At 59.5% G+C, this 57,353-nt stretch carries 51 protein-coding genes (2 of these 51 cut by a window edge); 29 read left to right on the forward strand and 22 right to left on the reverse strand.

Going from position 1 to position 57,353, the window contains the following annotated elements; genetic code table 11:
• Positions 1-704, forward strand: partial view of an alanine racemase gene (gene alr, locus ACFWHB_RS13535; RefSeq protein WP_395948647.1) — the 3' portion only. Its footprint begins 523 nt before the window's first position; 704 of the gene's 1,227 nt are visible here — the last part of the coding sequence; its start codon lies off the left edge, out of view; it ends in the stop codon at positions 702-704.
• A 52-nt stretch (positions 705-756) separates the two neighbouring features.
• Here the strand turns inward: alr and ACFWHB_RS13540 are convergent, their stop codons facing one another.
• The 7 genes from ACFWHB_RS13540 to ACFWHB_RS13570 form a co-directional block, all read right to left on the reverse strand.
• Entirely contained in the window at positions 757-1,716 is a 960-nt protein-coding gene (locus ACFWHB_RS13540; RefSeq protein ID WP_106887185.1) for a TerC family protein, read from the reverse strand.
• 302 nt (positions 1,717-2,018) lie between these two features.
• The gene (gene oppF, locus ACFWHB_RS13545) at positions 2,019-3,014 is read right to left on the reverse strand and encodes a murein tripeptide/oligopeptide ABC transporter ATP binding protein OppF (protein WP_106887186.1); all 996 of its coding nucleotides are present in this window, start codon (positions 3,012-3,014) and stop codon (positions 2,019-2,021) included.
• Positions 3,014-3,994: an ABC transporter ATP-binding protein gene (locus ACFWHB_RS13550; protein WP_043129280.1), complete on the reverse strand. Its 981-nt coding sequence runs from the start codon at positions 3,992-3,994 to the stop codon at positions 3,014-3,016. The genes oppF and ACFWHB_RS13550 overlap by 1 nt, the downstream gene beginning before the upstream one ends.
• Before the next feature lie 113 nt (positions 3,995-4,107).
• Positions 4,108-5,019, reverse strand: coding sequence for an oligopeptide ABC transporter permease OppC (gene oppC / locus ACFWHB_RS13555; RefSeq protein ID WP_111912458.1), 912 nt, complete (start codon positions 5,017-5,019; stop codon positions 4,108-4,110).
• A 14-nt stretch (positions 5,020-5,033) separates the two neighbouring features.
• Positions 5,034-5,954 carry an oligopeptide ABC transporter permease OppB gene (oppB, locus tag ACFWHB_RS13560; RefSeq protein ID WP_111912456.1) on the reverse strand — a complete coding sequence of 307 codons (921 nt, stop codon included), beginning with the start codon at positions 5,952-5,954 and terminating at the stop codon, positions 5,034-5,036.
• Positions 5,955-6,052: 98 nt separating this feature from the next.
• Positions 6,053-7,672: an ABC transporter substrate-binding protein gene (locus tag ACFWHB_RS13565; protein ID WP_395948648.1), complete on the reverse strand. Its 1,620-nt coding sequence runs from the start codon at positions 7,670-7,672 to the stop codon at positions 6,053-6,055.
• A 280-nt stretch (positions 7,673-7,952) separates the two neighbouring features.
• Positions 7,953-8,588, reverse strand: coding sequence for a YchE family NAAT transporter (locus ACFWHB_RS13570; protein WP_162520114.1), 636 nt, complete (start codon positions 8,586-8,588; stop codon positions 7,953-7,955).
• A gap of 896 nt (positions 8,589-9,484) precedes the next feature.
• On the opposite strand from ACFWHB_RS13570, the gene adhE reads away from it, so the two are divergent.
• The 5 genes from adhE to ACFWHB_RS13595 all read left to right on the forward strand — a co-directional run bounded on the left by adhE (position 9,485) and on the right by ACFWHB_RS13595 (position 17,815).
• Positions 9,485-12,160, forward strand: a complete 2,676-nt coding sequence (gene adhE / locus ACFWHB_RS13575) for a bifunctional acetaldehyde-CoA/alcohol dehydrogenase (RefSeq protein ID WP_163153832.1) — start codon at positions 9,485-9,487, stop codon at positions 12,158-12,160.
• A 110-nt stretch (positions 12,161-12,270) separates the two neighbouring features.
• Positions 12,271-13,506: an HD-GYP domain-containing protein gene (locus ACFWHB_RS13580; RefSeq protein ID WP_395948649.1), complete on the forward strand. Its 1,236-nt coding sequence runs from the start codon at positions 12,271-12,273 to the stop codon at positions 13,504-13,506.
• Positions 13,507-13,858: 352 nt separating this feature from the next.
• Positions 13,859-15,550, forward strand: a complete 1,692-nt coding sequence (locus tag ACFWHB_RS13585) for a sensor histidine kinase (protein ID WP_395948650.1) — start codon at positions 13,859-13,861, stop codon at positions 15,548-15,550.
• The gene (gene btsR, locus ACFWHB_RS13590; RefSeq protein ID WP_234568638.1) at positions 15,547-16,251 is read left to right on the forward strand and encodes a two-component system response regulator BtsR; all 705 of its coding nucleotides are present in this window, start codon (positions 15,547-15,549) and stop codon (positions 16,249-16,251) included. The genes ACFWHB_RS13585 and btsR overlap by 4 nt, the downstream gene beginning before the upstream one ends.
• A gap of 142 nt (positions 16,252-16,393) precedes the next feature.
• Positions 16,394-17,815, forward strand: a complete 1,422-nt coding sequence (locus ACFWHB_RS13595; protein WP_395948651.1) for a carbon starvation CstA family protein — start codon at positions 16,394-16,396, stop codon at positions 17,813-17,815.
• A 71-nt stretch (positions 17,816-17,886) separates the two neighbouring features.
• On the opposite strand, the gene ACFWHB_RS13600 is transcribed toward ACFWHB_RS13595, so the two are convergent.
• On the reverse strand, positions 17,887-19,497 hold the full coding sequence (locus tag ACFWHB_RS13600) for a mechanosensitive ion channel family protein (RefSeq protein ID WP_395948652.1): 1,611 nt from the start codon (positions 19,495-19,497) through the stop codon (positions 17,887-17,889).
• Positions 19,498-19,740: 243 nt separating this feature from the next.
• Here ACFWHB_RS13600 and ACFWHB_RS13605 point away from each other — a divergent pair, with 243 nt between their 5' ends.
• The 5 genes from ACFWHB_RS13605 (at position 19,741) to ACFWHB_RS13625 (ending at position 25,118) form a co-directional block, all read left to right on the forward strand.
• Positions 19,741-20,073: a DUF3302 domain-containing protein gene (locus tag ACFWHB_RS13605; protein WP_106887198.1), complete on the forward strand. Its 333-nt coding sequence runs from the start codon at positions 19,741-19,743 to the stop codon at positions 20,071-20,073.
• Between the two features lie 10 nt (positions 20,074-20,083).
• Positions 20,084-21,121 carry an HlyD family secretion protein gene (locus tag ACFWHB_RS13610; protein WP_289987324.1) on the forward strand — a complete coding sequence of 346 codons (1,038 nt, stop codon included), beginning with the start codon at positions 20,084-20,086 and terminating at the stop codon, positions 21,119-21,121.
• Positions 21,122-21,234: 113 nt separating this feature from the next.
• A complete protein-coding gene (locus tag ACFWHB_RS13615) occupies positions 21,235-22,995 on the forward strand; it encodes a DEAD/DEAH box helicase (protein ID WP_395948653.1) in 1,761 nt (586 codons plus the stop codon).
• 92 nt (positions 22,996-23,087) lie between these two features.
• Positions 23,088-24,521, forward strand: a complete 1,434-nt coding sequence (gene dacB, locus ACFWHB_RS13620) for a D-alanyl-D-alanine carboxypeptidase/D-alanyl-D-alanine endopeptidase (protein ID WP_106887200.1) — start codon at positions 23,088-23,090, stop codon at positions 24,519-24,521.
• A 339-nt stretch (positions 24,522-24,860) separates the two neighbouring features.
• Positions 24,861-25,118, forward strand: coding sequence for a GrxA family glutaredoxin (locus ACFWHB_RS13625; RefSeq protein ID WP_010674029.1), 258 nt, complete (start codon positions 24,861-24,863; stop codon positions 25,116-25,118).
• Between the two features lie 60 nt (positions 25,119-25,178).
• Here ACFWHB_RS13625 and ACFWHB_RS13630 read toward each other — a convergent pair whose 3' ends face one another.
• Entirely contained in the window at positions 25,179-25,388 is a 210-nt protein-coding gene (locus ACFWHB_RS13630; protein ID WP_395948654.1) for a DUF1653 domain-containing protein, read from the reverse strand.
• A gap of 359 nt (positions 25,389-25,747) precedes the next feature.
• On the opposite strand from ACFWHB_RS13630, the gene ACFWHB_RS13635 reads away from it, so the two are divergent.
• Positions 25,748-26,962: a pyridoxal phosphate-dependent aminotransferase gene (locus ACFWHB_RS13635; RefSeq protein ID WP_106887201.1), complete on the forward strand. Its 1,215-nt coding sequence runs from the start codon at positions 25,748-25,750 to the stop codon at positions 26,960-26,962.
• A 53-nt stretch (positions 26,963-27,015) separates the two neighbouring features.
• Here the strand turns inward: ACFWHB_RS13635 and ACFWHB_RS13640 are convergent, their stop codons facing one another.
• Both ACFWHB_RS13640 and fabV read right to left on the reverse strand, forming a co-directional pair.
• Positions 27,016-28,491, reverse strand: a complete 1,476-nt coding sequence (locus ACFWHB_RS13640) for a YfcC family protein (protein WP_395948655.1) — start codon at positions 28,489-28,491, stop codon at positions 27,016-27,018.
• 162 nt (positions 28,492-28,653) lie between these two features.
• On the reverse strand, positions 28,654-29,847 hold the full coding sequence (fabV, locus tag ACFWHB_RS13645) for an enoyl-ACP reductase FabV (protein WP_106887202.1): 1,194 nt from the start codon (positions 29,845-29,847) through the stop codon (positions 28,654-28,656).
• Positions 29,848-30,146: 299 nt separating this feature from the next.
• On the opposite strand from fabV, the gene ACFWHB_RS13650 reads away from it, so the two are divergent.
• On the forward strand, positions 30,147-30,602 hold the full coding sequence (locus ACFWHB_RS13650; RefSeq protein WP_395948656.1) for a DUF4124 domain-containing protein: 456 nt from the start codon (positions 30,147-30,149) through the stop codon (positions 30,600-30,602).
• 321 nt (positions 30,603-30,923) lie between these two features.
• Positions 30,924-32,222 (forward strand): methyl-accepting chemotaxis protein, encoded by a 1,299-nt coding sequence (locus ACFWHB_RS13655; RefSeq protein WP_394293348.1) that lies wholly within the window; start codon positions 30,924-30,926, stop codon positions 32,220-32,222.
• 79 nt (positions 32,223-32,301) lie between these two features.
• Here ACFWHB_RS13655 and ACFWHB_RS13660 read toward each other — a convergent pair whose 3' ends face one another.
• Together ACFWHB_RS13660 and ACFWHB_RS13665 are read right to left on the reverse strand one after the other, a co-directional pair.
• Positions 32,302-32,499 carry a hypothetical protein gene (locus ACFWHB_RS13660; RefSeq protein ID WP_395948657.1) on the reverse strand — a complete coding sequence of 66 codons (198 nt, stop codon included), beginning with the start codon at positions 32,497-32,499 and terminating at the stop codon, positions 32,302-32,304.
• 61 nt (positions 32,500-32,560) lie between these two features.
• Positions 32,561-33,457, reverse strand: coding sequence for a DMT family transporter (locus tag ACFWHB_RS13665; RefSeq protein ID WP_395948658.1), 897 nt, complete (start codon positions 33,455-33,457; stop codon positions 32,561-32,563).
• Positions 33,458-33,568: 111 nt separating this feature from the next.
• On the opposite strand from ACFWHB_RS13665, the gene rsxA reads away from it, so the two are divergent.
• The 8 genes from rsxA (at position 33,569) to gloA (ending at position 40,785) form a co-directional block, all read left to right on the forward strand.
• Positions 33,569-34,150, forward strand: a complete 582-nt coding sequence (gene rsxA / locus ACFWHB_RS13670; RefSeq protein WP_106887207.1) for an electron transport complex subunit RsxA — start codon at positions 33,569-33,571, stop codon at positions 34,148-34,150.
• A gap of 4 nt (positions 34,151-34,154) precedes the next feature.
• Positions 34,155-34,721: an electron transport complex subunit RsxB gene (rsxB, locus tag ACFWHB_RS13675; RefSeq protein WP_139744889.1), complete on the forward strand. Its 567-nt coding sequence runs from the start codon at positions 34,155-34,157 to the stop codon at positions 34,719-34,721.
• Between the two features lie 14 nt (positions 34,722-34,735).
• Complete coding sequence (gene rsxC, locus ACFWHB_RS13680) at positions 34,736-37,096, forward strand: electron transport complex subunit RsxC (protein ID WP_395948659.1); 2,361 nt, start codon at positions 34,736-34,738, stop codon at positions 37,094-37,096.
• Between the two features lie 3 nt (positions 37,097-37,099).
• Positions 37,100-38,152, forward strand: coding sequence for an electron transport complex subunit RsxD (rsxD, locus tag ACFWHB_RS13685; RefSeq protein ID WP_139744532.1), 1,053 nt, complete (start codon positions 37,100-37,102; stop codon positions 38,150-38,152).
• Between the two features lie 43 nt (positions 38,153-38,195).
• Positions 38,196-38,828: an electron transport complex subunit RsxG gene (gene rsxG / locus ACFWHB_RS13690; protein WP_168234758.1), complete on the forward strand. Its 633-nt coding sequence runs from the start codon at positions 38,196-38,198 to the stop codon at positions 38,826-38,828.
• A gap of 38 nt (positions 38,829-38,866) precedes the next feature.
• Positions 38,867-39,625, forward strand: coding sequence for an electron transport complex subunit E (locus tag ACFWHB_RS13695; RefSeq protein WP_025326537.1), 759 nt, complete (start codon positions 38,867-38,869; stop codon positions 39,623-39,625).
• Between the two features lie 30 nt (positions 39,626-39,655).
• Positions 39,656-40,297, forward strand: a complete 642-nt coding sequence (gene nth / locus ACFWHB_RS13700; protein WP_043129311.1) for an endonuclease III — start codon at positions 39,656-39,658, stop codon at positions 40,295-40,297.
• A gap of 80 nt (positions 40,298-40,377) precedes the next feature.
• Entirely contained in the window at positions 40,378-40,785 is a 408-nt protein-coding gene (gloA, locus tag ACFWHB_RS13705) for a lactoylglutathione lyase (RefSeq protein ID WP_025326535.1), read from the forward strand.
• An 82-nt stretch (positions 40,786-40,867) separates the two neighbouring features.
• On the opposite strand, the gene ACFWHB_RS13710 is transcribed toward gloA, so the two are convergent.
• The gene (locus ACFWHB_RS13710) at positions 40,868-42,499 is read right to left on the reverse strand and encodes a methyl-accepting chemotaxis protein (RefSeq protein WP_395948660.1); all 1,632 of its coding nucleotides are present in this window, start codon (positions 42,497-42,499) and stop codon (positions 40,868-40,870) included.
• 336 nt (positions 42,500-42,835) lie between these two features.
• Between ACFWHB_RS13710 and ACFWHB_RS13715 the strand changes: the two genes are divergently transcribed.
• The 5 genes from ACFWHB_RS13715 to ACFWHB_RS13735 all read left to right on the forward strand — a co-directional run bounded on the left by ACFWHB_RS13715 (position 42,836) and on the right by ACFWHB_RS13735 (position 47,555).
• Entirely contained in the window at positions 42,836-43,765 is a 930-nt protein-coding gene (locus ACFWHB_RS13715) for a ZIP family metal transporter (RefSeq protein ID WP_106887213.1), read from the forward strand.
• A gap of 432 nt (positions 43,766-44,197) precedes the next feature.
• Positions 44,198-44,956 carry a substrate-binding periplasmic protein gene (locus ACFWHB_RS13720; protein WP_395950206.1) on the forward strand — a complete coding sequence of 253 codons (759 nt, stop codon included), beginning with the start codon at positions 44,198-44,200 and terminating at the stop codon, positions 44,954-44,956.
• Between the two features lie 109 nt (positions 44,957-45,065).
• On the forward strand, positions 45,066-45,758 hold the full coding sequence (gene mtnN, locus ACFWHB_RS13725; protein ID WP_395948661.1) for a 5'-methylthioadenosine/S-adenosylhomocysteine nucleosidase: 693 nt from the start codon (positions 45,066-45,068) through the stop codon (positions 45,756-45,758).
• 26 nt (positions 45,759-45,784) lie between these two features.
• Entirely contained in the window at positions 45,785-46,717 is a 933-nt protein-coding gene (locus ACFWHB_RS13730) for a cobalamin biosynthesis protein CobD/CbiB (RefSeq protein WP_395950207.1), read from the forward strand.
• Entirely contained in the window at positions 46,710-47,555 is an 846-nt protein-coding gene (locus ACFWHB_RS13735) for a cobalamin-binding protein (RefSeq protein WP_395948662.1), read from the forward strand. The genes ACFWHB_RS13730 and ACFWHB_RS13735 overlap by 8 nt, the downstream gene beginning before the upstream one ends.
• A gap of 277 nt (positions 47,556-47,832) precedes the next feature.
• On the opposite strand, the gene ACFWHB_RS13740 is transcribed toward ACFWHB_RS13735, so the two are convergent.
• The 7 genes from ACFWHB_RS13740 to flaB (ACFWHB_RS13770) all read right to left on the reverse strand — a co-directional run bounded on the left by ACFWHB_RS13740 (position 47,833) and on the right by flaB (ACFWHB_RS13770) (position 55,087).
• The gene (locus tag ACFWHB_RS13740; protein WP_395948663.1) at positions 47,833-49,953 is read right to left on the reverse strand and encodes a motility associated factor glycosyltransferase family protein; all 2,121 of its coding nucleotides are present in this window, start codon (positions 49,951-49,953) and stop codon (positions 47,833-47,835) included.
• Positions 49,954-49,966: 13 nt separating this feature from the next.
• Entirely contained in the window at positions 49,967-50,260 is a 294-nt protein-coding gene (locus ACFWHB_RS13745) for a hypothetical protein (protein WP_317841089.1), read from the reverse strand.
• The gene (fliS, locus tag ACFWHB_RS13750; protein ID WP_395948664.1) at positions 50,257-50,670 is read right to left on the reverse strand and encodes a flagellar export chaperone FliS; all 414 of its coding nucleotides are present in this window, start codon (positions 50,668-50,670) and stop codon (positions 50,257-50,259) included. Before fliS ends, ACFWHB_RS13745 begins: the two co-directional genes overlap by 4 nt.
• A gap of 37 nt (positions 50,671-50,707) precedes the next feature.
• Positions 50,708-52,096 carry a flagellar filament capping protein FliD gene (gene fliD / locus ACFWHB_RS13755; protein ID WP_395948665.1) on the reverse strand — a complete coding sequence of 463 codons (1,389 nt, stop codon included), beginning with the start codon at positions 52,094-52,096 and terminating at the stop codon, positions 50,708-50,710.
• 28 nt (positions 52,097-52,124) lie between these two features.
• Positions 52,125-52,547: a flagellar protein FlaG gene (locus ACFWHB_RS13760; RefSeq protein WP_395948666.1), complete on the reverse strand. Its 423-nt coding sequence runs from the start codon at positions 52,545-52,547 to the stop codon at positions 52,125-52,127.
• A 39-nt stretch (positions 52,548-52,586) separates the two neighbouring features.
• On the reverse strand, positions 52,587-53,522 hold the full coding sequence (gene flaB, locus ACFWHB_RS13765) for a flagellin B (protein ID WP_395948667.1): 936 nt from the start codon (positions 53,520-53,522) through the stop codon (positions 52,587-52,589).
• A 626-nt stretch (positions 53,523-54,148) separates the two neighbouring features.
• A complete protein-coding gene (flaB, locus tag ACFWHB_RS13770; RefSeq protein WP_395948668.1) occupies positions 54,149-55,087 on the reverse strand; it encodes a flagellin B in 939 nt (312 codons plus the stop codon).
• 388 nt (positions 55,088-55,475) lie between these two features.
• Here flaB (ACFWHB_RS13770) and ACFWHB_RS13775 point away from each other — a divergent pair, with 388 nt between their 5' ends.
• Complete coding sequence (locus ACFWHB_RS13775; RefSeq protein ID WP_025326511.1) at positions 55,476-56,108, forward strand: trimeric intracellular cation channel family protein; 633 nt, start codon at positions 55,476-55,478, stop codon at positions 56,106-56,108.
• A 101-nt stretch (positions 56,109-56,209) separates the two neighbouring features.
• A complete protein-coding gene (locus ACFWHB_RS13780) occupies positions 56,210-56,602 on the forward strand; it encodes a hypothetical protein (protein WP_005326432.1) in 393 nt (130 codons plus the stop codon).
• Between the two features lie 74 nt (positions 56,603-56,676).
• Here ACFWHB_RS13780 and thiI read toward each other — a convergent pair whose 3' ends face one another.
• Positions 56,677-57,353 carry the 3' portion of a tRNA uracil 4-sulfurtransferase ThiI gene (thiI, locus tag ACFWHB_RS13785; protein ID WP_395948669.1) on the reverse strand. It continues 772 nt past the right edge of the window, so only the last 677 of its 1,449 coding nucleotides appear in the window; the start codon falls outside the window, past its right edge; its stop codon occupies positions 56,677-56,679.

The raw sequence follows: 57,353 nt of genomic DNA on the forward strand, positions 1-57,353 counted from the left end.
GCATCGATCTTCGCCAGGCAAACGCCAAGGAAGATGCCCTGGCCATGGTCAAGCTCAAGGGGATCACCCCGGTCGGCATCATGACCCACTTCCCGGTGGAGGAGAAAGAGGACGTCAAGCTGGGGCTGGCCCAGTTCAAGCTGGACTACCAGTGGCTGATCGATGCGGGCAAGCTGGATCGCAGCAAGCTCACCATACACGCCGCCAACTCCTTCGCCACCCTGGAAGTGCCGGAAGCCTACTTTGACATGGTGCGCCCGGGCGGCATCATCTACGGTGACACCATCCCCTCCTACACCGAATACAAGAAGGTGATGGCGTTCAAGACCCAGGTCGCCTCGGTGAACCACTACCCGGCGGGCAATACCGTCGGCTATGACCGCACCTTCACCCTCAAGCGCGACTCCCTGCTCGCCAACCTGCCGCTCGGCTACTCCGACGGCTACCGCCGTGCGCTGAGCAACAAGGCCTATGTGCTGATCCAGGGCCAGAAGGCGCCCGTGGTGGGCAAGACCTCCATGAACACCATCATGGTGGACGTGACCGATCTCAAAGGGGTGAAACCCGGTGATGAAGTGGTGCTGTTCGGCCGTCAGGGTGAGGCCGAGGTGAAGCAGGCGGATCTGGAGGAGTACAACGGCGCCCTGCTGGCGGACATGTACACCATCTGGGGCTACACCAACCCCAAGAAGATCAAGCGCTAAGCACAGATCTGAAATGAAAAAGGGCTCCCGAGGGAGCCCTTCTTGTGGTTACTTACACCGTCTTCTGGTCGGTCACTTTCTTGCGGGTCACCCAGAGGCTGAGCCCCATGGAGGCCAACAAGATCAGCGCGACCACGCCCAGTGCGATGCCGGTCGGTATCTTGAAGATGTCGAGCAGCAGCATCTTGACCCCGATGAACATCAGGATCAGCGCCAGACCGTATTTCAGCAGGGCGAAGCGTTCGGCGACGCCGGCCAGCAGGAAGTACATGGCGCGCAGGCCCATGATGGCGAAGATGTTGGAGGTCAACACTATGAAGGGATCCGTGGTCACCGCGAAGATGGCCGGGATGCTGTCCACCGCGAAGATGAGATCGCTCACCTCCACCAGCACCAGAATGAGCAGCAGCGGGGTGGCATAGCGCACACCGTCACGCCAGACGAAGAAGTTCTCCCCCTCCAGGGTCTCGGTCACCTTGAAGCGGCGACGCATCCAGCCCAGCAGCGGGTTGTTGGCCAAGTCCGGCTCCTTGTCGGCGGCCCACAGCATCTTGACCCCGGTCAGCAGCAGGAAGGCACCAAACAGATAGAGGATCCAGTGGAACTGCTCGATGAGCCAGCTGCCCGCGAACACCATGCCGGCGCGCATGACGATGGCACCCAGTACCCCGTAGAGCAGCACCCGGCGCTGCAGCTCGGCCGGAATGGCGAAGTAGCCAAACAGCATCAGCCAGACGAAGACGTTGTCCACCGCCAGCGCCTTCTCGATGAGGTAGCCGGTGAGGAACTCCAGCCCCTTCTCGTTGGCGATCTCACGCCCGGCGCTGTGATCCAGCCAGAGCCAGATGGCCAGGTTGAACAGCAGGGCCACGCTGACCCAGACCAGGGACCAGATCCCCGCCTCTTTGAGGGACACCTTGTGCGCCTTGCCGCCGCCGACAAAGCGGATGTCAATCCACAACAGGACCAGCACTATGCTGAAGAAACCGGTCCACATCCACCATTCACCCATTTTTCACTTCTCCCAAAACGACAAAACCCACGACCGAGAGGCGTGGGTTTGCGTTTGGAGCAGATACACCTTGCCTCTCGGCAAGGTCTCACTTACAGCCAATGTTCATCGACTGCCCGGCTGCCGGGTGCACTGCAGGATATGGGTGCACCGTAATGACGACAAACCGGCGAGAAGTTACTCCCCTTGTGCGGCGGATAGTAACAGCCTCCAAAGGTGGCGCCAAGGGGCATCTTCACCGCGGATGGAAATAAAACGGGGCACCACCTGGGTGCCCCGCATGCTCGTTCACACCCTCGCCCTCAGAGCGGATCCACCTTGAGGCAGGAGACGGCGTGATCGAAGTTCCCCTCCAGCATGGGGCGGGTCTTGGCGCACTCAGGCCCCGCCACCGGGCAGCGGGTACGGAACACGCAGCCGGACGGCGGATTCATCGGCGACGGCAGGTCCCCCTCCAGGATCTGGATGACCTTGCTGCGCTCCAGATCCGGATCCGGAATGGGCACCGCCGACATCAGCGCCTTGGTGTAGGGATGCAGGGGATTGGCAAAGATCTCCTGACGGGTCCCGAGCTCCACCGCGTTGCCCAGATACATCACCAGCACCCGATCCGAGATGTGTTTGACCACGGACAAGTCGTGGGCGATGAAGATGAGGGAGAGCCCCATCTCCTTTTGCAGGGACTTGAGCAGGTTGACCACCTGGGCCTGGATGGAGACATCCAGCGCCGAGACAGGCTCGTCGCAGATGATCATCTTGGGCTCCAGGATCAGCGCCCGGGCGATGCCGATACGCTGGCACTGGCCGCCGGAGAACTCGTGGGGGTAGCGGTTCACCAGGTTGGGCAAAAGCCCCACCTTGGTCATCATGGCCCGCACCTTCTCCTTCACCTGATCCCTTGAGAGATTGGGATAGAAGGTGACCAGGGGCTCGGCGATGATATCGCCTATGGTCATACGCGGATTCAAGGAGGCCAGGGGGTCCTGGAAGATCATCTGGATCTCCTTGCGCTTCTCCCGCAGCGCCCCCTGCTCGAGCTTGGTCAGATCCTGGCCCAGCCACACCACCTTGCCATCGGTGGCCGGCACCAGGCCTATCAGGGCCCGGGCAAAGGTGGACTTGCCACAGCCGGACTCCCCTACTACGCCCAGGGTCTCCCCCTCGTAGAGGCGCAGGGTGACGCCATCCACCGCCTTCAGGGCGGAGGGCTTGGCCCAGGGCCAGGCCTTGTCACTCTTGATGCTGAAGTGAACCTTGAGGTCGGACACTTCCAGCAGCAGTTTCTTGTCAGTACCCATCAGTTCACCCCCTTGATCATGGCATCCGAAACCCAATGGCAGGCCCTTGTCCGTCCGTCGCCGAAGGGGGTCAGGACTGGTGATTGCTGGCCGCAAATCTCGTGCGCCCGGTGGCAACGCTCCTGGAAGGGGCAGCCGGTGGGCAGACGCAGCAGGTTGGGCGGATTGCCGGGTATGGTGGGCAGCACTTCCCCCTCGGTATCGAGACGGGGAATGGCGCGCAGCAAGCCTTCGGTATAGGGGTGGCTCGGGCGATAGAAGATGTCGTTGACCCGGCCGTACTCCATGGTGCGACCGGCATACATCACCAGCACCTTGTCACAGATGCCCGCCACCACGCCAAGATCGTGGGTGATCATGACGATGGCGGTGTTGAACTCCCGCTTGAGCTCGTTCATCAGGGTCATGATCTGGGCCTGCACAGTCACGTCCAGCGCCGTGGTCGGCTCGTCGGCGATGAGCAGTTGCGGCCGGCACAAGAGCGCCATGGCGATCATCACCCGCTGGCGCATGCCACCGGAGAACTCGTGGGGGTACATGTTCATCCGCTTGCGCGACTCGGGGATCTTCACCGCGTCCAGCATGCGCACCGACTCCTCGAACGCCGCAGCCTTGCTCACCCCCTTGTGCAGCATCAGCACTTCCATCAGCTGATCCTTCACCTTCATATAAGGGTTCAGGGAGGTCATGGGGTCCTGGAAGATCATGGCGATCTTCTCGGAGCGGATCTTGTTGAGCTTGTGCTCCGGCAGATTCAGGATCTCGTCCCCCTGAAACTTGGCAGAACCGGTAATGATGCCGTTCTTGGCGAGCAGCCCCATGATGGCAAAGGCAGTCTGAGACTTGCCTGAGCCTGACTCACCGACGATCCCCAGGGTCTCGCCGGCAGAGAGGGAGAAGTTGAGGTCGTTGACCGCCACCACATTGCCATCCGGGGTCTTGAACTCGACCCGCAGATCTTTCACATCCAGTAACTTCATATCAAAACTCCTTATCGATCTCTCGTGATGCTTTCCTGCCCATCCGGCTGACGCCGCGCGTCCAGCGGATGGGTCTTATGGCGCCGTTGGCGTCTTATCGATCCGTTGGCGTCTTACCGATCCTTTGGATCGAGGGCATCACGCAGACCATCCCCGAGGAAGTTGAAGCAGAACAGGGTCACCACCATGAAACCGGCGGGGAACAGGAGTTGCCAGATGGCCACCTCCATCGACTTGGAGCCTTCATCCAGCAGGGCACCCCAGCTGGTCATGGGCTCTTGTACACCCAGCCCCAGGAAGCTCAGGAAGGATTCGAACATGATCATGCCCGGCACCAGCAGGGTGGCGTAGACCGCCACTATGCCCAGCACGTTGGGGACTATATGACGGGTGATGATCTTCCACTTGGAGACGCCACAGACGTGGGCCGCCTCGATGAACTCCTTGCTCTTGAGGCTCAGGGTCTGGCCTCGCACTATCCGCGCCATGTCGAGCCAGCTCACCGCGCCTATGGCGAGGAAGATGAGGGCCAGGTTGCGACCGAAGAAGGTCACCAGCATGATGACGAAGAACATGAAGGGGAAGGCGTTGAGGATCTCCAGTACCCGCATCATCAGGCTGTCGACGCGACCGCCGATGAAGCCGGAGGCGGCGCCATACAGGGTGCCTATGATGACGGCCACCACGGCCCCCATGATGCCGACCATGAGCGAGATGCGGCCGCCGAGCAGGGTCCGCACGAAGAGATCGCGCCCCAGGCTGTCGGTACCGAACCAGTGACCCGTCTCCATGTCAGGGGCGGCCTGCATGGCGCCCCAGTCAGGATCGTCGAAGGTGTATTGGGACAGGTGCGGCCCGACGATCACCGCCAGACCTATGATGGTCAGGATGATGAGGCTGGTCAGGGCCGCCTTGTTGCGCAGGAAACGGCGACGGGCATCCTTCCACAGGGAGCGTCCTTCCACCACTTCCACTTGCTGGGCGAACGCCTCGACGGCTTCGCGCTTTTCAGTTGTGACTACCATGATGTACTCCCGGCTTAGTAACGGATCTTGGGATCGATGACGGCATAGAGAATATCGACCACGGCGTTAAAGGTGATGGTCAGCGCCCCGACCAATATGGTCAGGCCGAGTACCATGGAGTAATCACGGTTGAGGGCACCGTTGACGAACAGCTGACCAATCCCCGGCAGACCGAAGATGGTCTCGATCACCACTGAGCCGGTGATGATGCCGACAAAGGCCGGGCCCAGGTAGGAGACCACAGGCAGCATGGCCGGACGCAGCGCGTGCTTGAGGATAATATGGCGCAGCGGCAGCCCCTTGGCACGGGCGGTACGGATGAAGTTGGAGTTCATGGTCTCAATCATGCTGCCACGCATGATGCGGGAGATGGCGGAGATGTAGTACATCATCATGCCGAACACCGGCAGAACCATGAACTGCACCCCGCCCCCCTGCCAGCCTCCCGCCGGGAACCAGCCCAGATAGATACTGAAGAAAAGCACCAGCAAGGGCGCCAGCACAAAGCCGGGTATCACCACCCCGGCCATGGCCGACGACATCAGCAGATAGTCGATGAAGGTGTTCTGTTTCAAGGCCGCAATGGTGCCGAAGGTGACTCCCAGCAAGACGGCAAGGACGAAAGCCGCGCTCCCTATCTTGGCGGAAACAGGCAGTGCCTGGCTCACCAGATCATTGACGGTGAAGTCCTTGTACTTGAAAGAGGGCCCCAGATCTCCCTGGACCAGGTTGCCCAGATAGGTGAGGTATTGCACGCCTATGGGCTTGTCCAGGCCGTACTTGGCCTCGATGTTGGCAAGCACTTCCGGCGGCAGGGCGCGTTCGCTGGTAAAGGGGTTACCCGGTGCGAAACGCATCATGAAGAAGGAGACTGTGATCAAGACCAGCAGAGTCGGGATCGCTTCCAGTAGACGTTTAAGGATGAATTTCAACATAGACATTTCCTGTCCTGTACTGCTTCCAAAGGGTCGCGGTTTTAATACTAAGGCCCGCCGTCTGGCGGGCCTGCTTGTTATGCGACTTGTTGCTTTACTCAGTGAGCAATGATGTACATGTCTTTGCTGTAGAGGTTGTCCAGCGGGTTGGCCGGGTAGCCGCCCACATAGGGCTTGACCATGCGCGAGGTCACGTACTGATAGATGGGGGCTATCGGCATGTCTTTGGCCAGGATATCTTCGGCCTGGACATAGAGCTTGTTGCGCGCATCCGCATCCACCTGGTTGCGCGACTCGCTCATCAGCTTGTCAAAGGCGGTATTGGAGTACTTGCCGTCATTGTTGCCGTGGGTGGTCTGCATCAGATCCAGCATGGAGGAGGCTTCGTTGTAGTCCGCAATCCAGCCGGCGCGACCCACGTCGAAGTTACCCTGCTTTTTGGTTTCCAGGTAGGTCTTCCACTCCTGGTTAACCAGGCTCACCTGCACCCCCAGCTTCTTCCACATGGAGGCAACGGCCACGGCCACCTTCTTGTGGTTGTCGTCTGTGTTGTAGAGCAGCTCGAACTTGAGCGGCTTGCCCGGGCCGTAACCGGCTTCGGTCAGCAGCTCTTTCGCCTTGGCATCACGCTCGGCCTGGGTCAGCTTGGACCAGGCCGGGGCCACCGGCTTGAAACCGTCCACGAAGTCAGGAACCAGGGTGTAACCCGGGGTCTCGCCCTTGCCCATCACCTTGTCGGCGATCACGTTGCGATCGATGGCGTAGGAGAGCGCGGTACGCACCCGCACGTCGTCAAACGGCTTGTGCTTGAAGTTGTACTGGTAGTAGTAGGTGCCCACATAGCCGCTCACCTGCACCTCGTTCGGGTGCTCCTTCTTCATCTGCTTGAAGCGCTCGATGGGCATGTTGTAGGTGAGATCGACTTCACCGGCCAAGTAGCGGTTCAGCTCGGCGTTGGTGGACTGGATGGGCAGGTAGGTGACCTTCTCGATCACTGTCTTGGCGTTGTTCCAGTAATTGGGGTTGCGCTCGACGTCGACGCGCTCGTTGACCACCCAATCCTTCAGCACATAGGCACCGTTGGAAACCATGTTGCCGGGCTGGGTCCACTTGTCACCAAACTTCTCGACCACTTTCTTCGGCACCGGGTAGGTGGTGGTGTGGGAGAGCATGCTGACGAAGTAAGGCACCGCCTTCTCCAGCTGGACTTCGAAGGTGTAGTCGTCGCTGGCTTTCACACCCAGGGTGTCGGCCGGTTTCTTGCCACCGATGATGTCGGTCGCATTCGTGATGGTCGGGATCTCCATGTACCAGGAGTAAGGAGAAGCCGTCTTGGGATCCACCGCGCGCTGGAAGGCGAAGACGAAATCATGGGCGGTCACCGGCTCGCCATTGGACCACTTGGCATCCTTGCGCAGGTGGAACACGTAGTGTTTGTTGTCCTTGGTTTCCCAGGACTCGGCGACGCCGGGCAGGGTCTCACCCTTGGGGCCGGAGCTGACGAGACCCTCGAACAGGTCACGCAATACATTGGATTCGGGGGTACCTTCCACTTTCTGGGGATCCAGGGTGGCGGGTTCGGAGCCATTGCCTTTCACCAGGGTCTGCTCGGGGGCGAGCTTGGTGCCGGCGGGGACGTCGGCGGCGTGGGCCAGGGTGGCGCCACCAAAGAGTGCGGTCAATAAAAGGGTATTAATAATTGTTTTTCTATGAGTCATTTCCATACTCCAACAAGAACATTCCATGCATTTGTCCATTCACGAGATAAAAATCCCGCTGCCCGCATAATTCCCTGACAATTCTGATAATGCAATAGATATCATCAGGTAGGGACGGCTTTGGCGGTCAAAAAAACAGCTTTAAACCATTTATTCAGCATTTAAATATCGCGCAATGGGTGTTTTTCATACAAAGCCGCTCGATTCTAGGAAATGACTAACAAAAAAGAAACAATAAAAAGCCGGTCACGAGGACCGGCTCCGACAAAACAGACCTGAATCACATCAATCCGGGAAAGACTCCCTTGATCCCTGCCACCATGATCTCGATGCCAAGAGACATCATGATGAGACCCATGATACGGGTCACCACGTTGATGCCAGTATTGCCCATCAGCTTGAACAGCAGAGGGGCGGCACGGAAGATGAGCCAGGAGCAGTAGGCAAAGGCCATCACCACCACGAACATGCCCATCAGCTCGGTCAGGGTCTTCTGGCTGGCATAGACGATGGAGGATGAGATGGCCCCGGGGCCAGCCATCAGGGGCAGTGCCAGCGGCACCACGGCGATGGATTCGCGCGCGGCCAGTTCACCCTTCTCCTGCTTGTTGTGCTTCACCTCCCCCAGCTTGCCCTGCAACATGGACCAGGCGATCAGGGTGATGAGCGAGCCGCCGGCAATGCGGAACGACGCCAGCGAGATGCCGAAACCGTCGAGGATCAGCTGCCCCATGGTCATGGAGACCATGAGGATGATCATCACGGCAATGTGGGCCGTGGTGTTGGTCTTCCTGCGCTCATCCGGTTGCATGTGGCCCGTCAGGCTCACAAAGACCGGCAACAGACCCAGCGGGTTGATGATCGCAAACAGGCCGACGAAAAATTTCAGGTATAAAGAGAAGTCAATTGCTGCCATAAGCGCCATCCAGAACCAATTCGGGCCACCGAGGGCCATCCCCGTCAAACTGCGCGTAAATTTACACCATGATATTTCCCTTCTCCAATCAAATAATCTCACCCTTTCCGGGGCTTTTCAGTTAGTTCCTCTAATGAATCGACAAAAATCAACATATCGAGTTGTTAACCGTTATGGAGGCCATTTAACACGCCAGCAAAGTATGGTGGTGTTTTATGTCGAAACGCCCAGCCATCACCCTATTTCCCTTCAATAAAGCGCCATTTTCATGGATTGATCTGGAGGCCCCAAGGGGATAACCCCTATTCACCCCCACGGCTCGCCCCAGGCTGGCACCCTATCTTCATCCTGATGTGCCCGGGACAACCATGGCGCAAGCAGTCCGCCCACAAAGGCGTCGTTATGAGATTTGCCGAACAGCCATCCAAAGTCCGACGAAAAGGCCCGACGCTGGATGAAAACAACCACCATTTTTTCCAACAGAAATGAAACGCCTGCCTCTCTTTGGGGCGAGAGGCTGTCAAGGGCCGCCACCGGGCAGGACCTCAGCGCCCTCATTGCCAGCGGCGAAACTGCGGGAGGATAAGAGGCAAGGGTTTGACACCAGGCGCAAAAATGGCTGTTCACCTCGTGTTCATCCCCCCGGCGCTCTACTCTACAAATGCGTAACATCTGGCAGGTCGGGATGGTGAAACAAAATTTCTTTTGTTCTTTTGTTACATATGATCCAGATCAATCTTTTCTGACACATCCCGGCTCTATAATCGAGCCAGAAAACAATTTAGTAAGGCATGTAAATACCCCGTTATGGTGATTCCCTCCTTGACAAGGTGGCTATAATTGCCGGGCATTGCCAAGGTCTTACTAAACAGTTTTCAAATCATCAGGAGATAAACATGGCAGTAACCAATTTGGCTGAACTGGATGCACTGGTTGCCCGCGTCAAAGAAGCGCAGCGTGAATTCGCCAGCTTCTCGCAAGAGCAGGTAGACAAGATCTTCCGCGCCGCCGCACTGGCCGCCAGCAACGCCCGTATCCCCCTGGCCCAGATGGCAGTGGCTGAGTCCGGCATGGGTATCATCGAAGACAAGGTCATCAAAAACCACTTCGCCTCCGAATACATCTATAACGCTTACAAAGACGAGAAGACCTGCGGCATCCTGAGCCAGGACGACGAGATGGGCACCATCACCATCGCCGAGCCGGTAGGCATCATCTGCGGTATAGTGCCGACCACCAACCCGACTTCCACTGCTATCTTCAAGGCCCTCATCTCCCTGAAGACCCGCAACGCCATCATCTTCTCCCCGCACCCCCGCGCCAAGAACTCCACCAATACCGCTGCCAAGCTGGTACTGGATGCAGCCATCGCCGCCGGTGCCCCGAAGAACATCATCGGCTGGATTGACCAACCGTCCGTCGAGCTCTCCAACGCGCTGATGAAGCACGATGACATCAACCTGATCCTGGCCACCGGTGGCCCGGGCATGGTGAAAGCCGCCTACTCCTCAGGCAAACCCGCCATCGGCGTGGGTGCCGGCAACGTGCCCATCGTCATCGACGAAACCGCCGATGTGAAGCGCGCTGTCGCCTCCATCCTGATGTCCAAGACCTTCGACAACGGCGTGGTCTGTGCGTCCGAGCAGGCGGTCATCGTGGTCGACTCCATCTACAACCAGGTCAAGGAGCGTTTCGCGACTCACGCCGGCTACATCCTCTCCAAGGACGAAGCCGACAAGGTGCGCAAAGTGCTGCTGATCAACGGCGCCCTGAACGCCGACATCGTGGGCCAGCCTGCGACCAAGATCGCCGCCATGGCCGGTGTGACAGTGCCTGCCACCACCAAGATCCTCATCGGTGAAGGTCTGGAGCTCTGTGCAGAAGACGAGTTCGCTCACGAGAAGCTCTCCCCGACTCTGGGTATGTTCCGCGCCAAGAACTTCGAAGAAGCCGTCGAAATGGCCTGCGACATGGTCAACATCGGTGGTATCGGCCACACCTCCGGTCTGTACACCGACCAGGATCGCAACGCCGACCGCATCAAGTACTTCGGCGACAAGATGAAGACTGCCCGTATCCTGATCAACACCCCCTCCACCCAGGGCGGTATCGGTGACCTGTACAACTTCGCACTTGCCCCGTCCCTGACCCTGGGTTGCGGCTCCTGGAGTGGTAACTCCATCTCCGAGAACGTCGGTCCCAAGCACCTGATCAACAAGAAGACAGTCGCAAAACGGGCAGAAAATATGCTGTGGCACAAACTTCCGAAATCCATCTACTTCCGTCGTGGTTCCCTGCCGATCGCCCTGGGCGACCTGGAAGGCAAAAAGCGCGCCATGGTGGTCACCGACCGTTTCTTGTTCAACAACGGCTATGCCGATGAAGTGGTTCGTCTGCTCAAGAAGCTGAACATGGAAGTGGAAATCTTCTACGAAGTGGAAGCCGACCCCACCCTGTCCGTGGTTCGCAAGGGCGCCGAGATGGCGAACTCCTTCAAGCCGGACGTGATCGTCGCCCTGGGCGGTGGTTCACCCATGGATGCCGCCAAGATCATGTGGGTCATGTACGAGCACCCGGACACAGCGTTCGAAGATCTGGCCATGCGCTTCATGGACATCCGCAAGCGTATCTACAAGTTCCCGAAAATGGGCGTGAAGGCCGAACTGGTCTGCATCACCACCACTTCCGGTACCGGTTCTGAAGTGACCCCGTTTGCGGTCGTGACCGACGACGCCACCGGCATGAAGTACCCGCTGGCCGACTACGAGCTGACCCCGAACATGGCCATCGTCGATGCCAACCTGGTCATGGGCATGCCCAAGTCCCTGTGTGCCTTCGGTGGTATCGATGCCGTGACCCACGCCATGGAAGCCTATGTGTCCGTGCTGGCCAACGAATACTCCGACGGTCAGGCGCTGCAAGCCCTGAAACTGCTCAAAGAGTATCTGCCCTCCAGCTACCAGAACGGTGCCAACGACCCGGTTGCCCGTGAGAAGGTGCACAACGCCGCTACCATCGCCGGTATCGCGTTCGCCAACGCCTTCCTGGGTGTGTGCCACTCCATGGCTCACAAGCTGGGTGCCGAGTTCCACATCCCGCACGGCCTGGCCAACGCCCTGCTGATCAGCAACGTCATCCGCTACAACGCGAACGACAACCCGACCAAGCAGACCGCGTTCTCCCAGTACGACCGTCCGCAGGCTCGTCGTCGTTACGCCGAAGTCGCTGACCACCTGGGTCTGACTGCTGCCGGTGACCGCACCGCGGCCAAGATCGAGAAGCTGCTGACCTGGCTGGATGAGCTGAAAGCGACTCTGGGCATCCCGGCCTCCATCCGTGAAGCCGGTGTGAACGAGACCGACTTCCTGGCCAAGGTTGACCAGCTGGCCCTGGAAGCCTTCGATGACCAGTGCACCGGCGCCAACCCGCGCTACCCGCTGATCACCGAGCTCAAAGCCATACTGATGGACACCTACTACGGCCGTCCCTTCACCGAGGAAGCTCAGGTAGCGACCAAGGTTGAGGCCAAAGTCGACGCCAAGGTAGACAGCAAGAAAAAATCCAAAGCCTGATAACCGGCCAGGATGACAAGAGCCCGCGCACATGCGCGGGCTTTTTTGTTTGTCTATCTGTTTAATTTTGCTAGCTTGTTGATAGGCAAATTCGACAGAAGAGTGAGTCTATGGCGCTGATCCAGGCCTCCATCGAGCAATTGAGAGTCGGCCACTACATCCATCTCCCCACGGGATGGACCAGCCACCCTTTCATGTTCAATGCCTTCAAGATCCGCGACCAGCAGCAACTCGAGATCATCCGTCACCTCGAACTCACCCTGCTGATGGTGGATCCCGACAAGAGCGATCTCCCCGTCGAGCCCCTGCTGCGGGCCGAGCCGGCACCTTCACCCGATCTCGGGGCGACGCAAGATGCCTCCGCCCTCCCGACTGAACCCGCGTTCGACGAAAAGGCCTTTCGCCGCTCCCTTCGCACCGCCGACAAGGCATTCGGCCAATCTCTGTCTGATCTTCGCGACGCCCTCGGCGCCCTCAATCTCAAGCCCGACGAGGGGCTGGCCAACACCGCCCAGATGGTGCGCACCGTCGCTACCCGCCTCGCCGACCATCAGGGCCCCCTGGGCCTGCACCTCATCCGCAGCCAGCACACTGACATCCTGCTGCAACACAGTCTGAGCGTGGCCTTCATCGCCATGCTGATGGCAAGGGAGCTGGGCATGAGCCCCATCGAGATCGAGGAGGCGGGGCTGGCTGGCCTGCTGCACGATATCGGCGAGCTCAGGATCCCGAGCCAGATCACCCAGAAGCGGGGAGAGCTCAACAAGGCGGAGATCAACTTTCTCAACATGCATCCCCAGTACGGACTGGAGATGCTCAACCAGCTGCAGGCCTTCGAGCCCAGGATCCGCGAGGTTGCCCACCTCCATCACGAGCGGCTGGACGGCAGCGGTTTTCCCCTTGGCATCCAGGGGGACAGGATACCTCCCCTCGCCCGCCTCATCGGCCTGGTGGACTATTACGACGAGCTGCTGCACCCGCGCAGCGGCCTCCACCCGGCGGGACCGAGCCAGGCCATCGGCCAGCTCTACAAGTTGTCCCAGAAGAAATTCGATCAAGATCTGGTCAGATTGTTGATAAAGGTGCTGGGGGTCTATCCGCCCGGATCCCTGGTGCGCCTCGACGATGACTCGGTGGCGCTGGTGCTCTCGAGCGAGCCCAGCATGCCCCTCAAACCCAAGGTGCAACCCTATATCAAGGGGCAGCGCCCGGAAGCCGTGGCCATGATGGATCTGCGGGAAGATGGGAGAAGCATCATAGCCACCCTCAGGCAGGAGGAGCTGGATGAGGGACAACGGCCATTTTTCAACCTGGGCCGACGCGTCTGCTACTATTTCGCCTTCTGAGTTATCCCCAGAAGCTGGGGATAACTCATTGGACAAACCTGAATAATTGCTCGAGCCCCCTCAAAATCGTCCGCCATTGGAGCTGGATAAAAAACGCCCAGCCGAAGGCCGGGCGGAGCATGCCACCTCCGTGTGGCGCACCCAGTGGGCACATTCATGCTCCATTCAGCAATATCAAGCGCCGCCCGGTTACACAAATATCAATTTAACGTGCTGATTTTATATGGTTTTATTTTTTCATTCTGGCAAACTGCCCCCGCCATGGGGCCGCGTCCTGCATCAAGACGAGATCTTGCTCACAGTTCGCCCAGGTGGTGTTCGGGCCCGGGATACATCTTGAGGAAGGTTTTTTATGCAATTAGTCCTCTCCCTGCTCCAGCAGATGAGTGTCAGCCTGGTCATTGCCTACCTCTTCTCCAAGAGCCCCCTGCTGCGCCCCCTGGCCAACTACTCGGTCAGACTGCCGCACAAGATACTGATATACGTCATCTTCTCCTGCTTCTGCATACTGGGCACCTATGTGGGGCTGGACATAGACGACGCCATCGCCAATACCCGCGCCGTCGGCGCCGTGCTGGGGGGGCTGCTGGGAGGTCCCCTGGTGGGCTTTCTGGTGGGACTGACCGGGGGCCTGCATCGCTATACCCTGGGCGGCTTTACCGATCTCGCCTGCGCCATCTCCACCACCTGCGAGGGGCTGCTGGGGGGCCTGGTGCACTGGCGGCTGATGCGAACGAACCGGGTGGATGCCCTGTTCAATCCCCGGATTGCCTTCTTCACCACCCTCTACGCCGAGATCCTGCAGATGGTCATCATACTGCTGGTCGCCACGCCGTCCGAGCAGGCCCTGCAGCTGGTGCGCACCATAGCCACCCCCATGATCCTCGCCAACTCCTGCGGGGCGGCGCTCTTCATCAGCATGATCCGCGACCAGCAACGTATGTACGAGAAGTTCTCCCGGGTCTTCTCCGCCAAGGCGCTCACCATAGCCAACCGCACCCTGGGGATCATGACCCAGGGCTTCACCCCAGAGGCGAGCCGCAAGATAGCCCATATAGTGCAGGAGGAGACAGGGGTCGGCGCCGTCGCCATCACTGACACCGACAAGATCCTCGCCTTCATCGGCACCGGGGAGGATCACCACAAACCGGGCACCCCCATCACCTCCGCCATCACCCTGCAGGCCATAGCCCAGAACAAGGTGCTGTTTGCCGATGGCAACAGCCGTCCCTATCGCTGCAGCATCTCCCCCCAGTGCCAGCTCGGCTCGGTGCTGGTGATCCCGCTGCAAGGGGATCAGGGGGTGATAGGCACCATCAAGCTCTATGAACCCAAGAAGCGGCTCTTCCTCAAGATCAACCACACCCTGGGGGAAGGGATAGCCAACCTGCTGTCACAGCAGTTGCTGAGCGGGCGGCTGGAGCAGCAGCAGCGATTGCTGGTGCAGTCCGAGCTCAAGCTGGTGCAGGCGCAGATCAATCCCCACTTCCTGTTCAACACCCTCAATACCATCAGTGCCATTACCCGGCGCGACCCCGAGCGGGCACGCCAGCTGCTGCTGCACCTCTCCCTGTTCTTTCGCAAGAACCTCAAGCGCCAGAGCGGCTTGACCACGCTGCGGGAGGAGCAGGAGCACTGCCAGTCCTATCTGGAGATAGAGCAGGCCCGCTTTGGCGAGCGCCTGACCGTCATCAACGAGATACCGCCGCACCTGGCCGACATGCAACTGCCGAGCTTCACCCTGCAGCCCCTCATCGAGAATGCCATCAAGCACGGGATCTGCTCCCTGCTGGAGCAGGGGCGGATCCGGCTCTTCGCCGAGGAGGGGCCAGAGGGGGTCACCCTCTGCGTGGAGGACAATGCCGGAGCCTGGCAGCCGGGTCCCCAGGGGGACGGCCTTGGCATGAGCATTGTGGACAGGCGGCTCAAGAGTGCCTTCGGCGAGCGCTTTGGCATCCAGGTGCAGTGTGAGCCGGAGCAGTGGACCCGGGTCTCTTTCACCCTGCCCAGACAGCCGGATTCCCCTTCCAAGGAGATCACATGATCCGCACCCTGATAGTCGACGACGAACCCTATGCCCGCGAGGAGCTGGCCGAGTTGCTCGGCAGCGACCCCGACATCGAGATCATCGGCTCGGCCGCCAATGCCATAGAGGCGCTCTCACTCATTGCGCGGCTCAAGCCGGAGGTGGTGTTTCTCGACATCCAGATGCCCAAGCTCAGCGGCATGGAGCTGGTGGCCATGCTGGATCCCCTGCCCCGCATCGTCTTTGTCACGGCGTTTGATGACTACGCCATCCAGGCCTTCGAGGAGAATGCCTTCGACTACCTGCTCAAACCGGTGGAGCCCGCCCGGCTGGCGAAGACGCTGGCGCGCCTCAAACAGGATCTCAGCCCCCAGCCGGTGGCTGCGCTGACACCGGCCATTCGCCACATCCCCGGCTACCTACACAACCGGGTGCGTCTGCTACCCGTCGAGCAGGTGGAGTATGCCTTCTCGGATCTCGGCGGGGTGCATGTCGCCTGCCAGGGGGAGCTGTTTCACACCCAGCTCACCCTGAAATCTTTGGAGGAGAAGACACCGCTGCTGCGCTGCCACCGCCAGTACCTGGTGGCCCCGGGCGCCATCTTCGAGATCCAGTTGCTGGAAAACCAGCTGGCCCAGATAGTCACCCCAAGCGGCGCCCGGGTGCCGGTCAGCCGACGTTATCTCAAGGAGCTCAAAGACGAGCTGGGGCTGGAATGAGGGCGCCCGCTGTGCGCCGGATCACAGCGGGCGACCGCTCGGGTCGCCATGTCGCCGCTCACCATCATTTACCTGCCGTTAACAGAAGCCCCCACCTAGACTGACCGCGCACACCATAAAATAACAATGCTGGAGCGTAACAATGATCTGGTTCTTCCTCTGTGTCGGTCTGCTGGTCGCGGGCTACTTCATCTACGGCAAATTTGTCGAGCGCATATTCGGTCCCAAACCCGAGCTGGCCACCCCCGCCATCACCATGGCCGACGGCGTGGACTATGTCCCCATGTCGGACAAGAAGGTCTACCTGGTTCAACTGCTCAACATCGCCGGCGTCGGCCCCATCTTCGGCCCCATACTCGGTGCCCTCTACGGCCCGGTCGCCATGCTCTGGATAGTGTTCGGCTGCATCTTCGCCGGCGCGGTTCACGACTACTTCTCCGGCATGCTGTCGGTGCGCGCCAAGGGCGCTTCGGTACCGACCGTGGTCGGTGAGCACCTCGGCACCGCCGCCAAGCACTTCATGAACCTGTTCGCCGTGGTGCTCTTGATGCTGGTGGGCGTGGTCTTCGTGCTGAGCCCGGCGGGCCTCTTGGCCAACCTCACCTCCACCGATCTGGTCTACTGGATAGTGGCGATCTTTGCCTACTACATCCTCGCCACCATAGTCCCCATCGACAAGATCATCGGCCGCTTCTATCCCATCTTCGGCGCCCTGCTGGTGTTCATGTCGGTCGGCCTCATCATCGGCCTCATCGTCTCCGGCAAGGGCTTCTACAACACAGGGATGGATTTCTCCAACCTGCACCCGACCGAGCTGCCGCTCTGGCCGCTCTTGTTCATCACCATCGCCTGTGGCGCGGTATCGGGCTTCCACGCCACCCAGTCACCGTTGATGGCGCGCTGCATGCAGAACGAGAAATCCGGCCGCTTCATCTTCTACGGCGCCATGATAGGGGAAGGGATCATCGCCCTCATCTGGTGCACCCTGGGTCTCTCCTTCTACGACAGCACCGAAGCGCTCAACACCACCATGGCCAACGGCGGCCCGGCGGCCGTGGTACACGAGGTCTCCACCAGCCTGCTCGGCACAGTGGGCGGCATTCTGGCCATCCTCGGCGTAGTGATCCTGCCCATCACCTCCGGTGACACCGCGTTTCGCAGCGCTCGCCTCATAGTGGCGGACTTCCTGAAGATGACCCAGAAGCCGCTGGTCAAGCGCCTGCTCATCGCCATCCCCATGTTCATCCTCGGTTTCATCATCTCCAAGGCCGAGTTCGGGGTGATCTGGCGCTACTTCGGCTGGGCCAACCAGACCACAGCCGTCATCATGCTGTGGGCCGCCGCCGCCTACCTCATCAAGGAGGGCAAGCTGCACTGGATCTGCACCATACCCGCCATCTTCATGACAGCCGTGGTCATCACCTACCTGGCCAACGCCCCCATCGGCTTCGGGCTGGCGATGAACGTCTCCACCATCATAGGTCTGGTGAGTACCGCCCTCATCACCCTGGCCTTCCTGGTGAAGTTCAGACCCTCGCAGCTAAGGGAAGCCAAGGAGAGCTGAGTCCAGAGACTGTGTTTTCCCCATGACAAGAGGCCCGGCATTGCTGCCGGGCCTCTTCATTTTCCAGGGGTTCACTCCTTGGCGGGCGTCCCGGGCGCCTCGGCGGGCGCCTGGTACCAGTGCTCCCTGGCCACCAGCACCGCCTGCTCCGGCTGGGCGATGAAGTTGGGGGACATGATCTGCACACCGAACTCGTTGAACACATCCTGGATGTGGCCATGAAGCTCGGTCTTGACCACGGCGGGGAGCAAGTCCGCCTTCATCCGTACCTGCAACTCGTATTCCACATACCAGTCCTGCAGATTGAGCTGACGCACCAGGGGCGGCTCGGTCTGATTGAGCATGGTGCAGCGCCGGGCCGCCAGTTCCAGCATGGCGTGCACCTGACGCCAGGGCGCATCGTAGCCGATCGTCACCTTGGTCAGCAGTGCTACCCCCTTCTCCCCCGCCAGCCGCGTCAGGTTCACCACCTTGCCCCCCACCACCACGGCATTGGGCAGAGTCACCTCGTGATCCTGGCGTGTCACCAGCTTGGTGGAGAGAGCATTGAGCTCGCTCACCATTCCCTCTACCTCGCCAATCTGCACCAGATCGCCGGGCCGCAGGGCGCGGGAGTAGATGAGCACCAGGCCGCTCATGGCATGGTTCATGATGCCCGCCGACCCCAGGGTCACCATGAGGCCGAAGAAGACGCTGATCCCCTTGAAGGCGTCGGAGTCGGCACCGGGCAGATAGGGGTAGGCCACGGTCAGAGCAAACAGCCAGATCACCACAGAGAGTAGCCGCCGGGTCGCGCCTATGGTCTCGGCATGCAGCCCCTGCACGCGAAACTGCCCCCGCTCGATGCGATCGAAGAGAATGGCCAGCATACGGATGAAGAAGCGGGTGATGATGACGATCAGCATCACTGTCACCAGGCCCGGCATGGCCGCAATCATGCCCTCCAGCATGTCGCCGCACAGGGCAAACAGGGAGTCTCCCAGCCGCTCGCTCCAGGCCCGGGTCTGGGGGAAGAGACCAAGCACATAGGTGAGCCAGCCATAGGTGAGCATGAAGATCAGCAACAGGGTCAGCAGGCCGAGCAGGCGGATCTCCACGTTGCCCGCTACCTGGCGCCACTGATGGGGGATCAATCCCTTCTGCAGCAGGAGGCGATTGGCGAGCCACTTCCTGACTCGTCTATGACCCCATTGCAGAGACCAGATGAGGCCGAAGAAGATCAGGCTGGCCAGGAGCGCCAAGCCGCCAGCCTTGACCAGATAGGGGGTGGAGTGCAACTCGAGGTATTTGAGCCGTACCTTGTCGAGCCGCTGGCGGACACGCTCGCTCGCCTGATCCAGCGTCAGCTCGTCGAGGGCTTCCAGATCCCCCTCCACCAGCACCAGGATCCGCTTGCCGTTGACCAGGAACTCCCGGCTGTCCTGCCCGAAGCGCCTGGCGCTCACCAGGGTCACCGGCTGTTCAAGATCGGAGGCCTGCATCTGCTTGAGCCGCTCCTGCACCAGCCGGACCCTGCCCGCCCCGTCCAGAGTGCCAAACTTGGCCTGGAGCATGACGATGGGTTCATGGAGCAGCACCAGGGTCTGTGCCTTCTCCTGCACAGTCGGCTCCAGCCGGGGTTCGGCGGCCCATGCTGCCGTGACCTGGGCTAGCATGAGCAGCAGCCCCAACCAGAGGTTCATTGTGTATCGCCTTTCCATCGCGCACCTTTTTTTGTTACGAGACATACGAATCTCTTTCATGCTTGATTTTATAGAAAGAAATCAATGATGCCTGATAAATAGCCAACCGGTTAACCGAGCCTGTACTGATGACCCAACTCCCTGCTCGCCCCCTTGCGCTCTGCTAATATGCTGTCATCATGAGCCGATTATTGTGAATGCCAGGCTCCGGGTATGGCCTCGCGACTTTGATGGGAGAAACCGATGGTACTTGACTACATTGCCCTGGGAATATTGGTGTTCGTTGTCTTGATCATGTTCTATGGAGTCATCGTCATACACGATATTCCCTATGAAATCGCCAAGCATCGCAATCACCCGCACCAGGATGCCATTCATGTGGCCGGCTGGGTCAGCCTGTTCACCCTGCACGTGCTCTGGCCTTTCCTCTGGATCTGGGCCACGCTCTATCGCCCTGATCGCGGCTGGGGGTTCAGCCAGCGTCTTGAAAAAGACGAAGGCGAAATCACCGCACTCAAGCAAGAGCTTGCCGCCCTGCAGGCCCGTATGACCACGCTCGAACAGACTGAAAAATAGGTAACCCTCCATGGATTTGCTACTTATTCTCACCTATACGGCCATCTGTGTAGGGATTTTCAAGATCTTCAAGATCCCGCTCAACAAGTGGACTGTACCGACCGCCGTGCTTGGTGGAGTCTTCATCATAGGGGCCCTCATCACCCTGATGAACTACAACCACCCCTATGCCCAGACGGCCCGGGATTACTACGTCTCCACCCCCGTCGTTCCCCTGGTGAAGGGACGAGTGACCGAGGTCCCCGTCAAGCCCAACCAGGAAGTGAAGCAAGGCGACGTGCTGTTCAAGATAGATCCGGTGCGCTTCGAGCAGAAAGTCAACAGCGTGGCCGCCCGTCTCACCGCCAGCAAGGAGAGCCTCAAATCCATCAGCGCCAGACTCCGCTCTGCGGTGCTTGACCGGGATCGGGCGAAAGAGCTGATGCGCCGTGGTATCGGCAAACAGCGCGATCTGGATGTGACGCAGGCCAACGTCGATGACATCACGGCACAGATAGATCAGCAGAAAGCGACCATCGAAGATCTGCAGGCCCAACTGAGCGAAGCACAGTACAACCTGGATCAGACAGTGGTCTATGCCCCCTCGGATGGCTATGTGCTGCAAATGGCCCTGCGCCCCGGCATGGTGGCCACTCCCTACCTGTATCGCCCCGTGATGACCTTCGTTCACAAGGACGAGAACTTCTATGTGGGCTGGTTCTGGCAGAACAGCATGCAACGCCTCAAGGCGGGTGACGAAGCGGAAGTGGTCATCGATGGCGCCCCAGGCCGCATCTTCAAGGGCAAGGTCGAGGCCATCATCCCGGCCATAGCGTCCGGCAACGTGCAAGCCAACGCCCCCTTGGTGGATCAGAGCTCGGCGCAGCAACCGGGTCGCCTGCCGGTGCTCATCCGCATCACGGATCCAGACTGGGCCAAGTATCAGGTGATCGCCGGCTCCAGCGGTCAGGCAGCCATCTACACCGACCACATGCACCATGTGGCCATCATGCGCAAGATCCTGCTGCGCATGGGCAGCTGGCTCAACTACCTGTTCCCCTTCCACTAAGCACCTTGGTGGTATCTGCGGGCCGGCATCATGCCGGCCCGCTGTTTTTGTGGCCCCAAGATCCCTATAATGGCGCCATCCTGCGCCGCACCATGCTCACACGCCACGCCCCCATGTTCGTTCTCAGACCCTATCAAACCGACGCCGTCAACGCCGTGATCAGCCACTTTCGCAAGCTCCCGGATCCCGCCGTGGTGGTGCTGCCCACTGGGGCGGGCAAGAGTCTGGTGATCGCCGAACTGGCCCGCAAGGCCCGTGGCCGGGTGCTGGTGCTGGCCCATGTCAAGGAGCTGGTGGAGCAGAACCACGCCAAGTACGAGGCCTGGGGGCTCAAGGCCGACATCTTCGCCGCAGGCCTAGCCCGCAAGGAGGCGAGCGCCCAGGTGGTGTTCGGCTCGGTGCAGTCGGTGGCCCGCAACCTGACCACGTTTGATGGGGCGTTTTCCCTGCTCATCATCGACGAGTGCCACAGAGTCTCGCTCGATGACGACAGCCAGTACCATCAGGTGATCGAGCATCTCAAGGGGACCAATCCGGCCCTCAGGATCCTGGGGCTCACCGCCACCCCGTACCGGATGGGGCTGGGCTGGATCTACCGGCGCCACTACCATGGCATGGTGAAGAGCCACGGCGAGCGGCTCTTTGGCGACTGCGTGTTCGAGCTGCCCCTGCGCTTCATGGTGAAGAATGGTTACCTGACGCCACCGCGCATGATAGATGCCCCCATAGTCCACTACGACTTCAGCAAGCTGGTACCCAGGGAGAACGGCCTCTTCAGCGAGGCGGATCTCAACGGCGAGCTCAAGCGCCAGCAGCGGGTCACCCCCCATATCCTCAATCAGGTGCTGGAGTATGCCGCCAAGCGGCAAGGGGTGATGATCTTCGCCGCCACCGTCGAGCACGCCCGGGAAATTCAGGGGCTGCTGCTCGCCAAATCCCAGACGGCGGCCCTCGTCACCGGCGAAACCCCGGGGCCGGAGCGCGATGCCCTGATCCATGCCTTCAAGGAGCGGGAGATCAAGTTTCTGGTCAACGTGGCTGTGCTCACCACCGGCTTCGATGCCCCCCATGTGGATCTCATCGTGATGCTGCGCCCCACCGAGTCGGTGTCGCTCTATCAGCAGATTGTGGGGCGCGGCCTGCGCCTGTCGCCGGGCAAGACCGATTGCCTGGTGCTCGACTATGCGGGCAACAACTTCAACCTGTTTGCCCCCGAAGTGGGAGAGCCCAGACCCCACGCCGGCACAGAGCCGGTACAGGTCCCCTGCCCCGCCTGCGGCTTTGCCAACACCTTCTGGGGCAAGACAGACGAGGAGGGCAAGGTGGTCGAGCACTACGGCCGCCGCTGCCAGGGGCTGTTTGAAGATGACGAGGGCCACCGCGAGGAGTGCGACTATCGCTTTCGCGCCAAGATCTGTCCCGCCTGCGGCGCCGAAAACGACATCGCAGCTCGCCGCTGCCAGAGCTGCGACCAGTTGCTGGTGGATCCGGATGACAAGCTCAAGGAAGCCCTCAATCTCAAGGACTGCATGGTCATTCGCTGCGCCGGTCTCACCCTCACCGCAGGGCGCGGCAAACAGGGGGAGCGGCTGGAGGTGACCTACCACGATGAGGACGGTCTTACCCTGACGGAGTACTTCGCCTTTCACACCAGCGGTGCGCGGCGCTTGTTTCAACAACGCTTTGTGCGTCATCATTGGCCCGCCCCGGGCCTGGAGCCCGAATTCACCACTCTGGCGAGCGTGCTGGCTGCGCAAAGCCAGTTCCGTCACCCGGATTTCGTCATCGCACGCAAGTCGGGGCGTTTCTGGCAGGTGAAGGAGAAAATTTTTGATTATGAAGGGCGGTACCGCACTGCCAACGCCTTTGCCTAGCCACGCCGTCTGGCGGGCAAATGACAGTCACCAGGTTTGATTATCAGGGGCGCATCGCACTGCCGGCGCCCTTCGTTCAGTTAGAGGATCTTATGCAGCGGTTGTTGATTGGTTTTTGTGCTCTCTTTTCCCTGGTGGCCCAGGCCACCCCGCTGACCCCGCCCAAGGGGGGCCAGTACGCCGTCATAGTCCAGGGCAACAGCGGGGTGGAATTTGCCCGTCACGCCGACGACATGATAGCCCCCGCCTCCACCATGAAGGTGCTGACCGCACTGGCCGCCCGCCTCGAGCTCGGCGCCGACTTCCGTTTCGCCACCGAGATCCAGGCCCAGGCTGGCGCCAGGCAAGGCAACACCATCAATGGCGACATCTGGATCAACTTCGTCGGCGACCCCACACTGTCGCGGATGGATCTGGTGGCCCTGTTCAAGCAGCTAGGGGTTACCCGCATCCAGGGCAATGTCTACGTCAACACCGGCGCCTACAACGGCTATGAGCGCGGCAACGGCTGGTCCTGGGGGGATCAGACTCTCTGCTTCGCAGCCCCCGTCTCCGCCGTCATCATCGACAAGAACTGTGCCTACGGCACCATCACAGCCACCCAGATTGGCAGGCCTGCGGTGGGCAACGTCGCCACCGGCGTCCCCATCGGCATAGGTGCCGACAACGTGGAGGTGATGAGCTATGGCGACATGGCGCGTCAGTTCTGCGCCCTGGAAGTGGACATGGCCAAGGGCAACTTCTACGAACTCAAGGGCTGCATCACCCCGAACAAGGAGCCGCAGGGCCTGCGCTTTGCCATTCACGACGTGGAAGCCTGGGGCTGGGACAACATCCGCTGGGCCATGAACCGCGCAGGGATCAGCCACGATGGTCTGCTGCGGGTCACCCATCAGGCTCCGGTGAGCGCCGATACCCTGGCCACCCACTACTCGGTCTCCCTGCCGGTGATGCTCTCCAAGATGCTGAAGAAATCCGACAACCTCTACGCCGACACCTTCCTCAAAACCGTGGGTCGTCACTACTACAACAAGCCGGGCAGCTATCGCAGCGGCACCATGGCGGTGCGCGCCATCCTGACCAAGCACGGCATAGATCTGGGCAACGCCACCCTGGCCGACGGCTCCGGCCTCTCCGCCCACAACCTCATCAGCGCACGCCAGATGCTGTCGGTGCTGAACTTCATCCAGAAGAACGACGCCGAGCTCGACTTCATCAAGCTGCTGCCTAGCTCCCAGGTGGACGGCACCCTGGCCTGGCGACGCAGCGTCACCGCCCCCATGATGAAGAACAAGGTGCACGCCAAGACGGGCACCATCACCGGCACCTCCAACCTGGCCGGCTTTATCGACACCGCGGGTGGCCAGCGCAAGGCCTTCGTGATGTTCCAGCGCGGTCTGTCCCAGGATCCGGCGACCCACGAGCGCTACCGCGCCAGCAAGGCCGCCTGGCCCTGGACAGTGTTCGAGAAGGGGGTGCTGGAGAGCATCTATCAGCAGCAACCCCTCCAGATTGCCGAGCAATAAGGCAGGTTGGAGTGTAGTGGAGCGGAACGCATCGCTCAGCAGCAACGAATCAGATTGCCGAACAGTAAGGCAGGCTTGAGTGGCGCGGAACGCATCGCTCGGCAGCCACGAATCCAGAGTGCCGAGATTGCCGAGATTGCCGAGTTATCGGGCTGGAATAGTTCGCCGCCGCCAATCCAGAATCCCGCGCCAGGTGCCGACCTCTGTGTCGGCACCTATCCGGGGTGCAATCGAGCACGGCGAATGCGCGTATCGGTATTTTCAGCTTTGACTGGCCCAAAGCCGAGGCTATGCTGTCGCCAGCCTCGTCTCAACGGCCTTATCTAACGGAGAGAAAAGATGTTTGTAGAAATTTTTGGTCGCCCGGGTTGCCCCTATTGCGTTCGTGCCAAGCAGATTGCCGAGCAACTGACCGAGGAGCGCGATGACTTCGAGTTCCGCTATGTGGATATCAACGTCGCCGGGCTCACCAAGGACGATCTGGCCGCCAAGGCGGGCAAGCCCGTCACCACAGTGCCGCAGATCTTCCTGGACGAGCAGCACATCGGTGGCTGCACCGATTTCGAGGCCTATGCCAGAGCCAATCTGGGTCTGTAAGACAGTTTTCCCAATTTAAAAGGCGCCTCAGGCGCCTTTTTTGATCTTGTTCTACCTGGTTCACTCCACCGGCGTGAAGCGGCTCACCACCTGCCCCTGATGCTCAATCCACTCCATGAACATGGCGACCGGGCGGGCATAGACATGACCATCCTGCTCGGATTGGTAGACAACCAGCTGTTCCTGGGTTTCGGTGTGCAGGGCCAGGGCGAGCACTTGATAGTAACCCCCCTTGAAGTGGCGGTAGCGACCGGTTGCGGGTGCGTGCATGAAGATCCTCGATGACAGGATGAAAGGACGCCCTGAGCTGCGCGCGCCCTTGGCCGGCAGCAGGGGTGGGAGCAGATTTTTACCCCAGCCAATCGTGCCAGATGGGATGGATAATTCAATACACTCTTGCTGCTTTATGAACCTCTCCCTCATCTTTCACTAGTCTCTCGCGAGACAGGCAAACGATCCTGCTGAATTTAACAGACTGGCAACCCTGTTTCAGGGGTAAATATCAGGGATTTATTCCATAAATTAGATTGTTCTAGCATTCAATTCTGTGAAGAATAGGGGTAGAGAAATTTGATACTAAAAAAAGCTTTTCTGCCAACGCGCCCCCAGGGGAAGGAATCACGCTCACCATGTTCACTATCGACAAGTCGCACAAGCTCGACGATGTCTGCTATGACATTCGCGGCCCGGTGCATAAAGAGGCCCGCCGTCTCGAGGACGAAGGCCACCGCATCATCAAGCTCAACATCGGCAACCCGGCCCCGTTCGGTTTCGATGCGCCTGAAGAGATCATCAAGGATGTGATCCTCAACATGCCCCAGAGCCAGGGCTACTGCGACTCCAAGGGGCTCTTCTCGGCCCGCAAGGCGGTGATGCAGTACTACCAGCAAAAGGGGATGCGCAAGGTCGACATCGACGACATCTATATCGGCAATGGCGCCAGCGAGCTCATCGTGATGGCCATGCAGGCGCTGCTCAACAACGGCGACGAGATGCTGGTGCCCTCCCCCGACTACCCGCTCTGGACCGCCGCCGTCACCCTCTCCGGTGGCCATGCGGTGCACTACCGCTGCGATGAAGGGGCCGACTGGCATCCGGATCTGGACGACATCCGCGCCCGCATCACCCCGCGCACCCGCGGCCTGGTGCTGATCAACCCGAACAACCCGACCGGCGCCGTCTACGGCAGCGAATTCCAGCTGGAGCTGATCGAGATCGCCCGCCAGCACAACCTCATCATCTTCGCCGACGAGATCTACGACAAGATCCTCTACGACGACATCTCCCACACCAGCGTCTGCACCCAGTGTGACGATGTGATGGTGGTGACCTTCAACGGCCTCTCCAAGGCCTACCGCGCCTGCGGATTCCGCCAGGGCTGGATGGTCATCACCGGGCCCAAGGGCCGTGCCAGGGGCTACATCGAAGGGCTGGAGATGCTGGCCTCCATGCGGCTCTGTGCCAACGTGCCCATGCAGCACGCCATCCAGACCGCCCTTGGTGGCTACCAGAGCATCAACGAGCTGATCCTGCCGGGCGGCCGCCTGCGCCGCCAGCGGGACAAGGCGTGGGAGCTATTGAACGAGATCCCCGGCGTCTCCTGCGTCAAACCAAAGGGGGCGCTTTACATGTTCCCGCGCCTCGATCCCAAGGTGTACGACATTCGCGACGACCAGAAGATGGTGTTCGACCTGCTGCAGCAAGAGAAGCTCTTGCTGGTGCAGGGCACCGGCTTCAACTGGCCGGCACCGGATCACTTCCGGCTGGTGTTCCTGCCCCGGGAAGAGGAGCTGGAAGAGGCCATAGGCCGTCTCGCCCGCTTCCTCAAGGGCTACAAGCAGTAAGCAAGGCTCATGAAAAAGGCTCCCTCGGGAGCCTTTTTGCTGTCTGTCGTTTTTCAGCCGGGGAGCAGGGTACCGGCCACCAGCACCCCAATGGTGATGAGGGCCACGCCGATGATAAAGGGCAGCACCCAGCGCACGAAGCGATCGTAGGGGATCCTGGCGAGCGCCAGCCCCGCCACCAGATGAGCGGCGGTGGGAGCGAACAGGTTGATCCAGCCGGAGGCGGACTGATAGGCGGTGATCACCAGATCCCGGGAGATGCCGGAGAAATCCGCCAGCGGCCCCATCAGCGGCATGGAGACGGTCGCCAGCCCCGAGGTGGAGGGGATGAAGAAGCTCAGGATGATGTGCACCAGATAGGCCATCAGGATGAAGACCGACGAGGAGAGCCCGGTCACCAGCCCTTCGGCCCAGTGCAATATGGTGTCTATGATGACGCCCTGCTCCATCACCACATAGATGCCGCGCGCCACCGCCACCACCAGGGCCACCCCGATGAGATCCCGAGCCCCGCTCAGGAAGGTCGCCACATAGTTGGATTCCGGCATCCGGTTGATGATCGCAATCAGGATGGAGGCGCTGAAGAACAGGGTGGAGAGCTCGTCGAACCACCAGCCAAAGGTGGGCAGCAGATCTATGCCCAGATCCGACCAGGGCACCACCGCATAGATCATCAGCAGGAAGGTGCCGAAGAAGACCAGCATGGTGAGCTTCTGCTTGCCGCTGAAGGCAAGATTGCTGCTCTTCATCTGGGAGAATTCGTCGTCATAGACGATGTCGGCCAGCACGGAGCGGGATTTGTCCTGCTGCACCTGCTTGGCGTAGCGCATCACGAACCAGGAGGCGAAGATCACCAACAGCAGCCACTGGATGACCCTAAGACCAATCCCCTCGCCGATGGGAATGCCGGCAAAACCGGAGGCGATGCCGGTGGCAAAGGGGTTGACGGTGGAGGCGAGCACCCCGACCCCGGAGCCGAGCAGGATGATCCCCGCTGCCACCATGCGATCGAAGCCCGCCGCCATCATGACAGGCACTATCAGCGCCCAGAAGGCCACCGTCTCCTCCGCCATGCCGAAGGTGGATCCGCCGAGGGCAAAGAGAGCGATCAGCACCGGGATCAGCAGTCGCTCACGACCGGCAAAGGCGCGCACTATGGCTCCCACCCCGGCATCGAGCGCCCCGCTCTGCATGGTCACCGCCAGAAAGCCGCCGATGATGAGCACGAAGAGCGCCACATCGGCCGCCTTGTGAAAGCCCTGGATCGGGGCCTTAAGTACCTCGAACACCCCCTGGGGCTGGGAAGGCAGCTCGGTATAGCTGCCGGGCACAGGCAGCAATCGCTCGTCGCCGCTGTAGTCGGCCACGGCCGCCGCCGCGATCGGCTGCTGGGTCTTGGCGGTCACATAGTTATACTTGCCCGCCGGCAGCACCCAGGTGAGGGCCGCCATCAGGGCGATGATGATGAAAAGCAGGGTATAGACAGTGGGGAGTTGGCGCTTCTTGGGCGCCTCGTTTGGAGTGGTCATGGCTTCCCTTCCTCGGCAATGCCGTCAATGTTCCGATCAGCGCAAGCCTAGCGGGTTTGATAGTGAAAAAAGGTGATCGCGGATAATAAACCTGCGGCAACAGCTTGAATGAGCGGCAAAAAAAACAGGGCCCCGCAGGGCCCTGTTGTCACGCTGTCAGGCTCAGAGCTCGACCACGTCGAAGGTCACGTCCGGATTCACATCCGCATCGTAATCCACCTCGTCCAGACCGAAACCGAACAGGCGCAGGAACTCCTGCTTGTAGCCGGCGTAGTCGGTGAGCTCAGAGAGGTTCTCGGTGGTGATGGAGGGCCAGAGATCGCGGCAAGTCTGCTGCACGTCTTCACGCAGCTCCCAGTCATCCATGCGGATGCGGGCCTGCTCGTCCAGCGCCATGTCGGAAGCGTAGAGACGGGTACGCAGCATGCGATCCACCTGCTCCATGCAACCTTCGTGGATGCCCTTCTCCTTCATGATCTTGAAGGCCATGGAGATATAGAGCGGCATCACCGGAATGGCAGAGGAAGCCTGGGTCACCACGGATTTGAGCACGGCCACGTGGGCGGTGCCGCCCTTGGCAGCCAGATCGCCACGGATGGCGGTGGCGGCGCGGTCCAGATCTTCCTTGGCGCGGCCCAGGGTGCCATGCCAGTAGATGGGCCAGGTCAGGTCGGTGCCTATGTAGGAGTAAGCCACGGACTTGGCGCCGTCGGCCAGCACGCCCGCATCACGCAGGGCTCCCATCCACAGCTCCCAGTCCTGACCGCCCATGACGGTGATGGTGCTCTGGATCTCTTCCTCGTTCGCCGGCTCGACGGTAGCGGTGATGATCTGATCCTTGTTGGTGTCGATAGCGGTGGAGGTGTAGACCTCGCCGATGGGTTTGAGGGCAGAGCGCACCACTTCGCCGGTGTCCGGCATCTTGCGCACCGGGGAGGCCAGGGAGTAGACCACCAGATCGATTTGACCCAGATCCTGCTTGATGAGCTCGATCACCTTGGCGCGGCACTCGTGGGAGAAGGCATCGCCGTTGACGCTCTTGGCGTAGAGACCGGCCTCTTTGGCGGCCTTGTCGAAGGCGGCGGAGTTGTACCAGCCGGCGGAGCCCGTCTTGGTCTCGGAGCTCGGCTTTTCGAAGAAGACGCCAATGGTGGCGGCGCCGCTACCGAAGGCAGTGGCAATCCGGGAGGCCAGACCATAACCGGTGGAGGCGCCGATCACCAGTACCTTCTTGGGACCATTCTCGATGGTGCCCTTGGCCTGGGTGTAAGCAATCTGGCGACGAACATTGGCTTCACAACCGACCGGGTGGGTGGTGGTGCAAATAAAGCCGCGAACCTTGGGTTTTATAATCATGTTGGGTCTCGACACCGTTAAATGAATGAAATCGGGGCATAAGATACCTCATTGTGGCCCGTTATGGTGCTCTGATGTGTTGAACTGCGGGGAAAACCGGCCAAGATCCCGCCGTTTGTCACCTCAATCCACAGCCCATATGCCGATCGCCAGATCCCGGCGGGTGCACGAGGGTGCCCGGACGAGTGGCGACACGACAGGGGAAAGGGCCGGCTCCATACTGGCGGCGTCGATAGTGGCTGATTGTCTGGCCAGGGCCTCTGTACTACTGTGCAAAGAGAGGATTCAAGGAGGAGTCTATGTCACCCGTGCTGATTATCACGCTTGGCTGTCTGGTTGCCGTCACAGCCCCGGCTGTCCGTGCCGATGTCTATCAATGTACCCGCAACGGCCAGGTCACCTTCAGCGACATCCCCTGCAGCAGTGACGCCAAGCCGCTGCCACTCAATATCTACACCCCCTCCCCCGAGGAGGTCGAGAGGGCCACCAGACAGACCAGGGAGATCGAAGAGAACCTGGCCAGCGGCCAGAAGCAGCGCCAGATAGACGCGCTTCGCGCCGAGATGGAGACAAAGAAACAGCAGATGAACCGTGAGATAGCCGGTGACAACAACGAACAGAGGGCGACGACGACAGAGACGAGCGATCTCGAGGGCAGCGTACGCTCTCCCAGGAGGCAGGCCGTGGCGCGCCAATACCAGAACGAGATGGAGGCGCTGAACAAGAAGATAAACACCCTCCAGCAGTCAAAATAATCCCCTCCCCTGCCCTGTGCACAGGCCCGTTTTTCACCGGATGGGCTCACTGCCCGCACAGTGACACCAAAAGGTAACACAATCGTCAGTGCCAACAGGGTCACCCTCATGCCACTATCAGGTCTGGCTGTTCGCCAGTATCCGGCCAGGAGCAATCTTCGTTAGAAACCTGATTGAGGGAGAAAAATTCATCAGGATTGAAATTAAATATTCAAAAAGTTGATTCGGAGTCGATGAAGCTTCATCAGGCAGCAATGCTATTGTTAATTCACTCAGATTACTGTCGGTCTGTCATTCAAGGGTCTCATGGAGGAGCTCCGTATGTTCTGGAATCACAAAGCAAGCAAGGAAGCGAGTGAACAGGTGGCGAAGATGGCGGAGCTGGGTGCTTTCGAGCAGGCCATCCAGTCCCAGGTGCCTTTCATCCTGTTTACCCCGGCGGGCATGGTCACCTTCGTCAACGACCTCTTCCTGAAGATCGTGGGCTTTCAACGTGAGGAGGTAATTGGCAAGCACCACAGTGCGCTCTGCTTCCCCGAGGACGTCAAGACCCGTGATTACGAGAGCCTGTGGCAGGATCTGCGCGGCGGCATCTCCCGCAACGGCCGCTTCATCCGCCAGTCGAAGTCGGGCAAGGCTATCTGGCTGGAGGCTACCTATTTCCCCATCATGATCGATGGCAAGGTGGCACGCGTCGCCAAGGTTGCCTCGGACGTGACCCAGCAGCAGTCCTCCCTGGAGCGCACCCAGGCCCTGCTGGCGGCGCTGGACAAGTCGCTGGCGGTGATCGATTTCCAGCCGGACGGCACCGTCATCACCGCCAACCAGAACTTCCTCCACTGCTTCGGCTACCGGCTGGAGGAGGTGGTCGGCAAACACCACCGCCAGTTCTGCGATCCGGAGTTCTATCAGAAAAATCCCAACTTCTGGCGCGATCTCGGCTCGGGGGACATCAAGTCCGGGCTCTTCATGCGCCTTGGCAACCGCGGGGAGAAGATCTGGCTGGAGGCGACCTACAACCCCATCTTCAACCACGAGGGCAAGGTGGTCAAAATCATCAAGCTGGCGAGCGACATCACTGAGCGGGTGGAAAAATCCATCTCCACCCGGGAAGCTGCCCAGAAGGCCTGCGCCATCGCCAGCGAAACCGTCGCCAGTGCCGCCAAGGGGCGCGAGGTGATCGACAAGGTGCTGGAGACCTCCTCCCACATCAACACCTCGGTCAACGAGGTGAGCAAGCAGATAGACCTGCTCAATCAGCAATCCAAGAGCATAGAGTCCATCATCTCCACCATCAGCGGCATCGCGGATCAGACCAACCTGCTGGCACTCAATGCCGCCATAGAGGCGGCCAGGGCCGGCGAGCAGGGCCGGGGGTTTGCGGTGGTCGCCGACGAGGTGAGGCAGCTGGCAGCCAGAACCTCGACCTCCACCAACGAGATCGTCTCCGTCATCAAGCACAACTCCGACATCACCTCCAAGATCACCCAGACCGTCTCAGTCGTCTCAGGCAAGGCGGTGGCGGGGCAGGATCAGGCCAACATCATCGCCGACGTCATCAAGGAGATCATCGAAGACGCCAACTCCGTCTCGGACACCGTCAAGAGTCTCTCCATCTGAGCCAGGAGTGCGCCATCCAATAACAACGCGGGGCCAGGCCCCGCGTTGTTTTTTGTCAGCCAAGAGGCTTGAAGAGGCGTCAATCCTCCCCCTGCAGATAGCGCCTCGCCTCCTCGTCGGCCTGATCCAGGGCCAGCTCCCACAACTCGGCGATGCACAGCCCCTCCTCCCCCACCGCTGCTTCCTCCAGGGCCTCCAGAGCCCTGGCATCGGCCAGGGTAAAAGGCTGGTGGCTCAGCAAGGTCTTGGCCTCGGCCAGCAAGTTCATGTCGCTCATGGTGTGGCTCCTTCATGGCCAGCATAGGTCCCTGTCCAGACTGTAGCCGATCGGCGGGAAGTCAACTCTGGGCGGCGGCGCTGCGCACCCGGTGTTTGCCCACGGGCAACTGGCCGACCCCGATGCCGGCCAGCACGGCGGCGCAGGCAACCCATTGCAAGGCACCCTGCGTCTCCCCCAGCAGCAGATAGGCGAGCAGCAGGGTAAAGACAGGGATGAGGTTCACATAGGCGGCCGCCAGGGTCACCTTTACCTGAGTCACCGACCAGTTGTAGAGCAGGTAGGCGCCAAGCGTCACGAAGGCGCCGAGGAAGAGGATGACCCCCATGTCCTGCCAGTCCCAGCTGATGGGCCAGGGTTCGCTGAAGGCAAAGGGGGCGAAGAAGAGGGTGCCGACGAAGGCCTGCAGGGCGGTCAGGGTCATGACGCCGTAGCGGCTGGAGAGCTTCTTGAACACCACCGAATAGGTGGCGGCGCAGAGCATGGCCCCCATCTCCAGGCTGTTGCCGAGCAGGGCGTTGGGGGCGAACTCATCCGCCCCCTCGGCCAGCCCCAGCAGGGCGATGCCGCAGATGGCGATGGCAAAACCCAGCAGCTGGCGGCGGCTCACTCGCTCCCTCAGCAGCACGAAAGCCACCAGGGCCACCATCAGGGGCAGCAGCGCACAGACCATGCCCGCCTGCCCGGCACTGGTGTAGCGCAGGGCGTTGACCTCCAGCAGGAAATAGAGGCAGGGCTCCAGGGCGCCCATCAGGGCCAGCCAGCGCCAATCCCCCTTCTGGTAGCTGAACCGGCCAAGCTGGCGGTAGCAGAGCAGCCAGCAGCAGGAGGCCACCAACATCCGCATGAAGAGCACCTGGCCGAAGGACCAGACCTCCAGCACATGTTTGAGGGCGATGAAGGAGCTGGACCAGAGCAGCATGGCCAGGGTGAGGGTCAGTATGGGTAGCGGGCGCACAATGCCTCCATGAATTGGGCCCCCGAATAATAACCATACGGCCTTGCGGTTGTCTAAAGGCACCTAACATCAGATAATACCGCCGCCTTCACACCGGAAAACCCATCGTCAATGACTGAGTACCTGCTTTTACTGGTCAGTACCGTGCTGATCAACAACTTCGTGCTGGTGAAGTTTCTCGGCCTATGCCCCTTCATGGGCGTCTCTGGCAAGCTGGAAACCGCCATCGGCATGGGACTGGCCACCACCTTCGTGATGACGCTCGCCAGCGCCTGCTCCTATCTGATGGAGCACTATATCCTGATCCCGCTGGACATCGCCTATCTGCGCACCCTGGGCTTCATCCTGGTGATCGCCGTGGTGGTGCAGTTCACCGAGATGGTGATCCGCAAGAGCAGCCCGACCCTCTATCGCCTGCTCGGCATCTTCCTGCCCCTCATCACCACCAACTGTGCCGTGCTGGGCGTCGCGCTGCTGAGCATCAACGAGCGCCACAACTTCATCCAGAGCATCATCTACGGCTTCGGGGCTGCCTGCGGTTTCTCGCTGGTGCTGATCCTGTTTGCCGCCATGCGTGAGCGTCTGGTGGCCGCCGACGTGCCCACCCCCTTTCGCGGCGTCTCCATCGCCATGGTCACCGCCGGCCTGATGTCGCTGGCCTTCATGGGCTTTACCGGCCTCATCAAGATATAGCGCTATGACTCACATACTCTTTGCCATTCTGGTGCTGGCCCTGCTGGCCCTCTCCTTCGGCATCATTCTGGGCTATGCCGCCGTCAAGTTTCATGTGCAGGCCGACCCCATAGTCGACCAGCTCGATGCCCTGCTGCCCCAGACCCAGTGCGGCCAGTGCGGCTACCCGGGCTGCAAGCCCTACGCCGAGGCGCTGGCCAACGGTGATCAGATCAACAAGTGCGTGCCCGGTGGCGACGCCACCATGCGCAAGATAGCGGATCTGATGGGGGTCGAGCCCCAGCCGCTGGACGGTGGCGACGAAGCCGCCGCCCCCGTCAAGAAGGTCGCCTTCATTCACGAGGACATGTGCATAGGTTGCACCAAGTGCATCCAGGCCTGCCCGGTCGATGCCATCCTGGGCGCCACCAAGGCGATGCACACCGTCATCGCGGCCGAGTGCACGGGGTGCGATCTCTGCGTCGACCCCTGCCCGACCGACTGTATCGAGATGATCCCGGTGCCGACCACGGTCGACAACTGGAAATGGGATCTGGCCAAGGTCGCCATTCCGGTCAAGATAGTGGAATAAACAGCGGAGTAACCATGCAGCATCTGCTAGAACGCATCAAAGCCGGCACCCTCTGGGATTTTCACGGTGGCATTCATCCTCCCGAGAACAAGCACCAGTCCAGCCTGACCCCCGTCGTGGACGCGGGTCTGCCCCCCCAGCTCATCATACCGGTGCGCCAGCACGCGGGCCCGGCCGGCGAACTGCTGGTACGGGTGGGCGACAGGGTCAAGAAGGGCCAGCCCCTGACCCGTCACGACAAGGGGCGCATAGTGCCGGTGCACGCCTCCACCTCGGGCACTGTCACCGCCATCGAACAACACACGGTGGCGCACCCCTCGGGCCTTGACGATCTCTGCGTCATCCTGACCCCGGACGGGGAAGATGCCTGGGGGACGCGCAACCCCCAACCCGACTACTGGAATCTGGATCGGGGCGAACTGCTCGAGCGCATCCAGCAGGCGGGGGTCGCGGGGCTCGGCGGCGCCGTCTTCCCGACTCACAGCAAGCTCGATGGCCGCGGCCAGCTCACCGAGATCCTGATCGTCAACGGCCTGGAGTGCGAACCCTACATCACCACAGATGATCGCCTGATGCAGGAGTATGCTGACGAGATCATGGACGGCATACGGGTGCTCAAGCACCTGCTCAAGCCGAAACTCACCCTGATCGGAGTGGAAGATAACAAGCCTGCGGCCATCGACGCCCTGACCCGCCATGCCACAGACCCGGATGTGCTGGTCAAGTCGGTGCCGACCAAGTACCCCTCCGGCGGCGCCAAGCAGACCATAGAGCTGCTCACCGGACGCCAGGTACCCAAGGGGGGCCGGGCGGTCGACATGGGCATCATGGTGCTCAACGTCGCCACCGTCTTTGCCATCAAGCGCGCCATCATAGACGGCGAGCCGCTCATCTCGCGCATCGTCACACTCACCGGGGATGCCTTCAAGCAGCCGGGCAATGCCTGGGTGCGCCTCGGCACGCCGGTTCGCTGGCTGCTGCAACGCTTCGAGCTGCAACCGGAGGCGGATCAGCGGGTTATCATGGGGGGCCCCATGATGGGCTTCACCCTGCCCCATGCCATGGTGCCCGTGGTCAAGGCCACCAACTGCCTGCTCTCCCCCACCCGCGCCGAGCTGCCGCCCCCCGGCCCCGAACAGGCCTGCATCCGTTGCAGCGCCTGTGCCGACGCCTGCCCCGCCAACCTGCTGCCCCAAGAGCTCTACTGGTACAGCCGGGTCAAGGAGTATGACAAGGCCGAGAAGCTCAACCTCTTTGACTGCATAGAGTGCGGGGCCTGCGCCTGGGTCTGCCCGAGCGAGATCCCCCTGGTGCAGTACTACAAGATTGCCAAGGATGACATCCGCGAAGTCCGTGCCGAGGCCGAGAAGGCGGAGCGCGCCAAGCAGCGTTTCGAGGCCAAGCAAGCCCGCTTCGAGCGGGACAAGGCCGCGCGGGAGGCTCGCCACGCCGAGGCCGCAGCCCAGCGTCGCCAGGCCATGGCCGCGGCAGGGGGGGATGATCCCGTCGCCGCCGCCCTGGCCCGCCTCAAGGCCAAGCAGGAGGCCGCCAGCGCAGAAACCCTGCCGGACAACGCCGCCATGATGGCCGCCCGCGAGGCGCGCAAGCAGGAGGCGCTGGCGCGCCGCGCCGCCAAGGCGGTCGAGACCGCTGAGTCTGATGATGCCGGCACTGCTGTCGTTACCGAGACCGATCCCAAGAAGGCTGCCATTGCCGCCGCCCTGGCCCGCGCCAAGGCCAAGAAGGCCGCCCAGGCTGCCGGTGACGAGGCCAGCAACACAGCAGCCGCTCCGGGCGAGCCGGTGGCTGAGCCCGCTGCCGAGATCGATCCCAAGAAGGCAGCCATCGCCGTCGCCCTGGCTCGCGCCAAGGCAAAGAAGGCTGCCCAAGCCGCCGGTGACGAGGTCACAACCGACTCACCCGCCGCCCCGAGCGAGCCGGTGACTGAGCCTGCCCCCGAGGTCGATCCCAAGAAGGCGGCCATCGCCGCCGCCATCGCACGCGCCAAGGCCAAGAAGGCGGCCCAGGCCGCCGGTGACGAGGTCGTATCCGACGCCTCAGTCTCCTCAAGCGAGGCCGCGAGCGAGCCGGTGGCTGAACCCGCTGCCGAGGTCGATCCCAAGAAGGCAGCCATCGCCGCCGCCATAGCACGTGCCAAGGCCAAGAAAGCGGCCCAGACTGCCAGTGACGAGGTCGTATCCGACGCCTCAGTCTCCTCAAGTGACGCCCCGAGCGAGCCGGTGGCTGAGCCCGCTGCCGAGATCGATCCCAAGAAGGCAGCCATCGCCGCCGCCATAGCACGCGCCAAGGCCAAGAAGCTGGCGGCCGACGCCGCGGCGAACACCTCTTCCCCTTCGACCGACAAGAGCCACTGATCCATGTTCAATCTCGCGAGTGCGCCCTTCGCCCATAACCGCAAACAGACCCAGACCCTGATGCTGCTGGTGATCCTGGCCTGTCTGCCCGGCTTCCTGGCCCAGACCTGGTTCTTCGGCTGGGGAACCCTGATCCAGACCCTGCTGGCCCTGGTGACGGCGCTGGGCTGCGAGGCCCTGGTCCTGCGCCTGCGTGGCCGCCCCGTCAAACCGGCCCTGCTGGACGGCAGCGCGGCTCTCACCGCCGTGCTGATCGGCCTCTCCCTGCCCCCCTTGCTGCCCTGGTGGATGCTGGTACTCGGCACCGCCTTTGCCATCATCATCGCCAAGCACCTCTATGGCGGGCTCGGTCAGAACCTGTTCAACCCGGCCATGGTGGCCTATGTGCTGCTGCTGGTCTCCTTCCCGGTCCAGATGACCAGCTGGCTGCCCCCCTCCAGCATCGCCGCCTACGGGGTCGACTTTGGGGACGCCGTCTCGGTGATCTTCACCGGCTTCAGCCTGGACGGCTACAGCCTGGCGCAGCTCAAGCAGGGGGTGGATGGCCTGACCATGGCCACCCCCCTCGACACCCTGAAGACGGGCCTGACCCAGGGGCTCACCGCCAGCGAGGTGATGACTCATGCGGTGTTCGAGGGCTGGGGCGGGATTGGCTGGAGCTGGGTCAACCTGTGCTACCTGCTGGGTGGCCTCTTCCTGTTGCAGCAAAAAGTGATCAACTGGCGCATTCCCACCGCCGTGCTGGGGGCCCTGCTGCTCTCGGCCACCCTGGGCTATCTGGCCACGCCGGACGCCACCGCCACCCCCATGCTGCACCTGTTCAGCGGCGCCACCATGCTGGGGGCCTTCTTCATCGCCACCGACCCGGTGAGCGCGAGCACCACGGCCAGGGGTCGCCTCATCTACGGCGTGCTGATCGGCGTGCTGGTCTACCTCATCCGCCGCTTCGGCGGCTACCCGGACGCCTTCGCCTTTGCCGTGTTGCTGGCCAACCTCTGCGTGCCGCTGATAGACAGTCTGACTCGCCCCAAGGTCTATGGGGATCGCCGCAAATGACTTCATCTTTGACTTCTCATACCCGCGGAACCGGAGCCACTACATGTTAAAGAGCATGCGCAAAAACGGCGTCACCCTGGCCCTGTTCGCCCTGGCCTGCACCGCCATGGTGGTGCTGACCAACGAACTGACCCGGGATCGCATCGCCCACCAGCAACAGCTGGAGAAGCTGCGCACCCTGGAAGCCTTGCTGCCGGCGGGGAGCTATGACAACGATCTGGTGGCCAGCTGCCGGCTTGTCACCAGCCGCGAGTACCTGGGCAGCGATCAGCCCATGCCGCTCTATACCGCGACCCTCAAGGGGGTGCACACCGGCTATGCGCTGGAAACCGTGGCCCCCGACGGCTACAGTGGTGCCATTCGCATGGTGGTCGGCACCGATGCCAAGGGGGCCATCAGCGCGGTGCGGGTGCTGGCCCACAAGGAAACCCCGGGTCTTGGGGACAAGATAGAGCTGAAAAAATCGAGCTGGATAGAGAGTTTCGTCGGCAAGTTCCTCACCAGGGAGAACGCGGCCAGCTGGGCGGTGAAGAAGGATGGCGGCGAATTCGACGCCTTCACCGGCGCCACCATCACCCCCCGCGCCGTGGTCAAGGCGGTGAAAAACCTGCTGCTGCTGCAACAGGAGCACCCCGAGCTGCTGCAAGAGGCCCCCTCCTGTGACGCCACCCCCTAACACCGGAGCCCCCTATGGCACATACAACGGAACACGCAATGGAACAAGTTGATGTGATTGACGGCCAGAGCCCGGCCGAGGAAGGCAACAGCCGCCGCGAAGAGCTCAAGGAGCTGATGCTCCAGGGGCTGTGGAAGAACAACCCCTCCCTGGTGCAGGTGCTGGGGCTCTGCCCGACCCTGGCGGTCTCCTCCACCTTCACCAATGCCCTGGGGCTGGGTCTTGCGACCATGGTGGTGCTGATAAGCTCCAATCTGGCCATCTCCCTGGTGCGCAACTGGGTGCCCAAGGACATTCGCATCCCGGTCTACGTGATGATCATCGCGGCCCTGGTGACCAGCGTGCAGCTGTTGATGAACGCCTACACCTATGGCCTCTATCAGGCGCTCGGCATCTTCATCGCCCTCATCGTCACCAACTGCGTCATCATAGGCCGGGCCGAGGCCTATGCCTCCAAGAACCCGCCCCTGCTGGCGGCCATCGACGGCTTCATGATGGGGCTGGGCTTCACCCTGGTGCTGCTGGTGCTGGGGGGGCTTAGGGAGATCATCGGCATGGGCACCCTGTTCGACGGCGCCGATCTGCTGCTGGGGGACTGGGCCAAGTCCCTGCGCATCGAGCTGTTCCATGCCGATGCCAGCCTGCTGCTGGCCATTTTGCCGCCGGGGGGCTTCATCGGCCTGGGCCTGCTCATCGCCGGCAAGAATGCCATCAACGACTGGATGGGCCGCAAACAGCGTGCCGACAAGGCGCACTGCAGCCTGCCCGCAGCCGGTGCCCGCGCCACCCAGCTCTGAGGGCTGGCACCAAGACAGACATGAGACTCGATGAATAACCAAAAACGCAGAGAGATACTGGAGCGGTTGCGGGAGAACAACCCGCACCCCACCACTGAGCTCAACTTCACCACGCCGTTCGAGCTGCTGATCGCCGTGCTGCTGTCGGCCCAGGCGACCGATGTCAGCGTCAACAAGGCCACCGACAAGCTCTATCCGGTGGCCAATACCCCAGCCGCCATGCTGGCTCTCGGGGTGGACGGCGTGAAGGAGTACATCAAGACCATAGGCCTGTTCAACACCAAGGCCGAGAACGTCATCAAGACCTGCGCCATCTTGCTGGAGCGCCACGGCGGCGAGGTGCCGGAGAACCGCGAGGCACTGGAAGCCCTGCCCGGGGTCGGTCGCAAGACCGCCAACGTGGTGCTCAACACGGCATTTGGCTGGCCCACCATAGCGGTCGACACCCATATCTTCCGGGTGTCGAATCGCACCGGTTTCGCGGTGGGCAAGAACGTGGATCAGGTGGAGGAGAAGCTGCTGAAAGTGGTGCCCGCCGAGTTCAAGCTGGATGTGCACCACTGGCTCATCCTGCACGGGCGCTACACCTGCCTGGCGCGCAAACCACGCTGCGGCTCCTGTATCATCGAAGACCTGTGCGAGTACAAAGAAAAGGTCTACCCGGAGAGCTGACGGCGACCCCTGATATCCAGCCGTTGGCCTCACGACCTAGATTGAAAGCAGTACCAATCACCAACCCGGAGAATTGAGCAATGAGAATTCTGCATACCATGCTGCGCGTCGGCGACCTGCAACGCTCCATCGACTTCTACACCCGCGTGCTGGGCATGACACTGCTGCGCAAGAGCGAGAACAGCGAATACAAGTACACCCTGGCCTTCGTCGGCTACGGTGACGAAAAGGACGAGGCCGTCATCGAGCTCACCTACAACTGGGGCGTGAGCGAGTACGAGCTGGGCTCTGCCTACGGCCACATCGCCCTGGAAGCGGACGACATCTATGGCACCTGCGACGCCCTGCGCGCCGCCGGCGCCAAGATCACCCGCGAGCCGGGCCCGGTCAAGGGGGGCACCACCGTCATCGCCTTCGTGGAAGACCCGGACGGTTACAAGATTGAGCTGATCGCCAAGAAAGACACAGGGACCGGCCTCGGCGTCTGAGCCAGACCGACACCCTGGTGGTGACATAGCAAACGGGGCCCTGGGGCCCCGTTTTTGTTGGTACTCTGCCAGCCGTCCACCATCAGGCGAGGCGGAAACGGCCTATGGTCTGGCGCAGGCTCGCCGCCAGCTGGCTCAGCTCCAGACAGGCACGGGCGGTGTGATCGGCGCCGGTCGCCACCTCGTTGGAGGACTCGTTGATCCGCTCCACGTTGCGGCCGAGCTCGTCGGAGACCGCATCCTGCTCACCGCAGGCGCTGGCGATCTGGATCGCCATGTCGGCAATCTGGCCGACCGCCTCCTCGATCTGCTGGATCCCCGAGCTGGTCTGCTCGCTCTGGCTCACGCACTGGCGGATCATCTCGCAGCTCTGGCTGGTCACTGCCTTCGCCTGGTTGGCGCGGGCCTGCAGGGTTTCGATGATGGCGACTATCTCGCCGGTCGAGGCCTGAGTGCGGCCCGCCAGGGTGCGCACCTCATCGGCCACCACCGCAAAGCCGCGGCCCTGCTCGCCGGCGCGGGCCGCCTCTATGGCGGCATTGAGCGCCAGCAGGTTGGTCTGATCGGCGATGCCGCGAATGACGTCCACCACCAGGTTGATCTGGGCCGATTCGCGCTCCAGCTCCGCCACCAGAGTGCCCGCCTGCTCCATCTCCTCGGCAACCCGGGTGATGGCCACCAGGGCGCCCTGCACATCCTGATTGCCGCGACGGGCCAGGGCATTGGCCGAACTGGCGGATTCCGAGGCGACCTCGGTGTTGCCCGCCACATCGGCCACCGTCGCCTTCATCTGGGCCATGGCGGTTGCCACCAGGGAGATCTCCTGCTGCTGGCTCTGGATCCCCTGGGCCGACTGCTCGGAGACGGCGCTCACCTCCTCGATGGCGGCCCCCAGCTGGGTCACGGCGGCGACCACCTCCTCGATGAGACCGCGCAGGTTGTCCTGCATCTTGAGAGAGGCACTGGCCAGCATGCCCAGCTCATCCTGCCCTATGTGCTGGCGATCCAGCCTGTGGGTCAAGTTCCCCTGCGCTATGGCGTTGGCCTGGGCGACCACGGCCTGCAGCGGCAGGCAGATCTGGCGCGTGAGGAACCAGGTCATCACCCCCATGAACAGCAGCAGGGCGCCGATGCTCAGAGTGGCGAAGGTCGTCACCATGTTGACGCTGCCAAGCAGGCTGCCACGGTTCTCCTTGACGAAGCCGAGGTTCACCTCCACCAGGGCGTTGACCCCCTGCTCCAGCTCGGTGTAGCTACCGTTTGATTGGAACAGCGCGTCCCTGGCCTGCTCCTTGAGCCCCTGCACCAGCAGGCTGTCGACCCGGTTGACCGCGCTCAGGTAGTGCAGCCACTGCTGCTTGGCCCGGTTGAACACCTGGCGCTCATGCTCGGCCCCGACGGTGGCCTCATAGGCACTCAGGGCGCGCTCCACCTTGGCCACGCTCTCCTGGATGCGGCCGCGACGGGCCTGCTGATCGGCGGTGTCCTCGATCATCAGCAGGGCAAACTGGGCGCGGCGCACATAGGAGACGTCGTAGAGCAGGTTCTCCACCGAGATCACGCTCGGCAGGGTGGAGTCGGTGAAATTCAGCACCCGATCCCGAACTCCGCGCAGCTCGCTGGCGAGAAAAAGACCGAATATCACGTTGATGGCGGCGATTACCGCAAAGACCACGGCAATCTTCTTGCCGATGGAGAGGTTCTTGTAAGACATGTTGGCTGGTGATCCTCGACTGCTGATAAGCAGGTGCACAGTGGCGATCACATCCGTGTAAGCGGTGACCCGAGACTCCTGACGGGAAAATGAAACAACGCGAACGAGCGGGGAAGCGCGTTCGCAGGCGCGCACCCTATCACAGCTGCCGCCCTCGCTCATCCCTCTCGTGTTGCACAGGGCCATGTCGTTTGGCATGGGCCCGGGATACAAGAGCGACCGGATGACCACAAACTTGAGCCGATTGCCCCAATCGCCCCGCCATCATGGACAAACGGGAGGCCAGGTTATGTAATGGCCCTCTCGTCTCTCCCAACCACAGTCCCCCGAGGCCCCATGGATAACGCATCGACCCTCAGCCCCCCTTGGTCAGTCCAACTGCGCGAGCAGATACAGGAACGCCCCCTCATCGCCCTGGGACTGCTGCTCGCCCTGGCCGCCGTCCTGCTGCTCCTGTTGCAGAGCCTCATCATGCTGGCGGCCGGTGACATCAGCCCCGGGGTGCGTTATGGCCTCATCGGCGGCGTCGCGGGGTTTGCCGCCACGGCGCTCGGCGCCCTGCCCGCCCTGTTCCTGCGATCTGTCCCCCAGCGGGTGGAAGACGCCATGCTGGGCTTTGCCGCCGGCATGATGCTGGCGGCCAGCGCCTTCTCCCTGCTGCTGCCGGGGCTGGAGGCGGCCGAGGGGATCACCGGGGACGGTTTTCTCGCCGCCGCCGTGGTGGTGGCCGGCATGACCCTGGGAGTCTTGCTGATGCTGGGGCTGGATCAGTTCACCCCCCACGAGCACGACAAGACGGGCCCCTGCGGCCCCGGCCACGAGAGCTGCTCCCGGGTCTGGCTGTTCGTCTTTGCCATCGCCCTGCACAACCTGCCGGAAGGCATGGCCATCGGGGTCAGTTTCTCCCAGGGGGACATGGCAGTGGGGCTGCCGCTCACCACCGCCATCGCCCTGCAGGACATCCCCGAGGGACTGGCGGTGGCGCTCGCCATGTCCGCCGCCGGCTTTCGTCCCTCGGTCGCCGTGCTGGTGGCCATCGGCAGCGGCCTGCTGGAACCGCTCGGCGCCCTGCTCGGGGTCGGGCTCGCCAGCGGAATGGCCATCGCCTACCCCATAGGTCTCGGGCTCGCGGCCGGCGCCATGTTGTTCGTGGTCTCCCACGAAGTGATCCCCGAAACCCACCGCAACGGTCACCAGACCCATGCCACCCTGGGCCTGATGGCCGGCTTTGCCTTGATGATGACGCTGGATACGGCCTTGGGTTGATATGGGCTTGAGAGGCCAGGGCTGGATGCAAGCCGTCTTTTCCCACTCAGTGATCCCCGGACCTGATGGCGAAATTTGCCCTGATGATGACGCTGGATACGGCCTTGGGTTGATAAGGGCGCGAGAGGCCGGGGCTGGATGCAAGCCGCCTTTTTCCACCCAGTGATCCCCGGGCCTGATGGCGGGATTTGCCCTGATGATGACGCTGGATACGGCCCTGGGTTGATATGGGCGCGAGAGGCGGGGGCTGGATGCAAGCCGCCTTTTCCCACCCAGTGATCCCCGGGCCTGATGGTCGGTTCGCTCTGATGATGACGCAAGATACGGCCCTGGGTTGATAACACGCTGATAAATAGCCTAATGTCTAGTTCCTTGCGTTCCTGATCCGGCTGATGATGGGTGCGCGTCGCCCCTATCGAGACCCTGTATGAGATGATCGTCCGGATGGCTCTGCTGCTTTGCCTGCTTGCCCCAGCCAGTGGGGCCGTCGCTGCCACCGAGGTTTACCACACGGCGGCGCAAGCCGATTCGGCCCCCAAGTACCTGACCCTGGCGGGAGGGAAGACAGGGGGGATCTGCGTCGATCTGTTCCGGCGGATGGAGGCGCGGGAGCCGGCCCTGCGCATCGCGGGAGATCAGAGCACCCTGCCCCTCAAGCGCCTGGAGAAGAAAGTGCGACACGGCCAGCTGGATTTCATCTGCGGCGTGGGGGACAGCCCGGAGCGGCGCAGCCAGTTCGTCTACCTGCAACCCGCCATCTTCACGGTGCGCTACCACCTGGCGGTACGCAGCGACGATCCTGTCGAGATCCACCGCTGGGAGGACGTCAGGGCACTCAGTCAGCAGGGGATCATCCTCATCAATCACGGCAGCGGCGCCATCGCACGGCTCCAGGCCATCGGCGGCCTCATCATCGACAGCGGCGGGATCGGCAGCAAGGCCAACTACGACAAGCTGCTGATGAAGCGGGGGCGCTTCGTCTACTACCGCTCCCCGGGGTTTGAATCCGATCTGCGCGAGCACGGGCTGGGGGAGCGGATCCGCATTCTCCCCACTGTGATGGAAGAGACCCCCTTCTACATACTGTTCCACCGCCGCACTACCCCGGAGCGGCTGGCGCTCTTTGCCAACACCTTGCAGCAGCTGGCCTCGAGCGGCGAGCTGGCCGCCCTGGTCGATCACTACCACTGACGCAGGAGATGCCACGGCAGCCCCACAGGAATGCTCGGCGCCACCGCCAAGTTTTGTTATCATCCCCGCCAACTTTTCCGGCCCAGCGGCCACAGAGACGAGGTAGATGATGAAAGTAGGTATTATCGGCGCCATGGAGCAGGAAGTTGCCCTGCTGCGCAGCCAGCTGAGTGAACCCACCACCCTGCGACTGGGCGGCTGCGAGTTCTATCAGGGCCGTCTGGCCGGTAAAGAGGTGATCCTGACCCGCTCCGGCATCGGCAAGGTTGCCGCCAGCGTCGCCACCAGCCTGCTGCTGGAGAAATTTGCCCCCGACTGCGTCATCAACACCGGCTCCGCCGGCGGCTTCGCCCAGGATCTGCACATCGGAGACGTGGTCATCGCCAGCGAGATGCGTTTCCACGACGTGGACGTGACCGCCTTCGGTTACGAGATGGGCCAGATGGCCCAGCAGCCCGCCGCCTTCCCCTGCGATGACAAGCTCATCGCCCTGGCCCAGGCCTGCATCGCCGAGCAAGGCAAGCACCAGACCAAGGTCGGCCTCATCTGCACCGGTGATCAGTTCATGTGCAAGCCGGACGCCATCGCCAAAGCCCGCGCCGACTTCCCGCAGATGCTGGCAGTCGAGATGGAAGGGGCCGCCATCGGCCAGGTATGCCACATGTTCAAGGTGCCCTATCTGGTGGTGCGCGCCATGTCCGACATCGCCGGCAAGGAGCAGGTGGAATCCTTCGATGCCTTCATCGAGGTGGCGGGTCAACACTCCGCCGAGGTGATCATGGCGCTGCTCGGCAAGCTGTGATCGACACCATCCCCTGGGACGCCCTGATGACCGCCCTCGCCTCGACGACGGCGGCCATCATGGTGGGTGCCGCCCTGCTGGAGGCCCTGCTGCCCTGGCCCGCCCGTTTCAGGCCCGGCACCACAGTGCCGCTGCTGACCCGCCTCGGCCACAAGGTGTATCGCCCGGACGGTTCCCCCTGTCAGCAACGCCAGGCGGGGCTGCTGGCCCTGCTGGTGGTCTGGGTGCCCTGCGCCGCCGGCCTCTGGGCGGTGCGCAACCTCTCCCTCTCCGAGCCCCTGTTCGACCTGCTGTTCCTGCTGCTGATGCTGGAATCACGCCCCCTGCGGGAGCTCGCCCAGGCGAGCCGCGCCCTGGCAACCCAGGAGACGCTGGTGGTGGCGAGGTTGCAGGCCGGGAGCTGGCTCAGGCGAGAGACGAGCGCCCTGTCGGTGATGGGATTGAACAAGGCGGTGAGCGAGACCTGCGTGCTGCGCCTGGTCGGCCAGTGGGCCGGCCCCCTGCTGGGCTTTGCCCTGGCCGGGGTGCAAGGGGCCCTGCTCTGGCGTCTCGCCCAGCTGATGAATCAGGCCTGGAGCCCGAAACAGGCGGAGTTCGTCCACTTCGGCCGCGCCGCCAGTGCGCTCTATCAGGGGCTCTGCGCCCCCGCCATACTGCTGCTGGCCCTCCCCCTCGCACTGACCCGGTTGCGTCAGCTTGGGGGCAAGCTGCGCCTTGCCCTGCGCTGGCCCTATCCGGCCATGGGCGGCCTGCTCAGCCTGCTGGCACAGAGCACGGGCTGCCGCCTCGGGGGCCCCCGCTACTACCAGGGCCAGCTAGTGCGCCTCCCGGTGTTTGATGAAGGTGCCGAACCCGATGCCACCCTGCCCCGGCGCCTGCTCCATCGCCTGCTGCTGATCGGCTGGGGTTGGCTGGTGCTCTCGCTGCTCCTGACCCTGATGACACTTCGCCATGGTTAACCTTATCCCCCATCGCACCCTGTGCCTGTTGCTGTGCCTGCTCGGCTGGCCCCTGTCCGGTGCGGCGGCCACCCCGCAGCGCATCATCAGCCTCACCCCCCACCTGACCGAGCTGCTGTACGACATAGGGGCCGGGGATCGCATAGTCGCGACCGACGATGCCTCCGATTTCCCCCCCGAGGTGGCGCCCCTGCCCCGGGTCGCCAACTACCGCAGCATCAACCTGGAGGCCCTGCTGGCCCAGAAGCCGGATCTGGTGGTGGCCTGGCGCTCGGCCCAGTCCCGCATGCTGGCCCCCGTCGAGAAGCTCGGCATCCCCGTCTTCTACTCGGAGCCCACCGACTTTGCCTCCCTGGCTACAGAGATGCGCAGCCTGGGGCGCCTGCTCGGCACCCAGCAGAAAGCCGACCAGCAGGCCGACGCCTATCTGGCCAGGCTGGATGCGCTGAAACAGCGTTACGGCAAGCCCAAGCCGGTCTCGGTCTTCTATCAGCTCTGGTATCCACCGCTGACCAGCGTCAATGACTCGACCTGGCCGGGCCACGCCATCAGGCTCTGTGGCGGCCGCAATATCATGGCGGATGCCAGCTCCCCCTACCCCCAGGTCGGGCTGGAGCAGGTGATCAAAGCCAACCCCACGCTCATCCTGGCCGGCAGCCGGGATCCTGCCGTGCTGGCCCACTGGCGTCAGTGGTCCATGCTGGATGCCGTCAAGCAGCAGCGGCTCGTCCTCATCAACCCCGATGAGCTGCACCGCTTCACCCCGCGGGCCCTCAATGCGGTGGAGCAGCTGTGTGAGGCCATCGTACTATCAACGACTCATTCTCAGGCAAGTTGAACTTTGAAACTTAAAGCCATATACATGCCGTCTAAGGCTAATAACACATCTGACTCTTGAATACCGTTGGCATGATAGTCACATGGTCAACAGAGCTATATGAAAAAGGTTTGCTAGAGATCACATGTATATTGAATTACCATCAAGCTGGTAGTATATAATTACTCTACCCTCTACTGCATTTTGAAATATATAGGAAGCTGATTTTAATAAAAAACATATAATATCTCGACATCCTTTTATATGTATAGAAATATAAAACCAGGCCTTTATATAGTTAAAGATCAGATTTTTTTTCTACCGCATTTTTTCTATAGAGATGGACAATTTCACAATCTGATTCATCAATAAAGTTTAGAGCCTCAGGATATGTGACTTTCATTGTTTTGAAAAAGTCGATCATGATTTCAATAGCAGGCCTAACCACCTGTTCGTCCATATCTTCATCATCAAATGAATACATGATGGTATTTATGAAGGAGAAAAAATAATTTATTGACCCTACCAGAACTCTATGAATGTGATGCTGGCGGGTTTCTGATATATATACCAAGTACTCAAAATGCTTTTGCATGAGCTCAGAAATTTCATCACGACTGGTCCCGGTAATACTCCAATCCGATATGAATCGATCCATTATGTCATCAAAAAATTCGAACGCCATGAAGGATTCAATTTCTTCCCTTGAGATACCCAAAACAGAGAAAAACTCATTATATATACGATCTGCCAGCTTATGCTTATCGACAACCCTACCATTCTTCATTATTATATTGTTGATACGCAGTGGTGTTGCGCCTTCTATTTCCGCACCATCGCTGCAGTTGAAACATGCTATTTCTTTATTAGCTCTCAGTAGCGACTCCATTGATTTTATGGAAAGGCAGAACAGTCTACTTGCCGTAACATCACCACCAAAATTTCCAGGGACTATACAACCACTATTCTGCGCTATTAGTTTAGTCAACATTTCTATAGGTTGACCATCATCATCATAGTAAGCACTGTATTTTGAATGATGATGAGATATATTCCTATATCCATTGTCGATCCCAAAAAGATATATCTCTTTAAACCCCAACGTTACAGCATAGCTTAGCCCAGTATTACCAACAAATGGATTCACTCCGTTTAGATGGGAATATTTATGGACTTTATCAATATTTCGCATTAAAAGTGAGTGCATAGGCTCATGGGGCTTGAATCCAACTGCCATACGATCAAAATATTTATGGCATTCAGGGTGAATAATGTCCACACTAAGAAACAAAATATCTTTTAAATATTCATCATCATTAAGCAACGCAAGAAAATCAGCTGAACTCTTTGTTCTCTCGACAGCCAGCAGTACATCCGGTTTGATACCTGCTTTATGAAGTGCGGTGATACTACTACCACAGGCGAATATGAAAAATTTGCCTTGGTTATTTTTAATAAATGGAATAGCTTCATCTAAAGAAGGTCCATTACCCACAACCAAAGCAGGGAGCCCATTACTCAGCAATGAAATATCGTTACCTTTTAATAAAAAAGGAACTTTGTTTTCAATGTTCTTTGCACTATGCGCCAGCGCAAACAAATTATCATCAAAGAATCCCCATCCTGATTTTAGAAGATAAAACTCTTTTGTTATACGCTCTGTTAATGAAAATATCTTATCTGAAGGATAATGCCAAAAACCAAACAAACTGGATATCCAGAATGCTCCGCGTCGATGCAAGACAGGCAATAAATCCTCCATTAGGCTATCTTCATCTTGCCCTAAGAATAAATGAAGACTTAATCCTTCTTCATTCAAATGTTGAAGCAGAGAGTACCAGTCAAATGAAAATAACGATGCGTAAAACAAGTCAAGGTCAGGTTCAAAAACAAAGAGATTTTTGACACTGCATCTTTCATAAAGATATGACAATTGATACCCTAGCCCCACACCAAACATCATCACCATGGGAACATGGTTTGGAATGCGGCTCAATTTTTCGAGTGAATTTTCTGCTTCATCATACAACTCACATAGCTTGTTCAGATACTGAACGTGAGCCTGATTGAATAAATCATTTTCCACACTAAAAGCAAACTTCTCAATCTTAGAACGACATAATACTTGATCTATTTGAGACTCTGAGTATTCGTAGGGGTTTTCGCCATAAAAAGAAACTTCATTGTCAAGCCACAAGATATTAGGTATGCCATTTTCATTACAAAAAAAACGAAACGGACGAATAGAATTATATTCCTTGAATTGTTCATAAACAGAGGGAATATACTTCTGAAATGCAGCCATGTTATTATCAAAACGAACAGGAAGAATATCAATCATAGCCTGCTCTTGTTCTTTCTGTCGCTGCAAGCGAATGATTTCAGCTTCAATATTCTGTATATCTTTATCCATATTCATGAAGGAGCCCTATCTATCGTGAATGCACTTTATACAGCTGGGTAGCTTTGTCCGCAATGACTACATCGTGTAGCCTACGTTGTATATCAACTTTCTTCTGGGAAACAATCAACATTAGCTTTTCATTATGATTCAATGTCTCTTTTGCTGCTTCAATTAACTCAATGGAGTAGCTATTTTCAAGTGTAAGCTGTTGCAACAACATCAGTCGCTCATCCATTATCTGATGAGCAAAATCCAAATTGTTTTCGGTGATGGCTAGTTCAAGTCTGATTGCTGACTCTCTCAGAATCTCGGCATGTGTCATATGCTTGCCTGTTGGCTTAATGCCTGCATTCGATCATCTAATGGTATGGAGTCCCATCCACTCTTAATTGTCAGCATCAGTTGGCCTACTTCGTCCAAAGGCACGACATCCATATTGCGGCTGGCATCCAACAAGCGCTGCTTCATATAATCATAAAGAGCAAACAAATCTTCTGGCACTTTGCCATAGGAGAGATCCAGCGCATCCTGCAGGCCATTGATAATGGCCATGCACTTGGAGATGGCAACCGACTTGCCTTCAAAATCCCTGCGCTCTATTGCCCCTTTCGATTGAGCGAGACGCTCGATACATCCTTGCATCATCAACTGAATGACACGATAGGGATCCGCCACAGCCATCTCTGCTTGAAGGTTTTGGGTGGTGTAGGCTTTGATGTTCTTACGATACATGGTTGCTCCTCCTCACTCGGGATCGCGAAAATACAACTCAGGATGATGAACCTGAGGTATTAATAAGACTCAGATAGGATGCCGACTGATTCATTTTGGCAAGTAAGGTATCCAAACCACCATAACGAGCCCGTAGACTGGCTTCATATTTCACCAATTGGGCCGAGGCATCGGATTCTTTTTGCGCCAGTGTCCGTAGATCAGAGTTGAGAGAATCTTCTCGCTGGGCAAGCAATCCTCCGGTCTTGGAATAATCCTCCAGAGAGGTCGCCAACTTGCTAGCCACTCCGTTTTCGCCCCCGAAAATGGCCACTACTTGCTCAAAGTTTTTATCAAGTGCCTCATCAAACTTCTCACTGTCAAGAGAGAGTACCCCCTTGTTATCCATCTTGACCCCAAGCTGGAAAATAGTGTCAAACACGTTCGAGTTGTCAGAAGGGGTGATGAGAAGACTGCTCATCTGATTGACTACACTTCGAGTCACTGAGTCACCTGCAAGTGCTCCACCATCATCCTGGCTCTGCCCGGCCACTATACTATTGCGCTTACCCAAGACATCCGCTTTGCTGACCAAGGTGTTGTAACCATCGATAAAGCTCTTGACCATGGTTCTGATACCATCTTTATCGGTGGCAACATCAACCTTGTTGGATTTGACATTACCGTCAGTATCTTTGTCTGATTCACGCAACACTGTGACTTTCAATCCTATGATGGTGCCATCAAAGGTATTCGTGTCACTACTGAGGGGGCTGCCATCTACCGTGATTTCGGCATTGCTGGCACTCTGAGTTTTGGTCAGTGAAGAAGCAAAGCTGGTTATGCCAGCTGTACTACCCGTGATCTGCAGATCCTTGCCGGTACCACTTACACCTGAATCCATCACAAGCTTGGCCTTGCCATCCGCAGTATTGATGATGTTGGCCGTCAGCCCAAAGTTGTCACCGTTATTATTGATTTTCTTTCGAATAGTCTGAAGGGAATCGCCAGCTTTGACCTCAACATTGAATTTCTTGTCCCCAGCAGTAAAGGTGAGAGTGCCATCTTCAGTCGCCAGTGGGGCTGTCGAACTGTCAAAAGTCCCTTCGAATTTGCTGGTAGTTGCCAATTTATTGACAGTTATATTGTACTGGCCATTAGAAGCCCCTGCCTTGCTCTCTATCTTGAGGATGGGGTTGTCTTTGTCTTGGGTGATATTGACGGCGCGTTTGTTGAATGCATCCGTCTTCGCCATGTCCTTGAGGGTGGTAACATAAGAAGCAATTGCAGATTTCAACTGGCCCACCCCAGAAAGCGTGATCTGGGCATTGGTCTTCTTGGTGGTGATTGGCTGCTGGAGCTGTGCCTTTCTGGCGTTCAGACTGGCGGTGATCACGCTTTCCAGATCGAGACCAGATCCGGCCCCTGCTGAGGTAATTGTTGCCATTCTCTTTTTCCTATTCGTTATGAATCGCTCAGATCTCGCTGTCGAACAGCAAGCCGATCCTTGGGTTTGCCCCTGCCTGTCCCTGCTGCAGAGCCTGGATCCGTTTGTTGATAGCGATGAGCTCTTCGCTGGGGATCTGACGGATCACCGATTGGGTATCAGCATCCATCACCTTGATCACCACCTGTTCCAGCTCTTTTTCCACGCTGAAGTTCACTGTCCAGCCTTGAAGTTGAGCAAACTCATGCAAGCTTTGTACCTGTTTTTCGATATCAGCCTGAATGTGTTGCACTGAATGTTCAAGTCCATTTGCGCCCCTCCGTTCCTGCTGTACAGCCTTGGCCTCTTCCATCGCACCAGAAAGTAATTGAGCGGCCACTTGGCCGCTCTTGTCACTTAGCTGTACGGAAGCGCCACTGGCAGATGACAGATTTCCGAGTTCAGTTGTCATCTCTTCTCTCCCATATCTCAATCAGCAAGCTGTCTACGATTAGCCGAGCAAGGACAGTGCTGACTGCGGCCGTTGGTTAGCTTGTGCCAAGATGCTGGACGCAGCCTGCTGCAGAATATTCTGCTTGGTCATGTTAGCCGTTTCAGTCGCAAAGTCCGCATCACGAATACGGGAGCGTGCAGCACTCAGGTTTTCAGAGATATTGGACTGGTTGCGGATGGTTGAATCAAAGCGGTTTTGTACCGCCCCCAGCTCAGCCCGCTTGCTGTCGACTGCCTGGATCATGAAATCCAAATTAGCCATTGCAATCTGTGCGCTAGAGCCTGTAGAGCCTGATATGTCATCAATATCAGCCCATGTCACTTTTGATGTACTTCCTGTTGAAACAGTCACAACCCATGCATCTGCTCCCGTTGAATTTGTAGATGTAATCGCTGCGACGCTGGCCTTGCCCTTCGTCGCACTGGCAATACCGGACATGGTAAAGGCTGTGGTCATCTTGAAAGAGATCGTCTGTCCTGCATCAGCCCCTACTTGGAAGGAACCCTTATAGTTACCATCCAGCAGCTTCTGACCGCCAAAAGTGGTATCGCCTGCGATCCGATTGATTTCTGTAGTCAGTTGCTTGTACTCGGCCTGCAACGCATCCCTGTCATCTTTGTTATTGGAACCATTAGCAGACTGCTGAGCCAGGGTACGCATCCGCTGCAGCATGGATGTCACTTCATCCATGGCCCCTTCGGCGGTCTGAGCGACGGAGATACCGTCGTTGGCGTTGCGGTTGCCTTGATCCAAGCCATTGACTTGGGAAGTCAAGCGGTTGGAGATCTGCAGGCCTGCCGCATCGTCCTTGGCGCTGTTGATACGCAGACCGGACGCCAGACGGGTATAAGAGCTATCCAGAGATTTGTTGGTGTTCATCAAGTTACGCTGGGCGTTCAGTGATGAAGTGTTGGTATTGATATACATAGCCATAAAGAATTTCTCCTGATGAACAAGAAACTGCGGGCTCTGCTTGCGTCAGTGCAGCCAGGGTCCCACCGTTCAGATGGACAGATTGAACAGTCTGTACCATCTGGCGGATCCTCTGTTTGAACGGACATAGGACCCGCAGTTGCGCAAATATTGGATTTCCGAACACCCCTCAATTTGCTTCACACTCTGTAGCGGCAGCCCCATCGGAAGCTTTAGGAAATTTATTGCCGCTCTCATCAACAGAGAGGCAAAGCTTCTCCGCCCAGAATGAGCACTACTGGCAATGGAACATCATCTTCAGGTCGTAACGAATTTAGAGAAGGGGATTTACAATCGATGCACCATCCAATGGAGAATTGGCATGTTTTGTGCTTAGGTTGATGTGTCGTCGATTTTCAGACGCCCATAAAAAAGGCCGACAATGTCGGCTAAAGAAGAGCTTACGCTCAGGAGAACAACCTCGAGGGTGACAGAGTGAACGATCTGCGCAACACTCGAGGGGTATACCAATAAGAGAATCTCTCTTTCGATAGGACAAGGCGTAAATCCGAACACCCCATTGTTCCATCTTGCTTACCAGGGCGGCCTGAACAACCGCCCTTTTCTTTTTCTTGCAATCAGTCAGCTTAGCCTTGCAGCAGGGAGAGCGCAGACTGCGGACGCTGGTTGGCCTGAGCCAGAATGCTGGAGGCAGCCTGTTGCAGGATATTCTGCTTGGTCATGTTGGCCGTTTCGGTCGCAAAATCTGCGTCACGAATACGAGAACGGGCAGCAGATACGTTTTCCGAGATATTAGACTGGTTACGTATAGTGGAGTCAAACCGGTTCTGCACTGCCCCCAATTCTGCCCGCTTGCTGTCGACTGCCTGGATCATGAAATCCAAATTAGCCATTGCAATCTGTGCGCTAGAGCCTGTAGAGCCTGATATGTCATCAATATCAGCCCATGTCACTTTTGATGTACTTCCTGTTGAAACAGTCACAACCCATGCATCTGCTCCCGTTGAATTTGTAGATGTAATCGGTGCGACGCTGGCCTTGCCCTTCGTCGCACTGGCAATACCGGACATGGTAAAGGCTGTGGTCATCTTGAAGGAGATGGTCTGACCGGCATCTGCGCCAACCTGAAAACTACCTTTATAGTCTCCAGCCAAGAGTTTCTGACCACCAAAAGTGGTATCATTGGCAACACGATTGATCTCGGTTGAGAGCTGCTTATATTCAGCCTGTAGAGCATCTCTGTCATCTTTGTTGTTGGAGCCGTTGGCTGACTGCTGAGCGAGAGTCCGCATCCGTTGCAGCATAGAAGTGACTTCATCCATGGCGCCTTCCGCCGTCTGGGCGACGGAGATGCCATCGTTGGCGTTGCGGTTGCCCTGATCCAGGCCGTTGACCTGGGAGGTCAGACGGTTGGATATCTGCAGGCCAGCCGCATCGTCTTTTGCACTGTTGATGCGAAGACCGGAGGCCAGCCGAGTGTAAGAGGTATCCAGAGATTTGGTGCTGTTCATCATGTTACGCTGAGCGTTGAGCGATGAAACGTTGGTATTGATATACATACTCATGACTATTCTCCTAAGCTATTAAATTTTATCTTTAATTCACTCAGGCTTTATTTTGTTTTGTGCCTGATATGTTTAGTTAACGGCGCTATTTGGTAAGACTTTAATTTCTTTTTTCTGCCTTTATGGCAGTAATCGCCGCCTAACCTATATATCGGCCTCTATTTCCCAGCCTTGAGAAAAAAATCAGGACTTTTGTCACTGTGCTGCAGCCAACCCCACCTTTTGATGGCCAGCCCCCTTGCCAGCCGGGTCGATGCGCCAGTCACCCGCCCTCCCCTGCCTCCAGAAACCCGCTCTGGCTCTCACTTTTGCATACCGGCATTGCTCACACGCGCCCCTTACCCCTAAAATCGCCGCCCCATCATTTATTGGACGTGAGTTGTTCTCCATGCAGACACTGGTTGAGCAGATTGTTTACATCAGCGACATGTTTGGTACTGCGGTATTCGCGTTTTCGGGGGTATTGGTGGCAGGGCGCCTCAGAATGGACGGCTTCGGCGTCATGGTGCTGGCCGCGGTGACTGCCATCGGCGGTGGCACCATACGTGACATGATCCTGGGCGCCACCCCGGTATTCTGGGTACGCGACCCCCTCTACATCTGGGTCGTCATCGCCACGGCACTCATCGGCATGTGGATGGTCAAGTTGCCCCGCCGCATGCCCTGGTATGTGCTGCCGGTGGCAGATGCCTTCGGGCTGGCGCTCTTTACCGTGATTGGCGCCCAGAAGGCGCTCAACTTCGGCACCTCAGGGCTGATTGCTGTGCTCATGGGCACAATGACGGGGGTGGCTGGCGGCATGATCCGGGACGTGCTGGCCCGGGAAGTGCCCATGGTGCTGCAAAAGGAGATCTACGCCACAGCCTGCATCCTGGGGGGCATCCTCTATACCCTGGCGCTGGAGGTCAACATGGACAGGGTCACCGCCATGCTCATCTGCATGACGGCCGTTTTTGGCCTGCGCGTGGCCGCCATCTACTGGCATCTCTCCCTGCCGACCTTCTCGTTGCAGCGCAACTGAACCGGGTCTGGGTGGGCGAGATCCCACCCTTGCAGGGGCAAGATTGAACCAAGCCCGCTTTTCTGTTGTCATAGAGTGGTCGTTTCAAGCCGGATTACCTCATGCAAAAACTTGGGCTCATTACCACGCTGATTCTGATGATGGTGGCAGCGGCTCATGCGGGGGCACAGGCCCTGTTCGGGCGCCTGGCATCCACCCCGGTGCAGCAGTTCAACCAGCAGATCCGTCAGGCGAGCAGCAGTCAGCAGGGCTGGGTCAACGACTATCGCGAAGTGGCTCGCCGCTTCGTGGGTCATGAAGACGTGCCCACCCGCATCCATGCCCAGCAGTTGGACAACGATCTGGTGCTCTCGGTGGCCCTCGATGGCCAGAAGAGCGACATGCTCTACATCCTGACCCTGTTTCGCAGCAACAACCTGTGGCAGATGCGTCAGGCCGAGATGGGCTGGCGCTGCCAGGGTCAGGAGACCTTTACCCCAGTCCCCTGCCCCTGATCATCACCGAAGATGTGAAATAAAAAAATCCGGCACCTTGGCCGGATTTTTTTATGGGCGCATGCACACCGCTATCAGGGGCGATACACCTTGACGTTGTCAAAGCCCTGCTCTTTCAGATAGAGCGCCTGCAACTTGCTCATCACGCCGCGATCGCAATAGAGCAGGTAGGTCTGCTCCTTGGGCAGATCGCCAAAGGCAGTCGCCAGCTTGAAGAAGGGAATGTGCAGGACTTCACGCCCTTCCACCACCAGTGGCTTCTCGTCGCGCTCATCACTGGAGCGGATGTCCAGGATGACTTCATTGGCAGCCAGCACCTGGGTGGTCTCCACCTCCTGCACCTGGGCGGCAGTCTCTTCGCCGATGCGGCGAATGTCGAGATAGCGGGCCTCGCTCACCACCTTGTCCAGGATGGCGAAGTCGAAGTTGGCCTCTTCCGCCTCGATGTTGGACAGCACTGCCTTGATGGTGGGCTTCTTGGAGATGACGCCGCAATACTCCGGCATTGTCTCTGCAAACTCCAGGGTACCGATGCGACGGGCCTCGCTGATGATGTCCGGCTTGTCCCAGGTGATGAGGGGGCGCAGGATCACCTTGTCGGTCACCCGATCGATCACGTTCAAGTTGGTGAGAGTCTGGCTGGAAACCTGGCCCACACACTCGCCGGTCACCAGGGCCTGGATCTGGAAGGTTTCCGCCACCTGGCCGGCGGCGCGCATCATCATCCGCTTGAGCACCACCCCCATCTGGC

The organism is Aeromonas mytilicola subsp. aquatica, assembly GCF_044336385.1.
Classification (GTDB): domain Bacteria; phylum Pseudomonadota; class Gammaproteobacteria; order Enterobacterales; family Aeromonadaceae; genus Aeromonas; species Aeromonas rivipollensis.

Bases quoted from the DNA above. Each gene is read 5' to 3' on its own strand.
- ACFWHB_RS13585 (WP_395948650.1), top strand. From the start codon at position 13,859: ATGCAATTAGTCCTCTCCCTGCTCCAGCAGATGAGTGTCAGCCTGGTC.
- ACFWHB_RS13615 (WP_395948653.1), top strand. From the start codon at position 21,235: ATGTTCGTTCTCAGACCCTATCAAACCGACGCCGTCAACGCCGTGATC.
- btsR (WP_234568638.1), top strand. From the start codon at position 15,547: ATGATCCGCACCCTGATAGTCGACGACGAACCCTATGCCCGCGAGGAG.
- ACFWHB_RS13735 (WP_395948662.1), top strand. From the start codon at position 46,710: ATGGTTAACCTTATCCCCCATCGCACCCTGTGCCTGTTGCTGTGCCTG.
- ACFWHB_RS13550 (WP_043129280.1), bottom strand. From the start codon at position 3,994: ATGAAGTTACTGGATGTGAAAGATCTGCGGGTCGAGTTCAAGACCCCG.
- ACFWHB_RS13745 (WP_317841089.1), bottom strand. From the start codon at position 50,260: ATGACACATGCCGAGATTCTGAGAGAGTCAGCAATCAGACTTGAACTA.
- ACFWHB_RS13660 (WP_395948657.1), bottom strand. From the start codon at position 32,499: ATGAGCGACATGAACTTGCTGGCCGAGGCCAAGACCTTGCTGAGCCAC.
- ACFWHB_RS13540 (WP_106887185.1), bottom strand. From the start codon at position 1,716: ATGGGTGAATGGTGGATGTGGACCGGTTTCTTCAGCATAGTGCTGGTC.
- nth (WP_043129311.1), top strand. From the start codon at position 39,656: ATGAATAACCAAAAACGCAGAGAGATACTGGAGCGGTTGCGGGAGAAC.
- ACFWHB_RS13695 (WP_025326537.1), top strand. From the start codon at position 38,867: ATGGAACAAGTTGATGTGATTGACGGCCAGAGCCCGGCCGAGGAAGGC.
- ACFWHB_RS13775 (WP_025326511.1), top strand. From the start codon at position 55,476: ATGCAGACACTGGTTGAGCAGATTGTTTACATCAGCGACATGTTTGGT.
- oppF (WP_106887186.1), bottom strand. From the start codon at position 3,014: ATGGGTACTGACAAGAAACTGCTGCTGGAAGTGTCCGACCTCAAGGTT.
- rsxD (WP_139744532.1), top strand. From the start codon at position 37,100: ATGTTCAATCTCGCGAGTGCGCCCTTCGCCCATAACCGCAAACAGACC.
- rsxA (WP_106887207.1), top strand. From the start codon at position 33,569: ATGACTGAGTACCTGCTTTTACTGGTCAGTACCGTGCTGATCAACAAC.
- fabV (WP_106887202.1), bottom strand. From the start codon at position 29,847: ATGATTATAAAACCCAAGGTTCGCGGCTTTATTTGCACCACCACCCAC.
- ACFWHB_RS13740 (WP_395948663.1), bottom strand. From the start codon at position 49,953: ATGAATATGGATAAAGATATACAGAATATTGAAGCTGAAATCATTCGC.
- ACFWHB_RS13600 (WP_395948652.1), bottom strand. From the start codon at position 19,497: ATGAACCTCTGGTTGGGGCTGCTGCTCATGCTAGCCCAGGTCACGGCA.
- dacB (WP_106887200.1), top strand. From the start codon at position 23,088: ATGCAGCGGTTGTTGATTGGTTTTTGTGCTCTCTTTTCCCTGGTGGCC.
- ACFWHB_RS13760 (WP_395948666.1), bottom strand. From the start codon at position 52,547: ATGACAACTGAACTCGGAAATCTGTCATCTGCCAGTGGCGCTTCCGTA.
- ACFWHB_RS13655 (WP_394293348.1), top strand. From the start codon at position 30,924: ATGTTCTGGAATCACAAAGCAAGCAAGGAAGCGAGTGAACAGGTGGCG.
- ACFWHB_RS13625 (WP_010674029.1), top strand. From the start codon at position 24,861: ATGTTTGTAGAAATTTTTGGTCGCCCGGGTTGCCCCTATTGCGTTCGT.
- ACFWHB_RS13640 (WP_395948655.1), bottom strand. From the start codon at position 28,491: ATGACCACTCCAAACGAGGCGCCCAAGAAGCGCCAACTCCCCACTGTC.
- gloA (WP_025326535.1), top strand. From the start codon at position 40,378: ATGAGAATTCTGCATACCATGCTGCGCGTCGGCGACCTGCAACGCTCC.
- ACFWHB_RS13635 (WP_106887201.1), top strand. From the start codon at position 25,748: ATGTTCACTATCGACAAGTCGCACAAGCTCGACGATGTCTGCTATGAC.
- mtnN (WP_395948661.1), top strand. From the start codon at position 45,066: ATGAAAGTAGGTATTATCGGCGCCATGGAGCAGGAAGTTGCCCTGCTG.
- ACFWHB_RS13650 (WP_395948656.1), top strand. From the start codon at position 30,147: ATGTCACCCGTGCTGATTATCACGCTTGGCTGTCTGGTTGCCGTCACA.
- oppC (WP_111912458.1), bottom strand. From the start codon at position 5,019: ATGGTAGTCACAACTGAAAAGCGCGAAGCCGTCGAGGCGTTCGCCCAG.
- rsxG (WP_168234758.1), top strand. From the start codon at position 38,196: ATGTTAAAGAGCATGCGCAAAAACGGCGTCACCCTGGCCCTGTTCGCC.
- fliS (WP_395948664.1), bottom strand. From the start codon at position 50,670: ATGTATCGTAAGAACATCAAAGCCTACACCACCCAAAACCTTCAAGCA.
- rsxC (WP_395948659.1), top strand. From the start codon at position 34,736: ATGCAGCATCTGCTAGAACGCATCAAAGCCGGCACCCTCTGGGATTTT.
- fliD (WP_395948665.1), bottom strand. From the start codon at position 52,096: ATGGCAACAATTACCTCAGCAGGGGCCGGATCTGGTCTCGATCTGGAA.
- ACFWHB_RS13710 (WP_395948660.1), bottom strand. From the start codon at position 42,499: ATGTCTTACAAGAACCTCTCCATCGGCAAGAAGATTGCCGTGGTCTTT.
- ACFWHB_RS13580 (WP_395948649.1), top strand. From the start codon at position 12,271: ATGGCGCTGATCCAGGCCTCCATCGAGCAATTGAGAGTCGGCCACTAC.
- flaB (WP_395948668.1), bottom strand. From the start codon at position 55,087: ATGAGTATGTATATCAATACCAACGTTTCATCGCTCAACGCTCAGCGT.
- ACFWHB_RS13610 (WP_289987324.1), top strand. From the start codon at position 20,084: ATGGATTTGCTACTTATTCTCACCTATACGGCCATCTGTGTAGGGATT.
- ACFWHB_RS13605 (WP_106887198.1), top strand. From the start codon at position 19,741: ATGGTACTTGACTACATTGCCCTGGGAATATTGGTGTTCGTTGTCTTG.
- ACFWHB_RS13730 (WP_395950207.1), top strand. From the start codon at position 45,785: ATGACCGCCCTCGCCTCGACGACGGCGGCCATCATGGTGGGTGCCGCC.
- ACFWHB_RS13630 (WP_395948654.1), bottom strand. From the start codon at position 25,388: ATGCACGCACCCGCAACCGGTCGCTACCGCCACTTCAAGGGGGGTTAC.
- rsxB (WP_139744889.1), top strand. From the start codon at position 34,155: ATGACTCACATACTCTTTGCCATTCTGGTGCTGGCCCTGCTGGCCCTC.
- ACFWHB_RS13720 (WP_395950206.1), top strand. From the start codon at position 44,198: ATGATCGTCCGGATGGCTCTGCTGCTTTGCCTGCTTGCCCCAGCCAGT.
- adhE (WP_163153832.1), top strand. From the start codon at position 9,485: ATGGCAGTAACCAATTTGGCTGAACTGGATGCACTGGTTGCCCGCGTC.
- ACFWHB_RS13595 (WP_395948651.1), top strand. From the start codon at position 16,394: ATGATCTGGTTCTTCCTCTGTGTCGGTCTGCTGGTCGCGGGCTACTTC.
- flaB (WP_395948667.1), bottom strand. From the start codon at position 53,522: ATGGCTATGTATATCAATACCAACACTTCATCACTGAACGCCCAGCGT.
- oppB (WP_111912456.1), bottom strand. From the start codon at position 5,954: ATGTTGAAATTCATCCTTAAACGTCTACTGGAAGCGATCCCGACTCTG.
- ACFWHB_RS13570 (WP_162520114.1), bottom strand. From the start codon at position 8,588: ATGGCAGCAATTGACTTCTCTTTATACCTGAAATTTTTCGTCGGCCTG.
- ACFWHB_RS13780 (WP_005326432.1), top strand. From the start codon at position 56,210: ATGCAAAAACTTGGGCTCATTACCACGCTGATTCTGATGATGGTGGCA.
- ACFWHB_RS13715 (WP_106887213.1), top strand. From the start codon at position 42,836: ATGGATAACGCATCGACCCTCAGCCCCCCTTGGTCAGTCCAACTGCGC.
- ACFWHB_RS13565 (WP_395948648.1), bottom strand. From the start codon at position 7,672: ATGACTCATAGAAAAACAATTATTAATACCCTTTTATTGACCGCACTC.